We start from the raw sequence: 56,870 nt of genomic DNA, 5'->3' as shown, positions 1-56,870 counted from the left end.
AGCTGCGCACGGTGTGATCGATCTTTTCGCGCTTGAGCAGGTTGATGGCGGGCGTCATCGCGCCATGGTAGCGCCGAGCCGTGCTCGGCGAGCGCAGCGGCGGCCTCTACACGTCCAGCCGGCCGGGCGCAGAGCACCGCGCGGGGCGCTCGCCGAGCGTGGCTATGCCGGTCGTCCTGACCGGCACCCTGCGGGCCGTCGCAAGCGACGTTGGCGGCGGCTCCTGCCGCCGCCTTCGGCGCTACCAGGGCCGCTGATCGGCCCACACGCTTCCCGCCTGCGCGCATCGTTGGTGGCGCCGCTGATCGGCACGCACGCATCCCGCCTGCGCGCATCGTGGGTAGCGCCGAGCCGTGCTCGGCGAGCGCAGCGGCGGCTTCTACACGTCCAGCCGGCCGGGCGCAGAGCACCGCGCGGGGCGCTCGCCGAGCGTGGCTATGCCGGTCGTCCTGACCGGCACCCTGCGGGCCGTTGCAAGCGACGTTGGCGGCGGCTCCTGCCGCCGCCTTCGGCGCTACCAGGGCGTTCCGGTATCAGGGGACGGCGGGTCATGGGCGCCAGTTGGCGTTGCTGTCCCAGAACGTGACCGCTCGCGCGTAGGCATCGCGGTCCAGCGGCACGCCGGATCCGCCCTCCTCCACGCCCAGGGCGTTGCGCATCATGGTGATCGGTGCCATCGGCACTTCTTCCGGCTCGGCGGTGTAGATGCAGCCGACGATGCCCCACTCCGCATCGATCGGTGCGCCTTCCTTTGCCAGCTGCTCGGCGCTGTACAGAATCACCACCAGATAGTTCGCCACCGGCGACTCCACGCCCTCGAACCAGCGGACCAGCACCGGCAACTCGTCGCGATTGCGCGCTTCGTATCCGCTGCGCAGCAGGTGCTGGTTCTGCTCGGTGATGGGCACGGTCAGGCAGCGGGTGCTTGTCCAGTTTTCATACACGAAGAGTTTGCAGAACGGCGCGTAGCCCTCGAGCACCGTCAAGGGTGCGTGGCCGTTGAGGTGCTGCACGAACTGCTCGGCCGTGCAGTCCTGGATGGTGTTGGCGCGGGGCTTGCGCGGGAACAGGCGGGGACGGGCGAACTCGGTCAGGACGATGGACATGGCAGGCACGGCGGGGCGGGAAACGTAGGCCTAGGGTACAGGCGCGCCGACGCTGACGCGCAGCTCGACACCCAGCGCGCGCAGGGCGCCCAGCACCGTGCTGAAGGTCAGCGTGCGGCGGCCGGACAGCTGCCGCTGCAGCACATCGAAGGAGAGCCCACAGGCCTGTGCGATGCGGCGCAGGTCGCCGGGATCGGTCACATCCCGCAACGCCTCGGCCAAGGTTCCGGGATCACCGCCGCTTTCGAAGATGCAGGCATCCAGATGATTGGCGATGTCCAAGGGGGTGCGCGGCCTTTCGTGCTCTACAGCGGCGCGCAGGCCCGTGGGATCGCGCATGCCGTTGCGTTCCAGAAGGCGTTCAAGGTGCTGGGCCACCTCGGTGGCAAGTTCGCGCACGTCATCACCGATCAGCGAACGCAGGCGCGCAACAGGGAGAGCGGGATACGTCATGGGGTTGAGCCTCGCTAACGTGGAGGCCGCCTGCGCCAGGGCGCGAGGCGGCGGACGATGCGGGTTGGAGTACCGGGAGCTAACCAAAAAAACCGGCGGATATGATCCCCACGCATCGCCCGCCAGAGAGCTGGCGCGGAGATGCATTCTCCGCCGTGCCCAGAGGGCAAAACAGAGGCAAAAGGGTTAGCTGTGCAGGACTCCAATCCCGGCCGGTGCTTCTACGTCACCGGCCTGCACATCCTGCCCAGTACGCCCAGAGCAGGTCCATCAGGAAACCTGCAATGCCACGAGACGGCTGCCACGAGACGGCTGCCACGCGCGGCCTAGCCCCTGACGACTTGCACATCCATCGCGATGGAGAGATATAATGAGCTCAAGCCCGCTGCCGCTATCGCCATGACTTCTCTCAGCTTCGAGTTCTATCCTCCCAAGACCGACGAACAGCGCGGCCAGCTGGACCGTACGGCGGCCAAACTGCGCAGCTTCGCGCCCGAGTACGTGTCGTGTACGTTCGGTGCCGGCGGGTCCACCTTGAGCTATACCTCCGAGACCGTACGCCATCTCAAGCAGCACCACCGTTTCGAGTCCGCACCGCATCTGTCCTGCGTGGGCGGCAGCCGCCAGGAAATACGCGAGCTGCTCAAGCTGTACCGCGCCATCGGCTGCACCCGCATCGTCGCCCTGCGCGGCGACCTGCCCTCCGGCATGGGCCATCCCGGCGACCTGCGCTATGCGGCCGAGCTGATCGATTTCATCCGCGCCGAGTACGGCGACGCTTTCCGCATCGAAGTGGGCGCCTATCCGGAAACGCATCCACAGGCGGCCGACGCGCTGACCGACCTGAAGCACTTCAAGGCGAAGGTGGATGCGGGCGCCGATGCGGCCATCACCCAGTACTTCTACAATGCCGACGCCTACTTCCACTTCGTCGATGCCGTACGCCGTCTTGGCGTCACGGTACCGATCGTGCCCGGCATCATGCCGATCTCCAACTTCAGCCAGCTCCGCCGCTTCTCTGAGCAGTGCGGTGCGGAGATCCCGCGCTGGATCAGCCGCAAGATGCAGGCTTACGGTGACGACAGCACGGCCATCCGGGCGTTCGGGTCGGAGGTGGTGGCCCAGTTGTGCCAGCGCCTGCTGGACGGCGGCGCGCCGGGCCTGCATTTCTACACGTTGAACCTGGCCAAGCCCACAACGTCGGTGTTGAAGCTGCTGCGCAGCTGAGGCGGCACACCACCACGGCAGGCTGTGACCCGCTACTCTGCAGGCAATGAACATCTTTGCCGCCTGCCTGCCCCTGCTGCTGTTGGTTTCCGCCGTGCCGTCGGCGCATGCGCAACCGCAGCGCCTCAACCGCTGCACCGACGCAGGTGGACAGAGCGTTTACACCGACCGCCCGTGTGAGGCCGTGGGTGCCCGTGCACGCTTACCCGAGGCCACCGCGCCGGCAGCAGGGAACACGCAGCAGCGCAATACGCTGGGCGCAAGCTGTCCGCGTCGGCTGAGCGAGCTGGTTGGTGCGTTGCGCGGTGCGGTCGCTGCCAATGACGTCAATCGACTCTCGACGCTGTACTTGTGGAGCGCGGTGTCCGATGTCGGTGCACAACGCATCCTCGGCCAGCTGGAATCCATTGCGCGGCGTCCGCTGGTCGATATCGTGCCGGTGTATCCGACGGACGAACCCGATCCGGGCACGCCGCTGGCCGAGTCGACCGGCGATGTAGCGCTGCCGCGCGCGAACCCGATCGGCCTGCGTTTGCACCAGGTATTGCCGGGTACGGCAACGCCCTCGAGCACCGTGCTGGGCCTGCGGCGGCAGTACGGGTGTTTCTGGATCACGCTGTGAGGTAACGCGGCGCCGGGCTCGGCGGGGGCCGGATGCGCCGCTGCGCTCGCCGAGCGTGGCTCGGCGCTACCACGGCATCGGCAGTCGGTAGAACAGCGGCTGAGGATCACGCTGTGAAGGATCCGGACGCGCTGCTGCGCTCGCCGAGCGTGGCTATGCCGGTCGTCCTGACCGGCACCCTACGGGCCGTCGCAAGCGACGTTGGCAGCGGCTCCTGCCGCTGCCTTCGGCGCTACCACGGTACGCTCAGTCGGTCGGCCAGAGGCCGCGGATCGCGGCGATGCCCTGTGCGCCATGTCGGCGCGCGGTGGTGATGTCCTGCACGCCCAGGCCACCCAGCGCGTAGATCGGCAGGGCGACCTGTGCGCGCAGCGCGGCGAAGCGCTCCCAGCCCATCGGTGCCGCGTCGGGGTGGCTGGCGGTACGCTGCACCGGCCCCAGCACCACGAAGTCGCACCCCAGGGACTGCGCTGCCTGCAGTTGCTGCAGGTCATGGCAGGATGCCGCGACGGGTTGTTCGGCAGGCAGGGGGCGCTCGCGTAATGCCGTCAACTGCTCTGCGCCGAGGTGCACCCCGGTCCCAAGATGACGGGCCAATTCAATGTCCCGGTTGACCAGCCATTGGCTGACGCCCCGGTGACGACGCACGGCGGACTCGCACAGCTGCGCACGCTGTGGATGATCAGCTGGCAACCGCAACTGGATGCGCTGATGACCTGCGTCGACAGCGCGCCACAGTTGCTCGTGCCAGCGCTCGTTGTCGATGTCGTCCTCGAGGGGCGCGGGCGTGATCAGATAGCGATCCGGCTCGCGCAGCGCAGCCACTACCGGCAGGTCGGCCGGCGGCATGGAGTAGCGGCCCAGTTTGTCCGGCGCGACCCAGGTGATGGCCTGGCCTTCACGACCGCGCGGTGTGCCCTTCCAGCTGCGTACATGGCGCACTTCCAGCACCAGGTCTTTGTCCGGGTAGCACTGGGGTACGTCCATCAGCCACTCACCGATGTCCGCTTCGATGCCCAGCTCTTCGTGCAGTTCGCGGGCAAGCGCCTGTTCGGAGGTTTCGCCGGGCTCGCGCTTGCCGCCGGGGAACTCCCACAGACCGGCCAGATCGCTGTGTTCAGTACGCCGGTTGAGCAGCACGCGGCCGCGGGCGTCGGTGATGACGCCGGCCACCACGTGTATCGATCGTTTGGGGGAGGACATGGAAGCAGCATGCCCAAAACGAGTGAGGTGACGCAAGATGCCTGTACGCCGTAAGCGACCAGACGACAACGGGCCCCCGAAGGAGCCCGTTGCCGTGTCCACATGCTCAGCCGTGACTCAGAACGCGACGTTCCAGTTCAGCTGCGCACCCACTTCCCGCTGACCTTCACCTGCACGGCCCTGGGCGGCCAGCGACAGGCGGCTGCGGCTGGAGGTGTTGACCGACACGCCCAGCTCGGCGATGCCCACGTTGCGGGCCAGCGGCAGGCCAACAACGGTGAACGGGCTGCTGCCGGCCACGAACTGGTGGCGGGAATCCGCGCGCAGTTCGCCGGCCGCGTTCTGCCACGCCAGCCCAGCTTCCAGCCGTGCGCCGTCCTGCTGACCGCCGCTGATGTCCCAGGCGGCCCGCACGCCGGCGGTGGTCGTCCACACCTCGTCTTTGCTGGAGGCGATCGCCAAGGCGGCATTGCCACCGGATTCGACGCCGCCCTCGGTGGACAGGCGCGTGTAAGCCAGTGCCACGTACGGGGTCAGCGTCAACGCATCGTCGACCTGGAAATCCCAACCGCCTTCCACGAAGCCCGATATCGCGTGCGCGTCACGGCGGCTGGACAGCGACTGTCCCCATGCCGTGCCCGCGCCCACGGTGCGACGCGTATCCAGCGTGTAGTCCGCATAGCTGGCGCCCCCGTTGAAGTACAGCGCATCCCCACGGAATCCGCCATACAGGCCGCCGTGCACGGCATCGACTTCCGTCGTTGCGTTGCGCGCATCGACCTGCTGACGCAGCGACTCGGGGCCACCGGCCACACCGACCGTCCAGCGCTCGCCGATGCTCCAGTCCGCACCGGCCATCAGGCCTTCACGGTGGTCGCGGGTGCGGGCTGCCGTTCCATCGCCATCGCGGCGGCTGGACGCGCCACTGCCCCCGATCCAGGCGGATGGGCCACCCTCACTGGCCGGCATGCCGCTACGCAGGCGCTGGCCGATGCCATCGCGCAGGAAACGGTCTTCCAGCAACAACGCACGACTGCTGGCGTGAATTTCGCCGGACAGGTCATCGAACGCCAGGCGTGCGCTGTCCGCATCCAGCATCAGCAGGCGGTTGTACAGCGCCAGGGCGTCACCGGACTGCTGCAGCGTATCCAGCGCAGCGGCCGTGGCGAGTTGGTTGCCGGTGGCGGCGACGGTGACGAACACGCGCGGCGGTGGCGGCGGGGTAACCGGATCCACCGGCGGGGTGATCGGGTCCACCGGCGGATCGACCGGCGGGTCCACCGGCGGATCAACAGGGGGATCCACCGGGCCCGTGTCTTTCACCGCGATGTTCAGCCGCACGTCGTTGGCGGTATAGCTCAGCGATGTATCCAGGAAGGCCGAGCGGGAGATCACGTCGTCGAAGGTGCCGACGACCCCGCCTGCTGCGGTCAGGATGGTGTAGGTCTGTCCGTCCTGGTAGCTGGTCGCAGGATCCAGTGCGGTGACGCGCACGCCGGTGTCGCCGGAGTTGGCAAGGTTCGCGCCGCGGCCGATGTTCGCCTTGCCGGTCACCGTCAGCAGGTCGGCCTGCCCGTTGCCCAGCACGTCCACGTCAAAGAACGCCTTGTTGGCGACCTGTTCGGAGAATGCTGCGCTGGTGTTGAAGAACAGATCACCATCGATGGTCATCGTGCCGACACCGGCGTTACCTGGCGACAGCGTGCCGCCATTGAACACGTAGGTGCTGCCCAGCGTCGCATTGCCTGCCAGCACGCCGGATCCGCTTACTTCGGCCAGCGAACTGCGGCGTACTTCGCTGCCCAGGCCGGCACCGAAGTCGATGTCCTGCTGGAAGCCGGATGCACCGTTCAGCACCAGCGTGCCGCCCTGCACATTGATCTGCTGCTGCAGGGCCTGGCTGGGGCCTACATAGCCCGCGCCGGCGTACATATCCGAGTTGATCACGAGCGTGCCGCCGGTGACGGTGACATCGCCACCGAAGGCACTCAGGTCGCCATTGAGCGTGGTGGTGCCCGCCACCTGGGTGAGCGCGCCGCCGTGCAGGTGGGCGTTGGACGTTCCCGACGAGACGGTCTGGATGGTGTTGCCCAGTGCGATGTCGCCGGTGTGGTTGAACACCAGCCCGCCCGCGCTGCCGTTCATCGAGATCGCCGCGCCGTCCAGTGTTCCGGCTTCTTCCGCGGCCAGCCACTGCGGACCGCCGTCGGCAACGGACCACGTCGCCATGCCGCCGCCCAGCACCAGATAACCGCTCTGACCCAGCAGGATGCCGCTGCCACCGGCAACCCGCCCGCCGTTGCTCACGCTCAGCATGCCGTACGGCCCTTTCAGCAGCACCGCACCCACGGTCAGCCCGTTCGCCGCTTCGATGGCCGAGCCGGCACCGCTCACACGGGTCTGTTCGTCCACCGCCACGGGCGCCATGCTGGCGTCGTTGAGACCGCCACTGATGTTCACCGCATCACTGCGGATGACCGCCCCATCCAGCACATCGAGGTTGGTGCTGATGTCCATCGCGCCGGTGTTGGTCCACGTGGTATCCGCGCCGGTGATGAGCGCCGTGGCGGTAGTCGGGCCGAAGCTGTCCTTGATCGCCGCACGGTCGGATACGATGGCGCCACCGGCTTCCAGCAGCAGGTGGTTGGTGACATCCACGCGTGCGGCGCGGATCGCCGAGCCTGCGCCGGTGACCACGATGCTGCCGGTCTGGCCGAAATCGCCACTGCCCAAGGCGTCGTACTTTTCGGCATTTACTTCATCGGCGGTGACCACGCCGCCGTCCTGCACGCGCAGTGTGCCGTCGCCGTTCTGTCCGACGCGCACCGTAGTGGCATCAACCACCGAACCGGCGCCGCTGACGGTCAGCGTGCCGGTGGCGTTGTTGGACGTGCCAAGCACGAGATCCTGTGACACCAGCTGGCCACCGCCACTGACGGTGATCTCACCGCGGCCGCCCTGGGTGGCACCGGACTGTGTGCCCGCGCCGACATAGATGCCGCGATCCGCCGTGACCCGGCCGCCATTGATCGTCAGGGTGCCCTGTCCGACCTGTCCCACCAGCAGGTTGTTGTCAGTGACAAGCAGTTCGCCGCCGTTGCTTACGTTGATCGCACCGCTGCCTGCAGTGTCAGAGCCGACGCTGAGGCCGAAGTTGTTGACCACGCTGTAGGCCATCGTGGTGGCGACACGCCCGCCATCGATGTCCAGCGTGCCAGTGCCCTGGCGACCGACCAACAGCTGGCGCGCGGTGAGGCTGGAGTCGGCCCCGCGGACGATGGCGTTGCCCGTGCTGCCCGCGCCGTAGCCCAGCGTCACCGTGTTGTTGGAGGTGGCCTTGCCACCATCCAGCAGCTGCAGGCTGCCGGTTCCTGCTTCACCCACGCGCAATGCAGCGCCGGTCATCTGCAGGTAGGCCGTGGGCCCGATCACGCGCAGCGTGCCGTTGGCGCCGGCGACCGTGCCCAGCGACACCAGGCCGTTGGCGGTCAGGTTGCCGCTGCCGACCAGATCGATCGCCACGGCGCCAGTGTTGCCGATGAAGAAACCGTCGGCGTAGACGCGGGAATCGCCCACCACTTCGTCGGACGTAAAGTCGTAGGGTACGGCGAAGGCCGACGGCACGGAGGCGGCGCTGAGGCCAAGCGCCGCCAGCACCGCCACGCCCAGCGGCGAACGACGGCGCGTCGCAACGACAGCGCGGGCCGGTGCGGAAAGTGTGGAGGCCAGTTCAGAGGCCACCTGCATGACGCCGGTAGCCCGGTTGAAGACCAAGCGGTAAATCCTGTTCATGAAGCTCCTTGGGATAGCGGTCTGGACGCGGAGGGGACCGCGTCCCGCACACGGGGGATGTGCAGTGGACCCTGCGAGTTGAAGAACGCGCGGGGCCTGTGACCCTACGTGTGATGTCAGAAAATACCGAGGGCCTGATCCGACTTCCGTGTGGGGATCTGACCAATATGTCCGTAAGGGTTTTCTGATCTACGCTGATTGGTGACACGCATCACCCGATGCATAGCGAGCGTGATGCATTTGTAGTCGCGTGTTTTGCGATCGGCGTGCACGTTGTGGAGACGCAGATGACACCGATGCGTTGGATTTAGTGCAGGAAACGTCATCGTTCGCGCTGGTTCTGCGACCACTCGTGCGATCTTCGCGGCTTGGTAGAGCCGACTTCAGTCGGCTGGCTGTGTGCGGAAAAGCAGCCGACTAAAGTCGGCTCTACCATCGGGTTTACCGGCGGGTTGCGCGAGATAAAAAAAACCCCGCTTGCGCGGGGTTTTTTCTGGAGTCAGCTCAGCTGACCGTGGCAGTGCTTGTACTTCTTGCCGCTGCCACAAGGGCAGGGGTCATTGCGGCCGATCTTCGGCTCGCCGCCCTGGCCCTGCGCGACCTGCGCGGCTTCCACCTGCGCGGCTTCTTCGTCGGCGCTGTAGCCGCCGGCATCCTGATGCTGGAACTGCGACTGGCTGAGGCGCGCCTGCACCTGCTGACGCTCGGCAGCTTCCAGTGCCGCCACTTCCTCGTCGCTGCGGATGCGCACGCGCGACAACATCGTCACCACTTCGCGCTTCACGTCTTCCAACATGTTGGAGAACAGCTCGAACGCTTCCTTCTTGTACTCCTGCTTCGGCTGCTTCTGCGCATAGCCGCGCAGGTAAATGCCCTGGCGCAGGTAATCCATGCGAGCCAGATGCTCCTTCCAGCTCTGGTCGAGCACGGTCAGCATCACGTGCTTCTCCAGCGCGCGCATGGTGTCTGCACCGACGCCACTTTCCTTTGCATCGAAATGCGCGTTGACGCGCTCCTGCACCTTCTGCGCGATGCCTTCGGCGTCCAGCTCTTCGTGGCTCTTGACCAGGTCGGTGACCGACATGTCGAGGCCGAACTCGGACTGCAGCGTGGCTTCCAGGCCCGGCAGGTCCCACTGTTCATCGATCGAGTTCGGCGGCACGAAGCGGGCGACGATGTCGAACACCACGTCGTCGCGGATGCCATCGACGTTGTCCTTGACCGAATCGGCATCCAGCAGTTCATCGCGCTGCGAATAGATCACCTTGCGCTGGTCGTTGTTGACGTCGTCGAAATCCAGCAGGTTCTTGCGGATATCGAAGTTGTGCGCTTCGACCTTGCGCTGGGCCTTTTCGATCTGCCGGCTGACCAGGCGGTCTTCGATGACGTCGTCTTCCTTCATGCCCATCATGCGCATGGCCTTCTGCACCCAGTCGGAGGCGAAGATGCGCATCAGGTTGTCTTCCAGCGACAGGTAGAAACGGGACGAACCCGGATCACCCTGACGGCCCGAACGACCACGCAGCTGGTTGTCGATACGCCGCGATTCATGGCGCTCGGTACCGACGATGTGCAGGCCACCGGCGGCCTTGACGGCGTCATGCCGGACCTGCCACTCGGCCTTGGCCGCGGCGCGCTGGGCGTCGCTGGCCTCCTCGCCCATCTCGTGCAGCTCGGTTTCCAGCGAGCCGCCCAGCACGATATCGGTACCGCGACCGGCCATGTTGGTGGCGATGGTCACCGCACCCGGACGACCGGCGTTGGCGACGATGGTCGCTTCGCGGTCATGCTGCTTGGCGTTCAGCACTTCATGCTGCACACCGGCCTTGGCCAGGTGTTCGGACAGCATCTCCGAGGTTTCAATCGAGGTCGTACCCACCAGCACCGGCTGGCCCCGCTTGTTGCATTCCTGGATGTCGGCCAGCACCGCGTTGAACTTGCCTTGGCGGTTGAGGAACACCTGGTCCGGCGAGTCCTTGCGGATGGTCGGGCGGTTGGTCGGGATGACCACCACTTCCAGGTTGTAGATGCTCTGGAACTCGAAGGCTTCGGTATCGGCCGTACCGGTCATGCCGGACAGCTTCTTGTACATGCGGAAGAGATTCTGGAACGTGATGCTGGCCAGCGTCTGGTTCTCGCGCTGTACCGGCACGCCTTCCTTCGCTTCCACCGCCTGGTGCAGACCGTCCGACCAGCGACGGCCGGCCAGGGTGCGGCCGGTGAACTCATCGACGATGACGACTTCGCCATCGCGCACGATGTAGTCCACGTCACGCTGGTAGATGGCATGCGCGCGCAGCGCGGCATTGAGGTGATGCACGACGGTCAGGTTCTGCGCCGCGTAAAGGCCTTCGGTCTCCGCGTCGAGGATGCCGGCTTCGACCAGCAGACGCTCGGCGTGCTCCATGCCCGCTTCGGACAGGTGCACCTGCTTGCCCTTCTCGTCGATCCAGAAGTCGCCCTCGGCTTCTTCGTTTTCCTGCTTCACCAGGTTCGGCACGATGCGGTTTACGCGGATGTACAGCTCCGGGGAATCATCGGCCGGACCGGAAATGATCAGCGGGGTACGCGCTTCGTCGATCAGGATGGAGTCGACTTCATCGACAATGGCGTAGTGCAGGCCGCGCTGGTAGCGGTCGGCCTTGGACAGCGCCATGTTGTCGCGCAGGTAATCGAAACCGAATTCGTTATTGGTGCCGTACGTGATGTCGCTGCCATAGGCCTCGCGCTTGTCACCGTGCGGCATGCCCGGATACACGACGCCCACGCTCAGGCCCAGCCAGTTGTACAGCTTGCCCATCTGCGCGGAGTCGCGGCGCGCCAGGTAGTCGTTCACGGTGACCACGTGCACGCCCTTGCCTTCGAGCGAGTTCAGATAGACCGGCAGCGTAGCGACCAGGGTCTTGCCTTCACCGGTGCGCATCTCGGCGATCTTGCCCAGGTGCAGCACCATGCCACCGATAAGCTGCACGTCGTAATGACGCATGCCGAGAACACGGCGGCTGGCTTCGCGGCAGACAGCGAACGCTTCCGGCAGCACCTTGTCCAACGCCTCGCCATCGGCGATGCGCTGCTTGAATTCCGGCGTCTTGGCCTGGAGCTGCTCATCGCTGAGCGCTTCCATCTCCGGCTCCAGCGCATTGACCTTGGCGACGATGCGATTGAGCTGGCGCAGCTGTCGTTCATTACGACTGCCGAATACGCGGGTAAGCAGGCTGTTGATCATTGAGGGAACCGGTTGTCAGGTGAACGCCGGCACGGCTCCATCGGGAATCCGTCCGCCGCAAACGAAACGAGGCGCCCTGCGCCCCGTCTATGGCATCACCCATTGTAACTTGGGATGGACGTGGGAGGATTCAAGCGCTTTGGCGGTTCGCTGGCCGGACCATAGCGCCGAGCGATGCTCGGCGGCATGCCCGCCACATTCGGCACACCCCGGGTGGGGCTGCCGCTGCGCTCGCCGAGCATGGCTCGGCGCTACCGGTACCCGTCAGCCGCGCGAAACGCGACCGACCGGGGTGTTGCCGCCGTCACCCAGGAACTTGCGCGGATTGACCACACGCCCGCTCTCCCAGACTTCGAAGTGCACATGGGCACCGGTGGAACGACCGGTGGAACCGGCCTTGGCCACTTCCTGACCGGCACGGACCAGGTCACCTACCTTCACCACCAGGCGCGAATTGTGCGCGTAGCGGGTCACGTAACCGTTGCCGTGATCCACATCGACGACGTTGCCGTAGCCGCCCTTCACACCGGAGAAGCTGACCACGCCTTCGGCGACGGACATCACCGGATCACCGACCTTGGCATGGAAATCAATGCCTTTGTGACTGCGTGCACCGCGACCGAACGGATCAGCACGGGTGCCGAAGCTGGACGTGACATAGCTGTTGCGGATCGGCATGCGCGAGGGCACGGCGTTCTGCTGCAGCTGATGGTCGAACATCAGCGATTCCATCACCGAGAGCTGGCTGCCTGAAGCAGCGAATCGCTGCTCCAGCACCTGCAAGTCGGCGTTGATGTCCTTGACCGGGATATCCACGGTCGGACCGCCGGCGTCGCCTTCACCCAGGCCGGGGGTTTCCTGGAAGTCGAACTCGCCGTCTTCCAGCTTGCCCATCTGGGTCAGGCGCTCACCCAGCGCATTGAGGCGGGTGGCTTGTGCCTGGAGCTCCCCAAGGCGCGCCGCAAGGGCGTTCACCTCGGTCTGCGACTGCAGGCGGACCTGGGCGAGTTCACGCTCCTGGCGGTCTACCTTGGCCTGCAGGCGGGAATCGCCCAGCAGGTTGGCCCCCATTCCACCGGCGAAGCCGATAATGCAGCCCATGCCCAGCACGCTGCCCAGCAGGGCGCGGGGACGATCCTCGAAGTAGAAGCGAAGACGCGCAAGGGGCGTTTTTGCCTTTCCATCACGCGTTTTGATTACGATCTTTTTGAATGCCATCAGTGAGTTTTCATGTCTGAGCCGAAATCCAGTGGTCGTCCCGCGTCTACGCCGAAGCCGGCGCTGGATGCGGTCATGGGTGACAAAACCGGGAACCCGCTGCGTCGTGCCTTATGGCTCGATGCGTTGGACCAACAATTACGCCCCCACTTGCCGCTCACCCTGCGCAACCATTGCAGGCTGGCGAACGTGAACGACGAACACCTCGTTTTTCTCGTCGAATCCCCTGTCTGGCATGCCAAATTGCGGCTTGCCGAAGCACAGTTGATCGACGCGGCCCGGTCCATCGGGCTGAAGGCCACCAAAGTGACCATCAAGACTGCGTCCCCCGCTCCACCACGCTCCCCAGCGATCGACAACCGGAATGGACCCCACGCAGTTTCAGCCGCCACGCACAAAGGACTACGCGACGCCTTGGCCAGCCTCCAGGACACGAAACCGTCCAGGTCCTGATGACCGCGAAGCATCCGGCTCCGCTTCCCCGCTCTGCCAACATGCCGTGGAAATGGCGTGAAGCTTTTGCGAGGACCGTGGGGCATCCTAACGGCGTCGGGTCGTCGAGTCGTTAGAGTTTTGTTATTTAAACGTTAAGTTCAGGCTTCTGACGGAACAGGTTCACAAACTGTGACGCCGTACTGGTCACTGCATGCTGGCCGTGAAGGCCGCGGCCCTGAACGCGAAACGCCGCCCGAGGGCGGCGTCAACTGGCTGATATCGCAGTGTTTTTCAGGCGTAGGCCGGAGCACCGTAGGCAACGGGCTCGGCAGCGGCGGGGGATTCGTAGCTCACCCACTCCCACGCGCTGGCATCGGCCATCAAGGCCCGCACCAGCTTGTTGTTCAGCGCATGACCGGACTTGAACCCTTCATAGGCCCCCAGCACCTGGCCGCCGGCAAGGTACAGATCGCCGATGGCGTCCAGGATCTTGTGCCGCACGAATTCGTCGGCATAGCGCAGGCCGTCTTCGTTCAGCACCCGGAACTCGTCCAGCACGATGGCGTTGTCCATCGAACCGCCCAGGCCCAGGTTGCGCTCGCGCATGTACTCCAGGTCACGCATGAAACCGAAGGTCCGGGCGCGGGAGATTTCCTTGGTATAGGCCATCGTGGAGAACTCGATTTCCTGCCGCGACTGCTTGGCGGGGATCATCGGGTGATCGAACTGGATGGTGAAACCGAGCTTGTAGCCCTCGTAGGGATCAAAGCGCGCGACCTTGTCACCTTCAGTGACTTCCACGGTCTTCAGTACGCGGATGAAGCGCTTGGCGGCGTCCTGTTCGATGATGCCCGCCGACTGCAGCAGGAACACGAACGGGCCGGACGAACCGTCCATGATCGGCAGCTCGGCCGAGGACAGTTCGACAATGATGTTGTCCACACCCAGGCCGGCCAACGCTGACATCAGGTGTTCGACGGTCTGGATCTTGGCGTCGTTGCAGGTCAGCCCGGTGCACAGGGTCACTTCGGTCACCAGCTCGGCCTTGGCCGGAACATCGACGACCGGGTCCAGGTCCACGCGGCGGAACACGATGCCATGGTTGACCGGTGCCGGGCGCAGGGTCATGTAGACCTTGTCGCCGCTGTGCAGGCCAACGCCGGTGGCGCGGATCGTGTTCTTGAGGGTGCGTTGCGGAATCATGGGGGGTGACCAGAAGCGTGCGGCGGGCCGCGATGGCCTGCCCCAGGGGGTGCAACAGATTAACACGCGGTCGCCCCTACTCCGGCTGAAGCCAGGCAGGTGGTGGCGCCACGCGGGTGCGGCGGGTGCGATTACAAGGCGGCCGGGCCCATCCTGGCCCGGCGCCTGCAATGCAGGACATGGTGCGTGATGCCGGGGAGGACAACCCCGGCAGCATGGATCAGTCGGCCTGGCGGCGCAGGAACGCCGGGATGTCCAGGTAATCGTTGGGCAGTTCGGCGGTCGGCGTGCTGCCCGCGCTGGCGCTCGAGCTGCTGGACGACGAAGACGACGCGCTGGACGAAGAAGACGCCGCTACGCTGTCGCTGCTCGCGCGACGCAGGCCCAGACCGACACCGCCAACCGCCTTGGACACCGCGTCACCGCCGTTGTCGAAGTCGGAGAACTCCGGCTGGCCGGTGGTGGCGTTGCGGACCAGCTTGATCGGCGCACGCTCGCCCGGACGCTGGCTCTTGCCGGCGGCCACGCGGTTGAGGCCGGTCGCGACCACGGTGACGCGCACTTCGTCCTGCATGTCCGGATCGAGCACGGTGCCGACCACCACGGTGGCGTCTTCCGAAGCGAAGCCGTCGATGGTGCGGCCGATCTCGTCGAATTCGGCCATGGTGAAGTCGGCACCGGCGGTGATGTTGACCAGGATGCCGTTGGCACCGGCCAGGTTCACATCGTCCAGCAGCGGGTTCTGGATGGCCGACTCGGCAGCGGCCTGCGCACGGTCATCACCGCGGGCGGTACCGGTACCCATCATCGCCAGGCCCATTTCGGACATCACGGTGCGCACGTCGGCGAAGTCGACGTTGATCAGGCCCGGACGCACGATCAGATCGGCGATGCCCTGCACGGCGCCCTGCAGCACGTCGTTGGCGGCACGGAACGCCTGGATCATGGTGGCGTTGCGGCCCAGGACGGTGATCAGCTTTTCGTTGGGGATGGTGATCAGCGAATCGCAGTGCTGGCTCAGTTCTTCGATGCCCTTCAGCGCAACCTGCATGCGGCGACGGCCTTCGAACGGGAACGGCTTGGTGACCACGGCAACGGTCAGGATGCCCATCTCCTTGGCCAGCTGCGCCACCACCGGTGCAGCGCCCGTGCCGGTGCCACCGCCCATGCCGGCGGTGATGAAGACCATGTCCGCGCCCTGCAGCGCGTCGATGATGCGCTCGCGATCTTCCAGCGCAGCCTGGCGACCCACTTCCGGGTTCGCACCGGCGCCCAGGCCCTTGGTGACGTTGGTGCCCAGCTGCAGCTGCAGCTTCGCACCGCAATTCTTGATGGCCTGCGAGTCGGTGTTGGCGGTGATGAACTCCACGCCATCCACCGCTGAGTTGACCATGTGCGCTACAGCGTTTCCGCCGCCACCGCCCACGCCAACGACCTTGATCACCGCATTGGGTGCCATCTTTTCGATCAATTCAAAATGCGCCATGTCCGTGTCCTCGGTTGTATCCGCTTCCTTTGGCATGTTGCGGGAGAGGCATCCTGCCTTCCGCTGCATGCCGCCGTTGCGGCTGTAGTGGTTTGTGTATCCGTGTGTTGCGTGTTGCGGTGTTGCGGTGTTGCGGTGTTGCGTTTTCATGTCGCCGAGCATGGCTCGGCGCTACCGCTCTTTCAGAATTCGCCGCGGAACCAGGTTTTCAGTTTCTTGAACATGCTGCCCGCACGGCCTGCCGGCAGCGACGGCCGACGCGGGTGTTCGATCTGGCTTCCCATCAGCAACAGGCCGACGCCGGTTGCATGCACGGGGTTGCCCACCACTTCGCCCAGGCCGGTGACATGCTGCGGGATGCCCACACGTACCGGCATCTGCAGCATCTCTTCGGCCAGTTCGACCACACCTTCCATCTTCGATGCACCGCCGGTCAGCACCATGCCGGCGCGGACCAGCTCTTCGAAACCGGAGCGACGCAGTTCGGCCTGCACCATCTCGAAGATTTCCTCGTAACGCCCCTGCACCGCCTGCGCCAGCGCGTGGCGCGGCATGCGACGCGGCGGCCGATCGCCGACGCTCGGCACCTGGATGCTTTCTTCGGCCGTCGCCAGCTGCGCCAGCGCGCAGGCGTAACGCACCTTGATCTGCTCCGCTTCCGGAGTCGGCGTGCGCAGCATGTGGGCAATGTCATTGGTGACATGGTCACCGGCGATCGGCAACGACGCGGTGTGGCAGATCGCGCCCTGCACGAACACGGCGATGTCGGTGGTGCCGGCGCCCATGTCGACTAGCACCACGCCGAGCTCGCGCTCGTCTGCGGTCAGCACGGCGACGCTGGAGGCCAGCGAGGACAGCACCAGATCGTCCACCTGCAGGCCGCAGCGCTGCACGCACTTGCTGATGTTGGCGGCGGCCGACTGTGCGCACACCACCAGGTGGGCGTGCACTTCCAGGCGTACGCCGGTCATGCCGACGGGGTTGCGGATGCCTTCCTGCGAATCGTCCAGCACGTACTCGCGCGGGATCGCATGCAGGATCTTCTGGTCAGCCGGGATCGCCACGGCCTTGGCTGCGTCGAGCACGCGGTCCAGGTCGCCCCACGTCACTTCGCCGTCGCGGATCGGGACGATCCCGGGCGAGTTCTTGCACTGCACGTGGTTGCCGGAGATCGACGCGTACACCGAGCGGATCTCGCAACCGGCCATCAGCTCGGCCTCTTCCACCGCACGCTGGATCGACTGCACCGTGGACTCGATGTCCACCACCACGCCGCGCTTGAGCCCGCGCGATTCGTGTGAACCGATGCCGATCACCTCGATGGGGTTGCCCGGCGAGTACTCACCCACCAGCGCCACCACCTTGGAGGTGCCGATGTCGAGCCCGACGATCAACGATTTGTCACCCTTGCGATTCATGTCCTGTCCTGCGTTTTTTTCGGCTCTGGCGCCGGTGCTTCACCCCAACTGAGGGTGAAGCCATTGGTGTATCGGAGGTCGGCGCGCTCGATCGGCGCGGCCTGGCTGGCGAGCTGGGGCAGCACGCGTACGTAGCGCTGCAGGCGTGAGCGCGCATCGTCGCGGCCCACCACGACTTCGGTGCCGTTGCTGAGCAGCAGCGACCAGCTGCCGCGTGCATCCATCGTCAGGCGGCTGACGTCCAGCCCGGACGGCGCGAACAACGCCCGCGCATCGTTGTACAGCGACACCACTTCTTCGGTCTGGCTGTCTGGACCGTCCAGCTGCGGCAGCTGCAGGTCGGCCAGTTTTTTCGGCGTGGGGAACAGCTTGCCCTGCTCGGAAAGCAGGCGATCGCCGCCCCATCGCGCGAACGGCTTGTGCTCGACCAGGGTGACTTCCAGCACATCCGGCCACTGCTTGCGCACGCGTGCGCTTTCCACCCACGGCAGGCGCTCGATGCTGTCCTGTGCATCCTGCAGCTTCACCGCGAAGAAGCCGGCGTGCGCGTAAGGCAACAGCACCTTCTGCAACTGCTCCGCCGGCACGCGCTTGAACTCACCGTGCACGCGCAGCTTCGCCAACGGCCAGCGCTCGGCGCCGACCCAGCCGTTGAGCACGGCCACGACGGGCAGGGCCACCACCGACAGGGCCAACAGCCAGACGAAGATGCGCAGCACCGCGTTCATGCGTGACCGTTCTCCTGCACTGTAGTGGCGAGGGTCTGTTCGAGCACACGCCAGACCAGGTCTTCAAAGCCGATCCCGGCCTGGCCTGCGGCTTTGGGCACCAGCGAATGGCTGGTCATGCCCGGCGCGGTGTTCACTTCCAGCAGGTACAGGCGGCCGCTGGTGCGGTCGCGCATCACATCCACCCGGCCCCATCCACGGCAGCCTGCAGCGCGGAACGCAGCCAGGGCGAGGCGACGGATCTCCTCTTCGTCGGCATCGCGCAGGCCTGGGCACAGATATTCGGTGTCATCGGCCTTGTACTTGGCGTCGTAGTCGTACCACTGGCCCTTGGGCACGATACGGATCGACGGCAGCGCAACATCGCCGAGGATGCCGACGGTAAGCTCGTCGCCGACCACCATCTGCTCCATCAGCAGCTGGCCGTCGTAGCGCGTGGCAAGGGCCACCGCCTCGTCCAGGCCGGCATCGTCGAAGACCCGGCTGATGCCCACGCTGGACCCTTCATTGGCCGGCTTCACCACCACCGGCAAGCCGAGTTCGGCTGCCTGCGCGTGCACGTTTTCCGCGGTGACCTTGCGGTACTGCGGCGTGGGCAGGCCGACCGACAGCCACACCTGCTTGGTACGGATCTTGTCCATGCTCAGCGCCGAGCCCAACACGTCCGAGCCGGTGTACGGCACGCCGAACGCTTCCATCAGACCCTGCACGATGCCGTCCTCACCGCCGCCATTGTGGCCGTGGAGGATGTTGAACACGCGGTCCACTTCGCCCGCGGCCAGCGCGTTGGCCAGTGCCGGGATGCCATCGATGGCGAATGCGTTGATGCCGCGTGCCTGCAGCGCTTCGAGCACGTTGCGACCGGAATCCAGCGACACCTCGCGTTCGCTGGACGTGCCACCCAGCAGCACACCGACGCGACCGAACACGGCCGGGTCGGTCGTGCGGGGTGCGGGAAAGGTGAAAGCGGTCATGCCTGGGCCTCCACGCTGAAGCCTTCCGTTGCGATCTGCTGGGCCACGGCGCCGATGTCGCCGGCCCCCATCATCAACAGAAGATCGCCATCCTGCAGCACGTCGGGCAGCACGTGCGCGAGTTCGGCCGCCTTGCCCACCACCACCGGCTCACTGCGCCCGCGCGCACGGATGGCGCGTGCCAGCGCTTCCGAATCCGCACCGGCGATCGGCTCTTCGCCGGCCGGGTAGACCTCGCTCAGCACCAGCGCGTCCACGCTGGACAGCACGGCGGCAAACTTGTCGAACTGGTCGCGGGTCCGGCTGTAGCGGTGCGGCTGGAACGCGACGACCAGGCGCTTGTCGGACCACCCACCGCGTGCAGCAGCGAATACCGCCTCCAGCTCGCTCGGATGGTGGCCGTAATCATCGATCACCTGCACCCGGGCGCCGCTGGCGGTGGTGACCTCGCCGAGGTCATTGAAGCGACGGCCGACGCCGGCGAAGCTTTCCAGGGCACGTGCGATCGCATCCGGCGCAACACCCAGCTGCCAACCCACGGCCGCAGCGGCCAGCGCGTTGAGGACGTTGTGCTTGCCCGGCAGTGCCAAGACCACTTCCTGGCTGGTGCCCTGCGGCAGGCGCAGGGTGAAGCGCATACGCGCTCCTTCCTGCACCACGTTTTCGGCGCGCACGTCGGCGTTGTCGCTCAGGCCGTAGCTCATCACATGGCGCGGGGTCTTCGCCGCCAGCGCAGCGACTTCGGGATCGTCGATGCACAGCACCGCCAAGCCATAGAAAGGCAGGCGCTGCAGGAATTCGGCGAAGGCCGCCTGTACGCGGGCGAAGTCGTTGCCGTAATTTTCCAGATGATCGGCATCAATATTGGTGATGATCGACATCAACGGATTCAGGCGCAGGAAGCTGCCATCGCTTTCATCGGCCTCGGCGACCAGCCACTGACCGCCGCCCAGCTTGGCGTTGGCACCGGCGGCCAACAGTTGGCCCCCGATCACGAAGGTCGGATCCAGTCCGCCCTCGCTCAGTACCGCCGCCGTCAGGCTGGTGGTGGTCGTCTTGCCGTGCGTGCCGGCCACCGCGATGCCGCGGCGGAAACGCATCAGCTCGGCCAGCATCGCGGCGCGCGGCATGATCGGGATGCGCTGGCTGCGCGCTTCCATCAGTTCCGGATTGTCTTCGCGGATCGCGCTGGAGACCACCACGCAATCGGTGCCGAGCACGTTGGCGGCGGAATGTCCCCGCATGATGCGCGCGCCGAGGCTGCCCAGGCGACGCGTCGCGGTGTTGTCCGCGTTGTCCGAGCCGGACACTTCATAGCCCAGCGTCAGCATCACTTCCGCGATGCCGCTCATGCCGGTGCCACCGATGCCAACGAAATGCACGCGCGGGAAGGCGCGCACCAGGTCATTGGTGTCGTGCAGGCGGCGGATCATGCGCAGCTCCGCGTCGTGTCGGCGCGCTGGCGCGGCACAGTGTTCATACAGCTTCCTCGAGGATGATATCGGCGATGCGCTCTGCGGCATCGACCTTGGCCAGCGCACGTGCGGCTTTCGCCATCTGCATGCGGCGGGCGGGATTTTCGGATAGTTCACGCAACAGCGACGTGATGCCGGTGACCAGCGCATCGCCCTGCTTCAGCAGCACGGCGGCATCGCGCTCGACCAGGTATTCCGCATTACGCGTCTGGTGATCATCGACCGCGGCCGGGAACGGCACCAGCACGCTGCCGACGCCCACGGCACACAGCTCGGCGAGAGTGGACGCGCCGGACCGGCACACCACGATGTCAGCCCACGCGAAGGCATCGGCCATGTCGGCGATGAACGGCGTGATCTCGGCGGTGACGCCGGCATTGGCATAGGCCTCGACAGCCTCGGCGTGCATTTTCTCGCCGCTCTGGTGGCGCACCTGCACCGGATACGAAGCACCCAATGCGGCGATCGCCTGCGGCACGCCCATGTTCAAGGCGCGCGCGCCCTGGCTTCCGCCCACCACCAGCACACGCAATGGACCACTGCGACCGGCAAAGCGCTGCTCGGGCGGTGCAATCGCAGCGATCTCGGCGCGTACCGGGTTGCCGACGGCTTCTTCGCGTGCGGCGAAGCTGCCGGGAAAACCCGTCAGCACGCGCTGCGCAAAGCGGGAGAGGAAGCGGTTGGTCATGCCCGGTGCACGGTTCTGCTCATGCACCAGCAGGGGCAGCCCATGCAGACGCGCAGCCAGCCCGCCCGGTCCGGAGGCGTAACCGCCGAACGCGATCACCGCACGCGGATGACGGTCGCGCAGGATGAAGCCTGCCTGGCGGATCGCACGCAGCAGACGCCACGGCGCGCCGAGCAGGGCCAGCTTGCCCTTGCCGCGCAGCCCGGCGATATCCAGGGTATCGATCGGCACGTCATGCTGTGGCACCAAGCGGGTTTCCATCTGGCCGACAGCGCCCAGCCAGGTGACCGGGATGCCGCGCGCGCGCAGCACCTTGGCCACTGCCAGACCGGGGAAGATGTGCCCGCCGGTACCACCGGCAAGAATCATCACGGGGCGCGTGGCCGCGTCACGCATTGCGCTCATGACAGCCTCCCGAAGGTCGGCTCGACGCGCGTCTGCAGGCGGCTGGTGCCACGCGTGGTGCTCGTGCTGGCATTGGCCGGCGCGCCCGCATTGGCGACGCGGGACGGCTTTGGCGTCGCGGCCGGCCCGGCTGACGGAGCGGTCACGATCTCGTCGGCCACCTCATCGCCTCCGCCCATGCGAACGGCATGACGGCGCTCGGCGCGATCCAGCTCGTACGACACGCGCAGCAGCAGCCCCATTGCCACGCAGGTCATCAGCACACTGGAGCCGCCCGACGAGATCAACGGCAGGGTCAGCCCCTTGGTCGGCAGGATGCCCAGGTTGACCCCGATCGAGACGAAGCTCTGCATGCTGATCCACAGCCCGATGCCGAAGGCGACGTAGCCGGAGAAGTGGCGCTTCATCTCTACGCAGCGCATGCCCAGCCATAGCGTGCGACCCACCAGCAGCGCGTACAGCGCGATCACCAGGCAGGTGCCGAGGAAACCCAGCTCTTCGGCCGTGACCGAGAAGATGAAGTCGGTATGTGCCTCGGGCAGGTAATAGAGCTTCTGCACCGAGTTGCCCAAGCCCACGCCGGTCCACTCGCCGCGGCCGACGGCCATCAGCGCGTTGGACAGCTGGTAGCCGTCGCCCTGCTGGTCGGCCCACGGGTCCAGGAAGGAGGTGATGCGGCGCATGCGGTACGGTTCGATGATCGCCAGCGCGCTCATGCCGACCATGCCGATGATCACCGGCATCGACATGCGCGGCATGTTGACCCCGCCCAACACCAGCATGCCGGCGGTGATCGCCAGCAGCAGCGTCGACGAGCCGAAGTCGGGCTGCAGCAGCATCAGCACCACCAGCGCCCCGGCCACGCCCAGCGGCTTCAGCATGGCCGGCCACGTCGCGTTGACCTCGTCCCGGAAGCGCACCAGGTAGCTGGACAGCCACACGATGTAGAGCACCTTGACCGCTTCGACCGTCTGGAACTTGGACACGCCGAGATTGATCCAGCGCCGCGCCCCGTTGACGCTGCTGCCGAGGCCCGGCACGAATACCACCACCAGCAAGGCGAAGCAGCCCAGCAGCAGCAGCTGGTTGTACTGCTCGATGGTCTTCAGTTCGGTACGCATGGCCAGTCCGGCCAGCACGATGCCCACCGCCAGGAAGATCAGATGGCGATTGAGGTAATAGAACGGGCTGCTCATCAGCGCGATCGAGCTCGACGCGACCATCACCACACCCAGCCCGGTCAGCGCGATGATCGCGCCGAGCAGCCACTTGTCGAAGTGGCCTCCGATGGCTTCAAGGCGTGTTGCCTGGCGCGAGAGATCATTCATCAGCGCACCTTCAACGTGGCCAGGCCAACCAGTACCAGCACCACCGAAATGATCCAGAAGCGCACGATCACGCGCGGCTCCGGCCAGCCTTTCAGCTCGAAGTGGTGATGGATCGGCGCCATGCGGAACACGCGCTTGCCGGTCAGTTTGAACGAGGCGACCTGGATCATCACCGACAAGGTTTCAACCACGAAGACGCCGCCCATGATCACCAGCACCAGCTCCTGGCGCACGATCACCGCGATGGTCCCCAGCACGGCGCCCAGCGCCAGCGCACCGATGTCGCCCATGAAGACCATGGCCGGGTAGGTGTTGAACCACAGGAAGCCCAGACCGGCGCCGGCGATGGCGGCGCAGATGATGACCAGCTCACCCGCTCCGGGGATCTGCGGGATCTGCAGGTAGTTGGAGAACACCACGTTGCCGGACGCGTAGGCGAACACGCCCAGCGCGCAGGCGACCAGCACGGTCGGCATGATCGCCAGGCCGTCCAGACCATCGGTCAGGTTGACCGCATTCGAAAAGCCCACGATCCAGAAATACGCGATGGCCACGAAGCTGATGCCCGCCAGCGGCAGCGCCACCGACTTGAACATCGGGATGTAGAACGTCAGCGCGGAGGGCACGTCGGCGGTGAAGTAGAGGAACAGGCCAGCGGCCAGGCCGAAGATCGACTGCAGCAGGTACTTCCAGCGCGACTTCAGGCCATTCGGGTCACGGCGGACGATCTTGATCCAGTCGTCGTACCAGCCGATCGCACCGAAGCAGATCATCACCGCCAGCACCAACCACACGTAGCGGTTGCTCAGGTCGGCCCAGGCCAGCACCGCGAGGGTGACCGTCAGCAGGATCAACGAGCCGCCCATGGTCGGCGTGCCGGCCTTGGCGAAATGGGTCTGCGGGCCATCCTTGCGGATCGGCTGCCCACCCTTGAACTGGGCGAGCCTGCGGATCACGGCCGGGCCCATCCACAGCGACAGGAACAGCGCCGTCAGTGCCGCCAGGATGGCGCGGAACGTCTGGTAGTTGAAGAGCGCAAACGAGCTCTCTAACTGCTGCAGCCAGCGGGCCAGTTCATACAACATGAGGCGATTCCTCTCCTTGCGCGAGCAGCGCTTTCACAATCTTGTCCATGGCGCTGCCACGGGAGCCCTTGACCAGGCAGCGCACGCCCGCATGCAGTTCCTGCTGCAGGGCCTGCGCAAGCGCGTCATGGGTTTCAAAAGAACGACCGCCTTCACCGAAGGCAGCAGAAGCCGAGGCGCTGAGCGGCCCCAGCGTGTACAGCCGCTTGAGCCCGGCCTGACGTGCACGCAGGCCTGCCTGCGCGTGCAGCGCGGCCGCATCGGGGCCGAGTTCGCGCATGTCACCGAGCACCAGCCAGCCGTCGTCACCGCTGCCGGCCAGCGCCTCGATGGCGGCCACCAGCGAACCCGGATTGGCGTTGTAGCTGTCGTCCACCAGAACGGCCCCGCTGTGCAACCGATGGGCGATCTGGCGGCCCGGCACCGGTTCGGTGACGGCCAGCGCCGCCACCACATGCGCCAACGGGATGCCGGCGGCCAGTGCGAGTGCGGTGGCCGCAAGCGCGTTGCCGATGTTGTGGCGACCCGGCAACGGCAGCGACACCGCAGCCTGCCCGACCGGCGTGTGCAGATCGAAATGACTGCCCGCCGCATCGAAGCGGATCGCCGAGGCGAACACGTCGGCGCTGTGCTCCAGGCCGAAACGCAACACTGCGCAGCGCGGCGGGGTGCCGATGAAATGCTGCTCGAACCAAGGCGCAAAGGCGTCGTCGGCATTGATCACCGCCACGCCGTCCGCCGGCAGGGCCGCGTAGATCGCGCCCTTGGTGTTGGCCACACCCTGCAGGCTGCCCATCCGCTCCAGATGGGCGGCCGCGATGTTGTTCACCAGCGACCAGCGCGGACGGACGATGTCGGTCAGGTACGCGATGTCACCCGGCTTGCCGGCACCCATCTCGTACACGGCGAAATCCGCGTCTTCCGGCGCGTCGATCACGGCCAATGGCAGGCCGATCTCATTGTTGCGGTTGCCCGGATTGGCATAGACCACCTTGGCGGCGATCTGCGCGTGCTGCTGCAGGATGCCCAGCAGCAGCGCCTTGACGCTGGTCTTGCCGTTGCTGCCGGTGATGGCGAACACACCGGTGGCGCGGTCGCGCTGCATGCCGGCGGCGATGCGCGCCAAGGCCAGCTCGCTGTCGGCCACCAGCACCTGCGGCAGGGGCAAGGGCAGCAGGCGTTCGACCAGCAGTGCACTGGCGCCGCGGGCAAGCGCATCGGCACCGAAATCATGTCCATCGAAGCGCTCGCCACGCAGCGCCACGTACAGGCTGCCGGCCGCCATCTGACGGGTATCGTTGCTGATCGCGTCGATAGCCGCATCGTCACCGTGGATCTCTCCACCGGCCCAATGGGCGATCAACGACAGCAGGGTGCGCCTCATGGCGTCACCTCCTGCACCGCAGCGACCAGCGCGGCAGCGGCGACGTCGGTGTCATCGAAGGCATGGCGTACTCCGGCGACTTCCTGGTAGGGCTCGTGGCCCTTGCCGGCGATCAGCACGATGTCACCCGGTCCCGCCCCGCCGATCGCCAAGGCGATGGCACGCGCGCGGTCACGCTGGACCACCGCCTTGTCGGCACTGTCGAAGCCGGCAAGGATATCGGCCACGATGCGGTCACCGTCTTCGCTGCGCGGATTGTCGTCGGTGACGATCACCTGGTCAGCCAGCCGTTCGGCAATGGCCGCCATCTGGGGCCGCTTGCCGGTATCCCGTTCGCCGCCACAGCCGAACACGCAGACCAGGCGGCCGTCGACATGCCCACGCAGGCTGTCCAGCGCCTGTTCCAAGGCATCCGGCGTATGCGCGTAATCGATCACGACCGTCGGCTGCCCCGCTTCACCGCCGAGGCGGTTCATCCGCCCGCGGATTGGCTGCAGCTGCGCCAGCACCTCGACGATGACATCCAGCGGCTGCCCCAGCGCATGCAGCACACCGGCCACCGTCAACAGGTTGTCTACATTGAAGCGGCCAAGCAGTGGCGAGCGCACACCGCGCGACTGCCCGTCGAGTGTCAGCGTGAACGCTACACCCAGGCCGTCCAGCACGATCCCGCTCGCCCGCACGCTGGCCTGCGGCGCACCGCGCGAGCTGACGCCCACCGCCTTCTGGCTGGCCGGCACGCGCGCATGCAACGTGGCACCGAATGCGTCATCGAGATTGACGACCGACGCACGTAGGCCGGCCCGATGGAACAGCCGCTCTTTGGCTGCACCGTAGGTCTCCATGTCGCCGTGGTAGTCGAGATGGTCACGAGTGAGGTTGGTGAACACTGCCACGTCGTAATGCACGGCATCCACACGGCCCTGGTCCAGCGCATGCGAGCTGACTTCCATCGCGATGGCCTGCGCACCGGCGTCGCGCAGGTCGGCCAGCAGCGCATGCATCTGCAGCACCAGCGGCGTGGTGAAGCCCGTCGGCTGCACGTCGCCGGACAGGCCGGCGCCCAAGGTACCGATGCTGCCGCTGCGGGTGCCCAGCAGTTGCCAGGCCTGGGCCAGCAGTTGCACGGTGGACGTCTTGCCGTTGGTACCGGTGACACCCACCATGGTCATCGCGCGGGACGGCGCGTCGTGGAACTGGTCGGCCATCGCGCCCATGCGCGCGCGCAGGCCCGGCACGGCAATGGCATCCGACGGTGCAGGCAGCTCCGCAGGGGCCGGCGCTTCGAACAGGATGGCGGCTGCACCATTGGCACGCGCCTGCTCGACGAAGCCCAGGCCATGCGCGCCGAACCCGGCGATCGCCACGAAGGCATCGCCTGGTCGCACGGCGCGGCTGTCCATCACCAGGCCGCGGATATCCACATCCCGGCCGGCCAGGGCCACGTCAGGCAACAGGCGGGAAAGCGCCATCGTGCGGCTCATTGCGTGCCCCCGGTCGGTGCGGACACCGGCGTCGCAGGTGCCTGCGCGGTCGGCAGGGCGGCATCGAATTCGGCGGCGGCATCGGGAGGCAGCACGGCGTCGGCCGGGGGCGTCGGCAACACCGAGGCGGAATGCCCGGTCTTGCCGGACTGCTGCGCGGCCAGCCACGACTGGATATCGTCCGGCGGCACGTCCATCAGGCGCAGCGCACCGTCCATCACATTGTGGAAGACCGGTGCCGCCACCAGGCCGCCGTAGTATTTGCCGGCCTGCGGATCATTGATCACGATCACCGTGGCAAAGCGCGGGTTGCTGGCCGGCACCACGCCGGCGAACAGCGCGTTGTAATGCCCGCGCTCGTAACCGCCCGGGCCTGCCTTGCGCGCCGTACCGGTCTTGCCGGCCACGTGATACCCCAGCACGGCCGCCTGCTTGGCGCCGCCCTGGGTCACCACGGTTTCCATCATCGCCACCACTTCCTTGGCGATCTGCGGGTCCAGGATCTGCCGCGCTTCGTTGTGCTGGCCTTTGACGAAGGTCGGCGGAATCAATTTGCCGCCGTTGCCCAGCGCCGAGTATGCCGTGGCGATCTGCAGGGGTGTGACCGACAGTCCGTAGCCATACGACATGGTGGTCTTGGAGGGACCACTCCAGCGCGCGGGGCGCGGCAGCACGCCGGCGGATTCGCCGGGGAAACCGCTGCCCGGACGCGAGCCATAGCCGAAACTGTGGATCGAATCGTAGAACACCTGATCGGGCAGTTTGGCCGCGATCTTGGCTGCGCCCACGTTCGAGCTGCGGGTGATCACGCCGGTCACGTTGAGCACGCCGTTGTTCCGCGGCACGTCGCGGATGGTGTAGCGCCCCAGCGACATGTAACCGGGGTTGGTGTCGATGATGGTGTCCTTGGTCACCACGCCGGCCTGCAGTGCAGACGCGATGGTGATCGGCTTCATCGTCGAACCGGGCTCGACCAGGTCGGTCACCGCGCGGTTGCGGCGGGTGTCCGGGATCGCGCCCTGAAGCGAGTTCGGGTTGTAGGTCGGCAGGTTGACCATCGCCAGCACTTCACCGGTGGCTACGTCCATGATCACCATCGAACCGCCGGCGGCCTTGTTGGCGACCAGCGCGTTGCGCAGCTCTTTGTACGCCAGGTACTGGATGCGCCGATCGATGCTCAGGGTCAGGTCTTTGCCCGGCGTGGCGGCACGCAGCAGGTCACTTTCCACCGTCTCGCCCTTGCGGTTGCGGATGATCCGCTTGGCACCGGGCTCACCGCGCAGCCACTCGTCGAAGGCAAGCTCCAGCCCTTCCTGGCCGCGATCATCGATGTTGGTGAAACCCAGCACGTGGGCCATCGCCTCACCCTGCGGGTAAAAGCGGCGGAACTCGCGCTGTGCAGCCACGCCTGGAATCTTCAGGGCGACCACTTTCTCTGCGTCGTCCGGGTTGATCCGGCGACGCAGGTACATGAATTCCTTGTCCGATTTCTGGCTCAGCCGGCTGCTCAGGTCGTCCACCGCCAGCCCCAGCGCGCTGGCCAGCTCAGGAATGCGGTCCGGCGAGCGCAGCAGCTCCTGCGGGTTCACCCAGATCGAGGCCACCGGCGTGGACACCGCCACCGGCTCGCCATTGCGGTCGGTGATCATGCCGCGCGAGGTCTTGATCGGCAGTTCGCGCAGGTAGCGTGCTTCGCCCTGGCGTTGATAGAAGTCGCTGTTGATCAGCTGCACATACGCGGCACGGCCCACCAGCGATACCGAGCACAGGCCAAGCGCCAGCGCGACCCAGCGCAGCCGTTGGCGCAGGTTGAAGGCGTTGCGGGGGCGGTTGCGGCCGGTCCGGCTCATGGGCGGATCACCACCACGTCGGCGGCTTCGGGAAACTTCATGCCCAGTTTCTCGCGGGCCACCTGGTCCACGCGATTGGCTTCTGCCAACGTGGCCTGCTCCAGCTGCAGCCGGCCGAATTCAATGTTCAGCTCATCGCGCACGCGCTCGGCGCGCGCCAGTTCGATGAAGGTCTGGCGGTGGCGGTGGCGCACGAAGACCACCCCGATCGCCGAGGCGATCGTGCAGGCCAGCAGCACGATCAGGATGAGCCGGCTCACCCGGCCACCTCACGCTTCTGGGCCACGCGCAATACCGCGCTGCGGGCGCGCGGATTGACGGCCAGCTCGTCGTCATTGGCCTTGATCGCACCGCCGATCAGGTCCAGCGTTGGCACGAAGGCCTGCTGCTCCGGCAGACGGCGATTACTCGGAGGCGCCTTGGCCAGCCGGTTGAAGTACTGCTTGACGATGCGGTCTTCCAGCGAGTGGAAGCTGATGACGGCCAATCGGCCACCCGGCTTCAGCCGTTCCACGGCGGCGACCAGGCCGGCTTCGAGGTCGGCCAGTTCACGATTGATGTGGATGCGGATCGCCTGGAAGCTGCGGGTGGCCGGGTGAATCTTGTCCTTGCCACGCGGCATTGCCGACGCGATCAGGTCAGCCAGTTCCGCCGTGCGGGTGAACGCCTGCTTCTGCCGCTGCGCCACGATGGCCCGCGCGATGCGGCGGCTCATGCGCTCCTCACCGTAGGTCCACAGCACGTCGGCGATCTCGGTGTCGTTGGCGCGTGCCAGCCATTGCGCCGCGCTCTCGCCGCTGTCCGGGTCCATGCGCATGTCCAGCGGGCCGTCCTTGCCGAAGCTGAAGCCACGCTCGGCCACGTCCAGCTGCGGCGAGGAAACGCCGAGGTCGAACAGCACGCCATCCAGGCCGTCGGCCGTCTGCTCCCACTGCAGCAACTGGGCAAAGCTGCCACGGAAGATCGACACGCGCGGGTCGGGCGCGAAGTCGCGCTCGGCGGCCGCGATGGCTTCCGGATCCTTGTCCATCAACAGCAGGCGGCCTGCGCCACCAAGCTGGGCCAGTACGCCACGCGCATGCCCGCCACGGCCGAACGTGCCGTCGAGGTACACACCGTTTTCGATCACCCTCAGGCCTTCAAGGACCTGGGTGTACAGGACCGGCAGATGACCCGCCGGCGACTGCGACACCGGGAGGTGACCGGCCTGCGCTGTTCCGCGCACCCGGGCACCCCGGCTCACAATTTCAGATCGAGAAGCCCATCGCCCAGATCCTCGTCAGACAATGTCTGCTGGATCAATGCGCGGTGCGCCTGCTCGCTCCAAAGTTCGAATTTGTCACCCATGCCGAGCAATACCGCCTTTTTTTCGATGCCCACCGCGCCGCGGTGGCTGGCGGGGATGCTGATTCGGCCGTTGCCGTCCAGTTCCAGGTGTGCGGCCGAACCGACCAGCTTCTGCTGCAGCAGCCGAACGACCCGCTGGGTGTTCGGCTTGGCCATCACGTCGTCCCGCACGCGCTCCCACTCCGATTCCGCGTACAGCCAGAGGCAGCCGGATTCAAAGGGGTTGTAGGTCAGGACCAGCCGGTTGTTGCTCACACGCGCAACGAGGTCGCGATGAACGGTTGGAACCGCCATGCGCCCTTTATCGTCAACCGTGATGGCCGTCTCGCCCTGAAACACGACGCGTGCACCTTTCCTTCAGATGGATGAAACATTGAACCACGAAAAACCACAAAAGACCCGGTTTTCCCTCTGATGCCCACCTTATCAGCGGTCAAAGGGTTGTCAACAACTTTTGCAGGGGGAAATCACCTGTGCCATCAATGGCTTGCAGCAATCTTTAGAGACTTGTTCAAGGCTTATCCACAAGTTGCTGTTTCGTCTCAAATTTTGAGATTGGGGCGAAGTTCAGGGGTGTGTAGAGGGCGTGAAACATGTGATGCGCATTCATTGACTGTGCCGATCCCGTAGCGAGGTGTTGCGCAAAACAGCACAATGCGACGCATGTGCCTACTTGCTCTGGCTTGGCTCCACCACCCGCGCTGGCGGCTGGTCATGGCTGGCAATCGCGACGAGTTCCACGCCCGCCCAACGGCTCCGCTGTCCCGCTGGAACGACGCACCCCGCGTGATCGGCGGGCGCGACCTGCGCTCCGGCGGCGCCTGGGCCGGTGTCGCCGCCGATGGACGGATGGCGGCGGTGACCAATGTGCGGGATCCGCAGGCTGCGCAGGCAGGGGAATCCCGCGGCGCGCTGGTGGCCGACTACCTGCGTGGCACGGTGCCGGCCCACGCATGCGCTGATGAATTGGAAAGAAGTGCCAGCGCCTACCCGCCGTTCAACCTGCTGTTGGCCGATGCGGACAGCGTGGAATACGTCGGCAACCATCCGGCCGGTCGGCAGCGGCTCGCCCCTGGCGTGCATGGCATGTCCAACGGCGCCTTGGATGCGGGCTGGCCGAAGACGCGGCGACTGATGGACGCGATTGCCGACTGGTGTGCAACCGACACCCCCGCGCTTGATCGGCTGTGGGCCGCCCTTGCGGACGAGCATCGGCCTGATCCCACCGACCTGCCGGATACCGGCATCGGCCCCGAACGCGAGCAGTGGCTTGGCACAGCGTTCATCCGCGGCGTCGAATACGGCACCCGTGCCAGCACGATCATCCTGGTCGATCATGCGGGGGAAGGCGCCATCCACGAGCGACGATTCGGCCCGGGCGGCGCTGCCGAAGGCGATGGACTGCTGTATTTCTGAACGGACAGCGCGCAACCCAAGGGCTCAGGGCCGCCACCGCCATGCCCGTTCGCGGATGCCACTGACGACGGCGCGCTGTCGCGGTGAAGATGAGCATGCCCTGTACCCAGCAGGCTTCTCTTCAACACTGCCGTGGAGTCACCGCATGAGCCGACGCCTGATCTTCCTCGCCGCCAGTCACCTTCTCGTGGCCTGCCTGGGCTTCGGCTTGGGCGTGTACCTGCTCCCCATCCTGACCGCGCCTGCGGATCCGCCGAAGGACGCAGTCATGACTGCGATCAACGATGCGACCTACCACGCCGCGTTCAAGCGCGACCTTCCCGGCAGCGACCGGCTGCACTGGGCTGAAGGTAGCGTCGGTGTCGGCCAGAAGACGATCGCGTTTTCCGGCGAAATGGCGCCAGGGCCGGATTACAAGGTGTATCTCACCCGCGACTACGTGGACACCATCGATGGCTTCCTGAAGGTAAAGGCCCAGGCGCGCCGCGTCGGCGAAGCACGATCCTTCAAACGCCTTCTGATCGACGTCCCGCCGGACGTCAACGTGAAGGACTACACGACGGTGGTGGTGTGGTGTGAAACGTTCTCGAAGTTCATTTCAGCAGCCCAGTATCGCGATCCGGAGCGCTGAGCCATCGCCATTCAGCTCGCCGCCACGCGGCGAGCCCGGCGGGTAAATGCTGCGGCTGGACGTTTTGAAGGAAGTGGCGGAGCCGGCCGATAAGCCGGGTTTTGTCGTGGACAGTCATTCCTCTAGGCGCCGCGTCACCACGGCGCTCAAGCAACCTACCCGGACCCGACGCGGGCCGCGCCATGAGGTCCCTATTTGGTCTTGCTCCAGGTGGGGTTTGCCGTACCGGTCTGTTGCCAGACTCGCGGTGCGCTCTTACCGCACCATTTCACCCTTACCGGCCTTCCGAAGAAGACGTAGGCGGTATCTTTCTGTTGCACTTTCCGTCGGCTCGCGCCGCCCAGGGGTTACCTGGCACCTTGCCCTATGGAGCCCGGACTTTCCTCGGCATCCGCAAGGGATGACGCGACTGTCTGGCCGACTCCGCCGCGCGCATTGTCCCACAGATGCGACATGGGTAGCGCGGGCGTGGCCGGCGAGAGGTCAACGACCAGTTCAGCGGCGCTGCGAGCTCAAGGGTAGAATCCACCGGTGTACTTGGCCACGGCCGCCGACCTCCCTGCATGGACTCGATCATGAACAAGCCTGTCGTCCGGATCTCCGCCCTGTCACTGTCTTTGCTGCTGCTGGCCGGTTGCGCCACCACCAGCCTGACCAGTGCGCCGGAGTCGCCCGCCCAGAGCCAGGCACTGCTGCTGATCGAGCAAGGTCGCCCGCGTGATGCCGCCCTGCAGCTGGAAAGCCTGGCCGGCACGCTGCGCGGCACCGCGCGCAGCAATGCACTGGCGGACGCCGCGTTCGCTTGGCACGAAGCAGGCGATGCGACGCGCGCGCGCAGCCTGCTGGCACAGGTGCAGCCGCGCCAGCTGGCCGCGCCCAGCCGCCAGCGCTATCTGCTGGTGACCGCGGAACTGGCCTTGGCCGACAAGCAACCGGCCGCCGCCCTCGCTGCGCTGTCCGAGCCCGGCACGGAGGTACTGCCTGCCCTGGCAGCGCGCTGGCAGTTGGCACGCGCCGCCGCACTGCAGGCCAGCGGCGACAGCTTTGGTGCCGCACAGGAACGCGCACGTGCGAACGCCGGCTTGACCGGGCAGCCGCGGAGTGACAACCAGGCCGCCATTACCGCGCTGCTGGGCAGTCTGGATGACGCGACGCTGCGCTCACGTGCCGGCGCGCTGCCGGCCAACGAGCCGCTGTACAACTTCGCCGGTCGCGCCCTGCTGGCACGTGGCCTGCCGTTGCCACGCCCGTTCGATCGGGATGCGGCCGCGGTGCATTTCGATACCAGCAAGCGGCCGCCAGCGATGAGCGATGGCTACCGGCCGCCGGTGAAACTGGCGGTGCTGCTGCCGTTGACCGGGCGCTTGGCCACTGCCGCACAACCCGTGCGTGATGGCCTGCTGACGGGTTACTACGGTGAGAGCCGACGCAAGCCGGAAATAGATTTCATCGACACCGCAGGCACGCCCGCCGGAGCGCTGTCTGCCTACGACAAGGCGGTCAGTAGCGGTGCTGATTTCATCGTCGGCCCGCTGGGGCGCGACGAAGTGGACGCCGTGTACGGCCGCGCGCAGCTGCCGGTGCCGGTGCTCGCGTTGAATCGCGGCAAGGGTGCACCGCCGGCCGGCAGCGCGGGTTTCTCGCTGGCACCGGAAGACGACGGCGTCATGGCCGCCGAGTACCTGCGCGGTCGCGAGCGCTCCAAAGTGATCGTCGTGCACAGCAGTGACGACACCGGTCGCCGCACCGCCGCCGCCTTCGCCGAGCGCTTCACCCAGCGCGGCGGCCAGGTACTGGCGACGGTCGCAGTGGCCGATACGGTGGGCGACATCAGCGCGCGCCTGCGTACGGCAGAACCGGCCGATGGCGTACTGCTGGCGGTGCGTGCACCGCAGGCGCGGCAGCTGGCTCCGCAACTGGCACTGGCCGGTGTGGGCGGCGGCACGCGGGTGGGCACTTCGCAGCTGACCGTCGGCAGTGGCAAGCCGGAAGAGGATGTTGCCCTGGACGGCATCATCTATCCCAACGAAGCGTGGAACGTGCGTGGCGTAGCAGGACTGCCCAGCGCCAGCAGTGCCGGTCAGCTGCTGCCCAGCGCGCGCGGTGCCGCCGGGCGTCTGTTCGCCTTCGGCTTTGACGCCTGGAAGATCAGCGCCTACATGGAATCGCTGGCAGCCCAGGGCGGCCTGGCCGGCGCAACAGGCACGCTGTACCTGGACGGCGGTGGCAACATCCTGCGCGTTCCTGCCTGGTCCACGTTCAATGGCGGGCGGCCCATGCCGATCGCCAATGCCAACTGACAGAGCCCGTCGCGGGGCCGCGGTCGAGGCGGCCGCCGAGCGCCTGCTGTGTGACGCGGGCTTGCAGGTGTTGGACCGCAATGTGGGCTACCGCGGCGGCGAGCTGGATCGGGTGATGGACCACGACGGCACTGTGGTGTTCGTCGAAGTCCGGTACCGGGCGCGCTCGGATTTCGGCGGCGCAGCGGGGTCGGTCGATGGCCGCAAGCAGCAGCGCTTGATCCTCGCCGCACAGCTCTACCTGCAGTCCCACCCGACGCTCTGCGAGCGACCGTGCCGCTTCGATGTCGTGCAGGCAAGCGGCGAACCACCGCGACTGCACTGGCTGCGCGATGCGTTCCGGCTGGACGGCTGAGCACATCATTCCTTTGCCTCTGCTGGAATCGCGATGAACACCGAACTGCCCGCCACCCTGGTTGCCGAAATGTCCCTGCTGCTCGGCGCCGACGGCTGGCGTACCGACACGGCCGCGCTGGATGCGAACGCGCAGGACAATTCCTGGCGTCGCCAGTTGCCCTTGGCGGTCGTGCTGCCGTCCACCCCAGAGCAGGTGCAGGCCATCGTCAGGGCCTGCCGCGCGCATCGGGTGGCAGTGGTGGCGCGCGGTGCGGGCACCGGCACAACCGGTGCCGCCGTCCCGCTGCAGGGCAGCATCGTGCTGTCGTTCGCGCGCATGGCGCAGATCCTGGCGGTGCGCCCTGGCGACCGCTGCGCCATCGTGCAGCCGGGCGTGCTCAACGGCGATCTGCAGCACGCACTGGCACCCCACGGACTGTTCTGGGCACCGGACCCGTCCAGCGCGGACATCTGCAGTATCGGCGGCAACCTGGCCTGCAACGCGGGCGGACCGCGCGCGGTGAAGTACGGCAGCAGCCGCGACAACGTGCTGGGCGTCGTCGCGGTGACCGGCACCGGCGATCTCATCCGCTGCGGCGGTGCCTACACCAAGGACGCTACGGGCTACGACCTGACCCATCTGCTGATCGGCAGCGAGGGCACGCTGGCCTTGATCGTGGAAGCGACACTGAAACTCACGCCACTGCCGGTGGCGCAGGCCGGGTTGCGCGTGCTGTACCGCGATGCCGAAGCGGCAGCGCAGGCGGTGTCGCGGGTGATGGCACAACCGGTCACGCCCACGCGCCTGGAGTTCATGGATGCGCGCAGCCTGCAGTTGTTGCGCGGCAATGGCGCGGACGTGCCCGAGGCCGGCGCCATGCTGCTGATCGAGGCGGACGGCGACCATGACACCCTCCCCTATCTGCTGCAGGCCCTGGCCAGCGCGGCCGAAGGCGATGGCATGCTGTCGCTGGACGTTGCGATGGAAGGTGCCGCGCGCGAAAAGCTGTGGGCTGCACGCAAGGCGCTGTCACCTGCGTTGCGCAGCATCGCACCGGGCAAGATCAACGAGGACGTGGTGGTGCCCGTGTCACGCATCCCGGCCCTGGTCGCCGGCGTGCAGGCCTTGGCACGCGAGTTCGACCTGACCATCGTGACGTTCGGCCATGCGGGCAATGGCAACCTGCACGTCAACATCCTGTATCACCCGGACGACGCCGGCGAAAACGCCCGTGCGCACGCGGCCCTGCCGCGTATCTTCGCCTTGACCCTGGGATTGGAGGGCACGCTGTCCGGCGAACACGGGATTGGCTTGGCGAAGCGTGACTTCATGACGCAGGCCTTCACCGCGGAAACCTTGAGCGCGATGCACGCGATCAAGGCCGCATTGGATCCGGACGGCATACTGAATCCCGGCAAGGTGTTGCCGTCTCCCCAATGAATGGTTCGACGGCAAGCAGGGAATCATTCGTAGGTGGCAGTCACGGTAATATCCGCTTTGACATCGCCCGTGGTGAAGTCTGCGTTGTCAACGTGGTGATAGCCCACTTTGAACGGGTGACTTGCCGTGTCAGTCGCGACGTTCAAGGTACGCGCACCGTTGGGCTTCACAAGGGCGTCGAACTTTTCACCATCCTTGAGAACCAGTGAGATACCGGCCGCGGCCATACCACCAGCCTGATTCTTCCAGTAGTCCGTACCCTCTGCGGCACCGGTGAAAGTCAGCTGCGCCTTGGTGACACCGACGCAACCACCGAACTTCAACGCGCCCTCGACCATGCCCTGGTCGCCGCCTACAACCTGGTCGGCCTTAAGGGGAGCCAGGGTCACTGGACTGATGGTGAGCTTGCACGTGCCCGGAAGGATCGTGCCCGTGACGGTAAGTGTGGCTGTATCAGCCCGTGCAGGCACGGGATTGGCGATTATCGCGGCCAGCACGGACAGACAAGCAGTCCACTTGATGGAAGTACGTGAGTAAATCATAGGTATCTCTTCGGGTTGGTTTGAACGATCGGGATGGAACAGGCGGTGGTGATTGAAGGCGTTCACCGCGTCGCCGTATCAGGCAGCTGCGGAACACAGGTGCCTTGGCTCCAGGACAGGCCATAGACATCTGCAGCCTGGGGAAGCTGGTACTCAAGGCGGCAGCGCCGTGCCCCTTGCGCATCGACTATCAGGGCACCGCTTTCAGCAGCGCCCTGTAGTCGGATGACACTGCCTTGGCCGACGACCCCAATCGAGCGGCCGCTCTCGTCCTGCACCGATGCGGCGAATGGCAGTGGCTGACCTTGGGCATCAACTGCATCGATGAAGAGGGTTCGCTGCCTGCGGACCTGGAACGGCACACGCACGATGCTGCCGGCCGTCGGGGCGACACGCTGCGAAGTCTGCAGCAGCTGCACATCCAGCGGCAGACCGGCAGGATCCAGCTCTATCTGGTTCCACCGATAGGGGCTGGCTGAGGGCATCACCGCATAACCGTTGCGCCCAATCCGCAGCTCATGACCGCTGCGAACGTGTGCACCTGTGGCACCCACTGCCTGAACCAGGACGACGGTATCGCCCAGACTCTGGCCAAACGTCAGGCCATCGGCATGCAACACGATGCTGCCCGCAGCCGATACCTGCCACGTCTCGCGGCGGCCTTCCCGACCATATCCCGCCGAAAGGGCACCTTGGCCGCCCTGATAGCTCGCATGGGCATCCAGTAACCGGGACGATCCGAGACTGCCCGCAGAAGCGTCGTAGTTCAGCTCGTTACGCGCCCCGGATGCGCCTGACAGGCGTATCTGGGAACGCGCATTCGCGCCGGGACTGAAATGTCCGGACACGTGATGTCTGCTCGCCGGACTCCCCAGCGGCATGCTGATGAAAAACGAACACCGCGTGTCCACCTCGCCTTCGCCATGGTGGTAGCGCAGCGCGGTGAGCGAGTAGTTCACGCTTCCGATGCGCCCGCTGAAGCCCGCCTGCAGATCGGTACGGGCGGCCTCCCGTCCATAGCTGACGAACAGTGAGCTGTGATCTGCAAGGCGTTGCGACAGGTTCACCTGAAGCCGCTGCAATGCCGCCTCATGCGGTTCCGGTGCAGGCCGCGCGGTGGACGGCGACAGCGGGCCCGGCCAGAGATCGATCAGGCCACGCGAGGCCGCCCCACTGGAATGCCACGCGGTCACGCCCACGCCCGTCCCGGGACCGGGAAACAGGCGCTGGTAGTTGACCCGGTAGCTTTGCCCCCGTTCTACGCCACCACGACGCCGGACGTGTGTATCCCGGGCGTCCAGGCCGATAGCGCCCAGCGCGGTGTTGAACGCGGTGCCAATCAGAAACGTCTTCTGCCGGGATGAGAGCTGGACTCCAGACAACATCGTCAACCGGTTATCCAGGCCCCGGCCGAAGGTGGCCTCGATGAATTCCGTAGGCAGAGTGCCGATGCTGGAATGGGGATCGAGCCGTCCCGCAACGACGCTGAATTCCTGTACGCCAGGACGCAATGCCTGTGGAACCGCCGAAAATGGCACGCGGAAGCTATGGGTCTGCCCGCCCGCCTCGGTGACACTGACATCAAGATCACCGGCACCGCCTCCCGCAACCAGATCCTCAATGATGAAAGGGCCAGGGGGCACCACCAACTCACGGATCAACCTGCCGTTCTGACGGATACTGACCGTGGCAGTGCCTTGCGCTACGCCTTTGACCACGGGGGCATAGCCCTCCAGCGAATCTGCCAGCATCCTTCTGTCACTGGCGACCCGGATACCCGTGTACGCAACGCTGTCGAAGAGGTACCCGGGCGTGAACTCCTGCCCGACCTGGAGGCGAGTGCCGCTGTTTGGCAGGTCGCGCTGCAGCGACGTCCGGCCGTCCCGCCAGCGTGAACCGCCGGCCGCATGGGTGAACCAGCCATCGTGGCGCAAGCGCCACGCCCCTATGTTGAAGCCCATTCGCGTGCCTATGGACAGCACGGACTCTCTTTGCACCCCCCTGTGCTGTAGTTGGTAATCGATGAAGCCCGCCGTGATGCCCTGCTCCCGCGATGCCAGGGGAACATGGCCGCCAGGCAACGATGCCATGGCCGCCTGAGGAATGCTGATGACCAGCCGCAGTTCGGCTTCGTCGTACTGTACGGAGGCGCCATCGATCCACCGGGGAAGATCCACACACTGCACATCTTCGGGCAGATCCTGCAGGAACTTCGCTTTCACCCCCATCCCGTGGACCAGCGCTGCGCTCACGCAGGGCATGGCCGCGCTGTCTGGAGAATCCGCAACAAAGGTGACGCTTTCCTGGCGCAGTAACTGGCCATTGACCATCACATCCAGCACATAGATCCCGGGTTTGACGGAACCGCTTTCGAAATGGCCCAGAGCATCCGCTGCATCGCCGACCAGAAATCCGGGGCTGAAACGCGGAGATGCGGCCGTTGCCGCCGCCATGCAGAACGCATTTGACGATAGATAAGCAGCAGCCACGATGTGACGCCAGTGAGGTCTGCCCTTTGGCAGTAAATGGGAAATTGAAACCATATCGCGCATGACGTCCGCAGGAAGAAGGCGAAGGTGTACGCACCATGGCGCCAATGAACGCTTCGACGAGGCGACATGGTGCGTGACGGCGAATCCTTCATACATGGGGAAATCTGCACAAAATCAGCGGCATTACCTATCGCTGATTACATCTACATAGGCAGCCGCCTGCCCCACTACGACTGGGAAATTTTCAATCCACCATCACGAACATCGTGTGGCATTCAATAAAGTCTTCCTATGTAAATACACATATCTCCTGATACTCGGCACAGACGGGCATAAATGAAACTGGCATTTCGTGATCGCCCCTTCCCCGCAGGACACCCTGAAGCCGATGAAAATCCGAGCGTCTCTCACGCTGCCAGCCCTGCTATGCACGGGGCTCGCCTTTCCGTGCGCGGCAACACCTCTTGAGATCACCGGCGAAGTGACCGCAAGCACCTGCCTCGTCAACGACTCCAACGGCCTCATCCACATCAATCTCGGGCGCACCTCACTCTCCAGAATCAACTCCCTCACCCGGCGCGACGACACGGCGTTCGCCATAACGGTCAGTTGCCCGGGTTCGACAGGCGCGCAGCAGATCGGTCTGCAGCTGACTGGCCCTGCCGACCCGGTGACGGGGGCCATCGCGCTGGATGGCCCTTCATCGGCGACCCGGATAGGGGTCGCCATCCTCACCGGCCAGGGTGAAAAACTGCGCATGGACGAGCAGCCGATCACTCTGGTGAACGTGCCCGCCGGCGGTCAGCGGCGGCTGGATTTCATCGCCGCGCTCGTCCCTCTAGGGAGTGGCGCCACCGCAGGCTCGGTGCACGCTCGCGCTGAGCTCACGCTGATCTATCGCTGAAAAGCATCCCTTTCCCTGTTTCTGGAGGCTCTCTCCATGCACTACCTCTCCCGCGCCGCGTTGGCAGCCCCTCTGTTGATGCTGGCAACTGCTGCGCCTCCCGCATCGGCCGCGGTCACCATCGAGGGCACCCGCATCGTCGTTGACGGCAGTCTTCATCGCGATACCACGGTAAGAATCAGCAACGATGGCAACGCGCCCGCAATGACCCAGGCCTGGATCGACACCGGCGACAGCAGGGCCGCTCCTGAACGGTTGAAAGTGCCTTTCCGCATCACGCCCGCAGGGCCTCGTGTGATACAGCCCAGCGCGTCGCACATGTTTCGCATCACTTACGCACCACGCCCCTCCGAAGCACTGCCGACAGATCGCGAATCGGTGCTTTACTTCAATCTCCTGGATATTCCTCCCGAACAGGAAGACACCGCCGAGCAGAACCTCTTGCGGTTCGCTGTCCGCTCGCGCATCAAGCTGTTCTACCGGCCCCCAGGCCTGCCGGGCACCGCTGCCGCCGCTGCGGCTTCCCTGCGCTGGCAGATTCAGAACGAGGGAGGCACCCGCTGGCTTACCGCTACCAACCCGGGGCCTTTCCACGTGACAGTGACAAAGATCTCCGTGAACGACACCACTGAGCTAGAGGCCAGCATGATTCCACCGCACGGCCAGCACCGCTCGGTGCTCCCCCCCGGATCGGCGGCATCGGATCGGGTGAGCTTCTCCTGGCTGGACGACTACGGCGCGCAGCGGGATCAACAATCTCCAGTACAGGTGCAGCGCGTACCCGCTGAAGATTCACGGTAACGAAAGCCCCCTCCGCCGCCCCCACCACTACACGACTACGCCTATGTCCCGCCTCGAAACAGCGCCGAAAACCCGATTTTTTCTGGCCCTGGCGTCCTTCAGCATGTTGGCCTCCACGAGCGCGCTCGCCTGCAGCGTGCACGGCGCCGACACCTTCGACAGTTCCATCACAGTCCAGAACGAACTTGCCCGCGATGTTGCACTGACCGGGTGGGAGGGCCTCGTGGGACCGGGACCAGAGGTGAGCCCCTGCCCGCGCACCGACCTGGGATTGATTACGGTTACGAAGATGAGACAGCTGTCTTTCGTCCGTTACATCGAGGTGGATGGTCAGCGATACCCGGCCTACGGCTGGAATTCTGCAAGTCCACTGATCATATTCCGAGCCCACAAGAGCGCCGCCCCATCCCCGAATACCCCCACGCCGCTTACGGCCAATGACACCAACCGTTACACCGCTAGAACCAGCGAGATCAGTGTCGGTGGCGGCGAACATGTAAGGATCAGGATGCACTACAGACTGTTCTCGCGCGGCGGCCCAATGAACGGGGTCGAGTCCAACATACTCAAGGCGTATACCTATCTGCAGGGACATATCAATGACGGGAACATCGAACACACACTATCACTCGCGATATCCATACCTCGATTGACCTGTCGCCTGGACAATGTCACGGTCGCGCTGCCAGACGTGCGTGCCAGCGAACTTCCCGTCGTTCACAGCGACGCCGGGACCAGACAATTCCAGGTGATGATGGACTGCCCGTCGGACCGCGTTCCCGTCCAGCTGACCCTGAATGATGCGGCTGCCGCCACCAATACCGGTAGCGAGCTGACGCCAGGCGCAGGATCTACTTCCAAGGGCGTCGCCGTGCAATTGCTTCGTGACGGCAAGCCGGTGACCTTCGGTCAAACGTGGAAACATTCGAACGTTCGTGCGGGTGCCAACGCCATACCCTTTGCCGCTCGTTATCTGCGGACCGGAGATGACCTGTCAGCGGGTACCTTGGAGGGAAAGGCGATACTGAGAGCCGACTATCAGTGATCGCGTGCGTCGCCGGTCGGCCCGCCTATGAGAAATGTTCGTACCCACGCGGACCCGAGTAACCCGCGCAGTGCATGCCTGTCCCGGCGGATACCGCACCAATGAGGGTCAGGGTGGGTGACACCACCCGGGAAAGGCTGCCGAGGGTGGTTCGTAGCGAGCGCGGTGCCGTAAAGCAAAGCTCATAGTCGTCGCCACCGTGCAAGGCGCAGCGCAGCGCGCCGTCATCTCCCAAGGCACCACGCAAGGGCACAGACACCGGGATTTGTGCAGCATCCACCCTCACCGCTACGTCGCTGCTGACCGCAATATGCCCGAGGTCGGCCAGCAGACCGTCGGAAACATCCACGGCAGCACTCGCTAACCCCCGAAGCGCCAGTCCCAGCGCTATCCGCGGCGTCGGCCGCAACAGACGCTGGCGCAGGAACTCGATGGTCGGATCGGTTGCGATACGGGTGACATCGAGCTCGCCGCGTTTCCATAGCTGCAACGCACCCGCCGCGTCGCCCAGTGTGCCGCTGACCCAGATATCATCGCCAACCTGCGCACCATCGCGGCGCAGTGCTTGGCTGTGCGGCACCTGACCGAACGCGGTGACCGAGAGCGACAGCGGGCCGCGCGTGGTATCCCCACCGATCAGGCGCCAATCGTGCGCGTCCGCCAGCGCGAAAAAGCCGTCGGCGAACGCGTCGATCCACTCCGCTTCCGCGCTTGGCAGCGACAACGCCAACGTGCCCCAAGCCGGTGTGGCACCCATGGCGGCCAGATCGGAAAGATTGACCGCCAGCGTCTTCCAACCGATATCGGCCGGCCGCGTTTCGGCGGGAAAGTGCACGCCACTGTTGAGCGTATCGGCGGTTACCGCCAGCCAGTGACCCGCCAGCGGCTGCAGCAGCGCCGCATCGTCGCCGATGCCGAGCACGATGTCATCGCGCCCCTTGCTGCGGGCGCGGATACGTTCGATCAGGGCGAATTCGGCGAGTGACATGGTGCTCCGAGGGTGCGGGCCCATGACCGGCTGAGCTGGCGAGCCGCGCTGAAGGGTTGCCGCCGAGCGTTGCTCGGCGCTACCACATCGGTCAGTGACCGCTTTCGGTCTTGCGCCACTCGATCGCGGCGCGATCCAGCACACCGTTGACGAAGGTGTGGCCGTGTTCGGAACCGAAGCGCTTGGCCGACTCGATGGCTTCGTTGATCACCACGCGATACGGAATGTCGGCGCGGAAACGCAGCTCGTACGCCGACAGGCGCAGTACCGCGCGTTCGATCGCATCCACTTCCTCGACACTTCTATCCAGGAACAGGGACAACGCCTCATCCAGATCCCGACGGTTGTCCAGCACGCCATGCACCAGCGCCTCGAAGTAGGCCAGATCGGCCACCTCGCGCGCCTGTTCGTGGGCGAACTGGGCGACCAACGACTGGCCGTTGCCGCCTGAAATCTGCCACGCATAGATGGCCTGTACCGCACGGCGGCGCGCGCGCGAGCGCAGTACCGGATCCACGCCATCACGGCGAACGGGTCTGCCGGACGGCCTGCCCTGGGTGGTCTTGTTCATGGCAGTTGCTCCAGAAGATTGATCATTTCCAATGCCGCCAAGGCGGCTTCCTCGCCCTTGTTGCCGTGGCTGCCACCGGCACGCGCTTCGGCATCCTCGGCACGCTCCACCGCCAGCACGCCATTGAGCACCGGCACGCCGAAATCCAGCTGCACGCGCATCAAGCCTTCAGCACAACGGTCGGCCACGTGTTCGTAATGACGCGTGTCACCGCGGATCACACAGCCCAGGGTCAGGATGGCCGCGTGCTGATGTGCAGCGGCCAGACGTGCGGCGACCAAGGGGATTTCCCAGGCGCCCGGAACGCGGATCACATCCACTTCGCTTTCTGCGACGCCGTTGCCGGCCAATGCCTGACGGGCACCGGTGACCAGCGCATCGGTGATGCGGGCATTCCAGCGGCTGGCCACGATGGCGAAGCGCGCCGATCCGGGAGAGCGAAGATCGCCTTCGAAATGGCTCATGGGGAGTTGGGGGACCTGAGTGGGGGGTAAGTTTACCGTGTACGGGCTGCCGCCGTGCGTGGCGGCAGCCGCGGGTTACCTCAACAGCCGACGGTTTCCACTACCTCCAGCCCATAACCCGCCAGACCGATCTGCCGGCGCGGCGTGCCCAGCACCCGCAGCTTGCCCAACCCGAGGTCGGACAGGATCTGCGCGCCAGCGCCGTTACGCCGCCACTGGCTTACATCTTTGTCCTTGCCCGGCGTGACCGGCTGCGGCTGCTGGCGCAGGCGATACAGCAGCGTCTCGCTGTCACGCGGGGCCGACAGCACCACCATCACCCCGCTGTCGGCAGCCGCGATCGCGCGCAGCGCGTCGGTGGCGGCGACACCGAAATCATCGCGTCGCCAGTGCAGCAGGTCGGCCAGGGGGTTTTCCACCTGCACCCGCACCAGCGTCGGCGTCTGCGCGTCGGGGGTGCCCCGTACGAGCGCGAAATGCAGGTCGTGGGCGATCCGGTCGCGGTACGTCACCAGCGTGAAGCCGCCGAACTCGGTCTCGATCTCACGCTCATCAACGCGCTCTACCGTCTTCTCCGTCGCCAGGCGATAGGCGATCAGGTCGGCGATGGAGCCCATCTTCAAGCCATGTTCGCGGGCGAAGACTTCCAGTTCAGGGCGACGCGCCATGCTGCCATCGGGGTTGAGGATTTCCACCAACACGCCGGCCGGCTCCAGCCCTGCCAGCATCGCCAGGTCCACGCCCGCTTCGGTATGTCCGGCGCGGGTGAGCACGCCGCCGGGCTGGGCAATCAACGGGAAGATATGGCCCGGCTGATGCAGGTCCGATGCTTTGGCATCGGGCTTCACCGCCGTGCGGATGGTGTGCGCACGGTCATAGGCGGAGATACCGGTGGTAACGCCCTCCGCCGCCTCGATGCTGACGGTGAAATTGGTCTGGAACTGGGCGGTGTTCGCCTGCACCATCGGCGCCAGGCCCAGATCAGCGGCACGCTCACGGGTGAGCGGCAGGCACACCAGGCCACGTCCATGGGTGACCATGAAATTGATGTCGCTTGGCTTGACCAGCTCAGCGGCCATGATCAGGTCGCCTTCGTTTTCGCGGTCTTCGTCATCCACGATGACCACCATGCGGCCCAGACGGATGTCTTCCAGGATCGCGGGAATGGGGGCGAAGTTCATGCGCGTGCTCCTTTACCCAGCAGACGCTCGACATAGCGCGCGACCAGGTCGATTTCCAGGTTGACCGCGCTGCCGACGGTGCTGGCGGCGAAGGCGGTGTGCGAAACGGTGTGCGGGATCAACGCGACCTCGAAGCCCTCGTCATCCACCTCGTTCACCGTCAGACTCACGCCGTCGACGCAGATCGATCCCTTCTTGGCGATATACCGCCGCAGCGCTTTCGGTGCGGCAAAGCGCCAGCGCTGGGCGCGCGCATCGTCATGGATCGACAGCACCTGCCCCAGCCCGTCAACGTGGCCGCTGACCAGATGCCCGCCGAGGCGATCGGTCGGACGCATCGCGCGCTCCAGATTGATGACCGCCCCTTCCGCCAGGCTGCCCAGCGTCGTCAGCCCAAGGGTTTCAGTCGACGCATCGGCCTGGAAGGTCTGCGCATCGAATGCGATGACCGTCAGGCAGACCCCGTTGATGGCGATGCTCTCGCCCAGCTGCACGCTGTCGAAGGGCAGGCTGCCGACGTTGAAAGTGAAGCGGACATCGCCGCCGAGGGTTTCGCGCGCGGCCAGACGGCCGACGCCTTCAATGATTCCAGTAAACAAGAACGTTCTCCGCGGGTAGTGAGCGAAAAACGCCGCAAGGCAAACAGGTACGCACGGAGCATCACGCCCCGTGGCACCGTCTTCTTTCATCCGGACTATCACCGTCGGCTCCGGCATCGAACCGGATCTGCTGACCTCCCGCCCAAGGTGGACCGGAGCGCTCGCGGGCTCATGCCCGAAGGCACCTACCGCCGGTGGGGAATCGCACCCCGCCCTGAAGACGTTTGTATACCGGCGAACCGGCGCACGCATTCTAACAGGCCTGCCTGAAGGCTCGCTTTTTGTAAAAGATTCATTAAAATGCCGCCGAGCGCGACAACGACGTCGCCCCGGGTAGCTGTACCGGCTGCCTGCAATGGAACGCTGACTCAAGGATTCACACGCATGCGCAAGATGCTGCTGGCCGCCTCCCTGCTCGCCCTGTCGCCGTTGTCGGCCCTCGCCGCCGAGGGCCTGAGCTACACCTACGCCGAAGCCGGCTGGACCCAGTTCAAGGTTAACGACGACCTGCTGGACGATCCCAAGGTGGACGGTGGCTACGTCCGCGGCTCCTTTGCCATTGCACCGCAGGTCTATCTGTTCGGTGCCTGGTCGCAGGTATCCAAGTCCTATGGCTTCACCGGCGGCAGCATCAAGCTGGAGCTGGACCAGCCGGAACTGGGCATCGGCTACAACATGGGCATGAGCGACCGCGTCGACTTCACCGCGGACATCGCGTGGGTCCGCCAGAACGCCAAGGTGACGCTGAAGCAGACCGGCTTCGCCACCGTCAGCGACAAGGACCACACCAATGCAGCCCGCGGCATGTTCGGTGTGCGCGGCAAGCCGTCGGCACGCACCGAAGCGTGGCTGAAGGGTGGCTACATGGATGGCAGCGACATGGACGGCACCTGGGTCGGCAACGTCGGCGGCCAGATCAACCTCACCCCGATGTGGGGCGTGGTGGGTGAAGTGCAGGTCATCGAAGACGTGACCCAGTACTCGGCCGGTATCCGCGCCAGCTTCTGATCCGCGCGATCAACAGGCGTTTCTGACGGCTTCCTTCGGGAAGCCGTTTTTGTTTCTGCCGCGCGCGCAGGACCTGCGTTGCGTGTGCTGTGGTGCCTCAGCCCGCGGGGCGCAACCGCAGCCGCAGATCGGTGCCCACCTGGCATTGATCGATCAGCTGCAGGCGGTGCTGCTGTTGCATGGCGTGCACGCCAAGGCCTGCAAACAACGGCAGGCCATGCTCGCCAAGCAGGGTCGGCGCCTGGTACAGCAGCAATTCGTCCACCCAGCCGCCTGCCATCAAGGCACCTGACAGGGTCGCGCCGGCTTCCGTATGCAGTTCGTTGATGCCACGCGCGCCGAGCAGCGCCAGCACCGCCGCCAGGTCCAGGCGGCCGCCGACGCACGGCACGCTGGCAAACTGCGCATCGGCCGCATCGGGTGCGCTGATGGCGGGGTCATGCAGGTACAGCGTCGGCGCCGGGCCTTCGCGCACGCGCGCGCATTCCAGCGAGCGGAGTTGCGCATCCAGCACCACGCGCAACGGCGGCAGCACCTCGGTGTCGGCCAGACGCACCGTCAGCTGCGGGTCGTCGGCGAGCACCGTGGAGGCGCCTGTCAGGATCGCGCCAGCCCGTGCACGCCAATGCTGCACGTCTTCACGTGCGGCAGCGCCGGTTATCCATTTGGACGTGCCGTCCGCCATCGCCGTGCGACCATCCAGGCTGGCCGCAAGTTTGACCCGCACCCACGGCCGGCCGCGTTCCACACGCGACAGGAAGCCACGGTTCAATTCACGTGACTGCGCGGCCATCAGCCCCTCGCTGACCTCGATGCCCGCCGCACGCAGCAGGTCGAATCCACCGCCATCGACCTGCGGGAAGGGGTCACGCATGGCCGCCACGACACGCGTAACGCCGGACTCGATCAGCGCGAGCGCACAAGGTGGCGTGCGGCCATAGTGGGCGCAGGGTTCCAAGGTGACGTAGGCCGTGGCGCCGCGTGCCTGTTCGCCCGCTTCGCGCAGGGCGAATACCTCGGCATGCGGTCCGCCAGCGCGCTGGTGCCAGCCCTGCCCGACCACCCGCTCGCCATGGGCGATCACGCAGCCCACCATCGGGTTGGGTCGTGCGGTGTAGGCCGCGCGCTCCGCCAACCGCAAGGCGGTCGCCATGTGCAGATGATCGAGGGCGGAAAACCCGGTCATGCAGCGCCGGTCCCGCTCAGCTCTTCTTTTTCTTGGTCAGGGCGATCACATCGCCCAGCAACTGCAACTGCTCGGTGCTGGCGGGCAGTTCACGCTCCAGCTTTTCGATTTCCTCGCGGAAATCAGCCACATCGCCGAAGCTGCGATACACCGACGCGAAACGGACATAGCCGACATGGTCCAGCTTGCGCAGCTCGTTCATCACGAACTCGCCGACGCGGATGGAGGGCACTTCACGCTCGCCGCAGATCCGCAGCTGGTGCACCACCGCACGTACCGCTGATTCGATCTTTTCTTCCGGCACCGGTCGCTTCTGCAGCGCGCGGTCAAAGCCGGCGCGGACCTTGCGCGCCTCGAATGCCTCGCGGCTGCCGTCACCCTTGATGATGGTCGGCAGCTTGAGCTCGATGGTTTCCAGGGTGCTGAAGCGCTCGTTGCAGGCCTCGCACTCACGCCGGCGGCGGATCGTCGCACCGTCTTCAGAGACGCGCGAATCAATCACCCGGGTATCGGCATGTTGGCAGAACGGACAATGCATGGAGCGCCTTGCGTAGTGGAAACGTCATGCCGTGGTCATGGCAGCGTCGCCACGGTACTGGAGATGGCCATGCGCGGCAAACCGCGAGGCCCTGCAACGCCGGGATTGGCGCGGCAGGGCATGCTGTCACCGATGCACGGGCTCAGCCGTAGACCGGGTACCTGCGGCACTGCGCACTCACCTCATCGCGCACCCGCGCGATCACCGCATCGTCGGCCGGTGCGTCGAGCACGTCGGCGATCCAGTTGGCCAGGTCGACGCAATCCTGTTCGACGTATCCCCGGGTGGTCACCGCCGGCGTCCCCAGGCGCAGGCCCGAGGTCACGAACGGTGAGCGCGGATCGTTCGGCACCGAGTTCTTGTTCACCGTGATGTGCGCCTTGCCCAGCGCCGCCTCGGCGTCCTTGCCGGACACCTCTTTGCCGATCATGTCCACCAGCATCAGGTGGTTCCGGGTACCGCCGGACACGATCTTGTAGCCACGGGCGATCAGCGTATCGGCCATCGCCTGGGCGTTCTTCACCACCTGCTGCTGATAGGTGGTGAACGAGGGCTCAAGCGCTTCCTTGAACGCGACGGCCTTGGCCGCGATCACGTGCATCAGCGGGCCCCCCTGAATGCCCGGGAAGACGATCGACTGCAGCTTCTTGACCAGTTCCTCGCTGGCACCCTTGGCGATGATGATGCCGCCACGCGGCCCACGCAGCGTCTTGTGGGTGGTGGAGGTGACCACATGCGCGTGCGCCAGCGGGCTGGGATAGACGCCCGCCGCGACCAGACCGGCCACATGGGCCATATCCACGAAGAGGTAGGCGCCCACCTTGTCGGCGATGGCGCGGAAACGCGCCCAGTCCACGATCTGCGAATAGGCCGAGAACCCGGCGACCACCATCTTCGGCTTGTGTTCGACGGCCAGTCGCTCGACTTCGTCGTAATCGATCAGGCCCTGATCATTCACACCGTACTGCACCGCATTGAACAGCTTGCCGGAGGCATTCACCTTGGCACCGTGGGTCAGGTGACCGCCGTGGGCCAGGCTCATGCCCAGGATGGTGTCGCCCGGCTGCAGCAGCGCGAAGTAGACCGCCTGGTTGGCCTGCGAGCCGCTGTGCGGCTGCACGTTGGCGTAATCCGCGCCGTACAGCTGCTTCAGGCGGTCGATGGCCAGCTGTTCGGCGATGTCCACATACTCGCAGCCACCGTAGTAGCGCTTGCCCGGATACCCTTCGGCGTACTTGTTGGTCAGCTGGCTGCCTTGGGCTTCCATCACCAGGGGGCTGGCGTAGTTCTCGCTGGCGATCAGCTCGACGTGATCTTCCTGGCGCTGGGCCTCGTCGGCGATGGCCTTGGCCAACTCGGGATCGTAGCTTTCGATTCGGGCGTCGCGCGGGAACATCGGTTTCTCCGGGGGCAGGCAGGAAAGGAACGGCAAGACCGCAATTGTAGTCCGTGCGCTGCGGGTCTCAAAACGGACCACGGATGCGCACGACGCCGTTCCTGATCCAGGGTCATCGCGGAATGCGCGTCTCAAGCGTGGCGAGGCGTTGGAGCCGCAGCGCGAGCCTGCTCGTGCCCGCCCACTCGTCGCATGGCGCTGTACGCAGAACGGCGCCCCCTAGAGGCGCCGTACTGCAGGCTGCAGCCCTCAGCCCGTCAGGCCATCAGCTCAGCGGTTGTTGATCACGAAGTCCGCCAGGATCCCCGTTGCGATGGCGACCAGCAGCAGGTTGCCGCGGTCATCGCGCACCCAGTGGTGTCCACGCGGCGGGCGACGTACGTGGTAGCTGTTGTAGTCATTCACCACGTAGATCGGGCCACGGTAGTAATCCCGATACCGGTGGCCGACCTGCCAACCGTAACCCGGACCGTGCCCATAAGCGGGGCGGTACGCAGGGCCGTAAGCGGGGCGGTATGCCGGGCGATACACCACGCGCGGCGGGGGCGCCGGACGGTAGTAACCCGCGTGACGTCGATCATCCCGCCACTCACGGCGATCATGGCGATCATGGCGACGATCATCGCGCCAGTCCCGGCGCGTTTCACGGCGGTCGTTGCGGTGGTCACGGCGGTCATCGCGACGATCGTCCCGCCATTCACGGCGATCGCGATCATGGCCGCGGTGGCGGTCATTGTCGGCGAACGCGGGCGCGACAGCCCCCAAGGCCAGCAGGGAGGCCACGGCACCGGCCACAAGTCGATTGATGCGCATGCGTGGACTCCTACCTGTTGGGTGATGTTTCCCATAATGCGCATCGCATATGAACCGTTTCCCGCTGGAAACGGTTCCCCTTTATCGCGACCCATGCCTGTTCAGCTATGGGCCAGAGACGTCACTACGGCAGCGCTTTCCAGCGCCCCATCAACTGCACCGGATTGCCTTCCCCGGCGACCGTGATGGAGTACAGGCCGGGCGCAAGCCCGTCCAGATTGCATTGCCGCCACGCATCGCCCTGGTCGTCGCAGATCAACGGCGGGAACCCGGTGCCTACGGGCCCATACACTTTGAGCGCCACTTCCGCATCGCCTCCCCAAGTGAACACCTGCATGTTCGATGGCTTGGCCAGTCGCACGCGGCGCGCCGCCTCGTACGTCGTTCCACCGGCGAGCTGAGAAAACACACCCGTCGCCTGCCCCTGCTTCAGGTCCGCTGCCGGTCCGGGCAGGGTCAGGTTGATCCGCATGTCCTGCGCTCCTCCCAGCAGCCGAAGCTGCAGCACGCGCGCACCGGCCGAGCCCGACAGGTCGACATAGCCGCCAACGGTGTCCAGGCCGTCAAGTTCGAACCTGCGCAGCACTACGCCGTCGACCCATGCAAATTCGATGCCCCCCGACAGCTTCATACCCGCATCAGCGGACGATATTCCAAAGCCGATCCCTTTATCGGTGGACGCCACCGCGACGTTGAATACACGCTGCGTTCCGGCGGGTACGGTGAGATCGCTGACCGACAGCGGCGACGGCAGCAAGGGCGCAACATCGGCAGCCATCGCCGATGAGGGCACGGCAGGAGCAAGCAGAAGGCACAGCAGGGCAGGCAACAATGAGCGGTTCATCAACGCGTCTCCGATTGAGTGGTGCGTGACCATCGTGGTCCGCCCGCCCATCCCGGACCATCCGCCCGCGCCCCGCGCACCTGTGGGGAAAACGTGCCGCAACCCGTCTGTGACCCGCACCTGTCCCACCTTGGGCCCCCGCACGGCCGCCATGGCAGTGAAACCGGCGATCAGCGATAATGACCAGTCAAATATTCCGTTTTCCGCCGGCCCTGCCTCTCGGCCCGGTGGATCGACCCTTTGGGAGACTCCATGTCCTCGCAATACATCTACACCATGAACCGCGTGTCCAAGGTGGTCCCGCCCAAGCGGCAGATCATCAAGGACATCTCGCTGTCGTTCTTCCCGGGCGCGAAGATCGGCCTGCTGGGCCTGAACGGTTCCGGCAAGTCCACCGTGCTGAAGATCATGGCCGGCGTGGACACCGATTTCGAGGGCGAAGCGCGTCCGCAGGCCGGCATCAAGGTCGGCTACCTGGCGCAGGAACCCGAGCTGGATCCGACCAAGACCGTGCGTGAAGCGGTTGAAGAAGGCGTCGGCGAAGTACTGCAGGCCCAGGCCCAGCTCGATGCGGTCTACCTGGCTTATGCCGAGGAGGGCGCTGATTTCGACAAACTGGCCAAGGAACAGGAGCGCCTGGAGGCGATCCTGGCCGCTGGTGACGCGCATACCCTGGAAAACCAGCTGGACGTGGCGGCCGATGCCCTGCGCCTGCCACCGTGGGAAGCCATCGTGGGCAAGCTCTCCGGTGGTGAGAAGCGCCGCGTTGCGTTGTGCCGCCTGCTGCTGCAGAAGCCGGACATGCTGCTGCTCGATGAGCCGACCAACCATCTCGACGCCGAGTCGGTGGAATGGCTGGAGCAGTTCCTGGCGCGCTACACCGGCACCGTCGTGGCGGTCACCCATGACCGCTACTTCCTCGACAACGCCGCCGAGTGGATCCTGGAACTGGATCGTGGCCGCGGCATTCCGTGGAAGGGCAACTACACCGACTGGCTGACCCAGAAGGATGAGCGCCTGAAGCAGGAAGACAACCAGGAAAAGTCCCGCCAGAAAGCCATCCAGAAGGAGCTGGAGTGGTCGCGCCAGAACGCCAAGGGTGGCCGCACCAAGGGCAAGGCCCGTCTGGCCCGCCTGGAAGAGCTGCAGTCGGTTGATTACCAGAAGCGCAACGAGACCAACGAGCTGTTCATCCCGCCGGGTGAGCGCCTGGGCAATGCGGTGATGGAGTTCAAGAACGTCTCCAAGAAGTTCGGCGACCGCCTGCTGTTCGACAACCTGAACTTCCTGGTGCCCGGTGGCGCCATCGTCGGCATCATCGGCCCCAACGGCGCCGGCAAGTCGACCCTGTTCAAGATGATCACCGGCCAGGAAAAGCCCGACACCGGCGAGATCGTAGTCGGCCCGACGGTGCAGCTGTCCTACGTGGACCAGAGCCGCGATGCGCTGGAAGGCAACCACAACGTCTTCCAGGAAATCGCCGGCGGGTTGGACATCCTGAACATCAATGGCGTGGAGATCCAGTCGCGCGCCTACATCGGCCGCTTCAACTTCAAGGGCCAGGATCAGCAGAAGCTGGTCGGTTCGCTGTCCGGTGGTGAGCGTGGCCGCCTGCACATGGCCAAGACCCTGCTGCAGGGTGGCAATGTGCTGCTGCTCGATGAACCGTCCAACGATCTGGATATCGAAACCCTGCGTTCGCTGGAAGATGCGCTGCTGGAGTTCCCGGGCAACACCTTCGTCATTTCGCATGACCGCTGGTTCCTGGATCGCATCGCGACCCACATCCTGGCGTTCGAAGGTGATTCGCACGTGGAGTTCTTCCAGGGCAACTACCGCGAGTACGAAGCCGACAAGCGCCGCCGCATGGGCGACGATGCCGCACCCAAGCGCCTGCGTTTCAAGGCGCTGAAGTAAGAAGCCCCGAGGACGGCCGCCCAGTGCGGCCGTCCTCTTTTTTGTACTGTCGACGTGTCGTTTCCGTCCCGATCCTGCGAGATCCACCATGCGCCTGCTTGAGCGCCTGTTCCAACTGCAGCAGCACGGCACCACCGTGCGCACCGAACTGCTGGCTGGCCTGACGACCTTCCTGACGATGTCCTACATCGTCTTCGTCAATCCGGACATCCTCTCCACCACGGGCATGGATGCGGGCGCGGTGTTCGTCGCGACCTGCCTGGCCGCAGCACTCGGCTCGCTGGTGATGGCACTGGCCGCGAACTTCCCCGTCGGCATGGCGCCGGGCATGGGCCTGAACGCTTTCTTCGCCTTCACCGTGGTCGGTGCCTCTGGCCTGCCCTGGCAGCAGGCACTCGCGGCGGTGTTCATTTCCGGGCTCGTGTTCCTGGTGCTGTCACTTACCGGCGTGCGCGCGTGGCTGGTATCCGGCATTCCGTCGTCCCTGCGTTCGGCCATCGTGGCCGGCATCGGGTTGTTCCTGGCCATCATCGCACTGCAGAAATCCGGCGTGATCATCGGCAACGAAGACACGCTGGTCGCACTGGGCCCGCTCAACACGGCACCGCCGCTGCTGGCGCTGGCCGGGTTCCTGTTGATCGCCATCCTGGAAGCGCGCCGGGTGCGTGGCGCGATCCTGATCGGCATCCTTGCGGTCACGGCAGCGGGTTGGCTGCTGGGCAACGTGCAGTACCACGGCCTGATGTCGCTGCCGCCGAGCCTGGCCCCGACCTTCCTGCAACTGGACCTGCCCGGCCTGCTGCACCACGACGGCGGCGCGCCGCTGGCGGTGCTGCTGCAGGTGGTGCTGGTGTTCGTGCTGGTGGAAGTCTTCGATGCCACCGGCACGCTGTACGGCGTTGTCGGGCGCGCGGGCCTGCTGAAGCTGCCGGGCGCGCAGAAGCGGTTCGGGCGGGCCTTGTTCGCCGACAGCACGGCGATTGTCGCGGGCTCGCTGTTGGGCACCAGCAGCACCACCGCCTTTGCCGAGAGCGCATCCGGCGTGCAGGCCGGCGGCCGCACCGGGCTGACCGCGCTGGTGGTGGCGGCGCTGTTCCTGGCGGCACTGCTGTTCTCGCCGCTGGCGGCGATGGTGCCCGGGTATGCCACCGCGCCGGCCCTGCTGTTCGTGGCCGGCTTGATGCTGCGCGAACTGGTGGAGGTGGACTGGAGTGACCTGACCGAATCGGTCCCGGCCGCGCTGTGTGCGCTGGCGATGCCGTTCACTTACTCCATCGCCAATGGCCTGGCCTTTGGCTTCATCGCCTACGCCGCGCTGAAGGCCGGCACCGGACGCTGGCGCGAAGTGCACGCCGCCGTGTGGTTGGTCGCCGGACTGTTCGTGCTGCGCTACGCGCTGGAATGAAACACGTCCCGGCCGGGAGCACGTAGCGCCGAGCCGTGCTCGGCGAGCGCAGCGGCCGCTCTGGTTATGCGCGCTGCTGACAAGTGCCGCTTCGCTCGCCGAGCGTGGCTCGGCGCTACCGGAGCCCTGGGATCCGGGGCGCGGGTCAGACGCCCGGCGGCAGTTCGAATACCTGGCGCAGGTAGGCCAGGTAGCCCGGGTCATCGCACATGCTCTTGCCCGGCGAATCACTCAACTTGGCCACCGGCTGCCCGTTGCAGCGGACCATCTTGATGACGATGTTCAGTGGTGTGGGACCGAGATCGTTGGTCAGGTGCGTTCCCACACCGAAGGCGACCTGGCAACGACCACGGAAGTAGTCGAACAGGCGCATGACCTTCTCGATATCCAGGCCATCGCTGAACACCAGGACCTTGCTGCGTGGATCCACGCGACGGTGCTGGAAATGGGCCAGCATGCGGTCGCCCCAGTCGAACGGGTCGCCGGAATCGTGGCGCACCCCGTCGAACAGCTTGCAGAAATACATGTCGAAATCGCGCAGGAAGGCATCCAGTCCGACCACGTCGGACAGCGCGATGCCCAGGTCGCCGCGATACTCGCGTGCCCACGATTCCAGCGCAGCCACCTGCGAATCGCGCAGGCGCGGACCGATGGCCTGGAACGCCTGCAGGTACTCATGCGCCATCGTGCCGTGCGGTGTCATGCCATACACGCGGGCGAAGTGCACATTGCTGGTGCCAACGAGCTGCGGGCCCAGCGCATCGCGCAGCAACGGCAACAACCGTGCATGCCAGTCACGTGAGTAGCGGCGGCGGCTGCCGTAATCGGCGATGCGGCACTGTTCGAATCCCGGCGTATCGCGCAGCAACGCGGCCTTGGCCTGCAGGCGGCGCTCGCCTTCGACGAAATCCGCGGTCGTGGTGTTGCGGAACCACACCTCGTTGATGATCGCCAGCAGCGGCACCTCGAACATGATGGTGTGCAGCCAGGGTCCGGTGATGTCCAGCTCGATCTCACCCGGTACGCTGTCCGAGGCACGCAGGGTGATGTACTTGCGATCCAGGTGGAACAGGCCAAGGAAATCGGCGAAATCAGGCTTCACGAAGCGCAGGCCGCGCATGTAATCCAGCTCGGCGCTGGTGAAGCGCAGCGTGCAGAGGTGGTCGATCTCTTCACTGATCTGATCGAGGAACTGCGCCAGGTCGATGCCCGGCGTACGGCACTTGAACCGGTACTGCACGATGGCGCCGGGATGCTGGTGCAGCACCGCCTGCATCATGGTGAATTTGTACAGGTCGGTGTCGAGCAGGGAGTGGATGATCATGCCGCCATTATGCGCCGCGTGCGGGCTTGTTGCCGCGCCTGCGGCGCGGCGGCCGCAGAGGCAACGGCAACGGCAAGGGCAAGGGCAAGGGCAAGGGCTGCAGGGCTGAAGCGTTGGTGGGGCGGGATGGGTTGGCGGGGGACGGCAAAAACTGCATCCATGCAGGCCTCGTTTCGCGCCATCCATGGCGCTCAACGCCCCCGCCAACCCACCCCGCCCCACCTTCGACAGGTCCATGGGGGCCATGGAACCTTTGCCGACCTGTGATCGGCGGATGTTGGCGCGAGGGGGGTCGATGCTTTCCGCCGACCATGGGTCGGCGCTACCGCTTTTCTCTTTTTTCATACGCGGCTGGCGGCCACGGAACCTGTCAGAGGGCCGGGCGGTGGGGCTGGGCGGGGGCGTTGAGTGCCATGGATGGCACGAAACGAGGCCCGCAGGAGCGGCTCTTGCCGTCCCCCGCCCAGCCCTACCGCCCGGCCCAAGCGCAGCTCAAGTGTGAAAGCCAGCCACGAGGGGCTACGCCGCTCGCAGCAGTCTCGGCACCTGCAGCACCGCGTGCGCCCATATCGCCCCCCACACGGCCACCCG

General features: G+C 65.7%; 50 protein-coding genes, 1 other RNA gene and 1 riboswitch (2 of these 52 cut by a window edge). Of the genes, 14 read left to right on the top strand and 37 right to left on the bottom strand.

Annotated features, from left to right (window positions below; genetic code table 11):
• From ybaK to ABRP17_RS11450, 3 genes are all read right to left on the bottom strand, one after another.
• A protein-coding gene (gene ybaK / locus ABRP17_RS11460; protein WP_349985064.1) for a Cys-tRNA(Pro) deacylase crosses the window boundary here: on the bottom strand, nucleotides 1-58 show its start. It extends 410 nt beyond the left edge of the window; only the first 58 of its 468 coding nucleotides appear in the window; the start codon lies at nucleotides 56-58; its stop codon lies beyond the left edge, outside the window.
• A gap of 490 nt (nucleotides 59-548) precedes the next feature.
• Nucleotides 549-1,106 (bottom strand): DUF3228 family protein, encoded by a 558-nt coding sequence (locus ABRP17_RS11455; protein WP_349985063.1) that lies wholly within the window; start codon nucleotides 1,104-1,106, stop codon nucleotides 549-551.
• 30 nt (nucleotides 1,107-1,136) lie between these two features.
• The gene (locus ABRP17_RS11450; RefSeq protein ID WP_349985062.1) at nucleotides 1,137-1,559 is read right to left on the bottom strand and encodes a hypothetical protein; all 423 of its coding nucleotides are present in this window, start codon (nucleotides 1,557-1,559) and stop codon (nucleotides 1,137-1,139) included.
• 399 nt (nucleotides 1,560-1,958) lie between these two features.
• Here ABRP17_RS11450 and metF point away from each other — a divergent pair, with 399 nt between their 5' ends.
• On the top strand, nucleotides 1,959-2,786 hold the full coding sequence (metF, locus tag ABRP17_RS11445) for a methylenetetrahydrofolate reductase [NAD(P)H] (protein WP_349985061.1): 828 nt from the start codon (nucleotides 1,959-1,961) through the stop codon (nucleotides 2,784-2,786).
• A 46-nt stretch (nucleotides 2,787-2,832) separates the two neighbouring features.
• Complete coding sequence (locus ABRP17_RS11440) at nucleotides 2,833-3,408, top strand: DUF4124 domain-containing protein (protein WP_349985060.1); 576 nt, start codon at nucleotides 2,833-2,835, stop codon at nucleotides 3,406-3,408.
• Nucleotides 3,409-3,654: 246 nt separating this feature from the next.
• Here ABRP17_RS11440 and ABRP17_RS11435 read toward each other — a convergent pair whose 3' ends face one another.
• The 4 genes from ABRP17_RS11435 to ABRP17_RS11420 form a co-directional block, all read right to left on the bottom strand.
• Nucleotides 3,655-4,611, bottom strand: coding sequence for a Nudix family hydrolase (locus ABRP17_RS11435; RefSeq protein WP_349985059.1), 957 nt, complete (start codon nucleotides 4,609-4,611; stop codon nucleotides 3,655-3,657).
• A 117-nt stretch (nucleotides 4,612-4,728) separates the two neighbouring features.
• Nucleotides 4,729-8,403 (bottom strand): autotransporter domain-containing protein, encoded by a 3,675-nt coding sequence (locus ABRP17_RS11430; protein WP_349985058.1) that lies wholly within the window; start codon nucleotides 8,401-8,403, stop codon nucleotides 4,729-4,731.
• Nucleotides 8,404-8,902: 499 nt separating this feature from the next.
• The gene (gene secA, locus ABRP17_RS11425; RefSeq protein WP_188326083.1) at nucleotides 8,903-11,629 is read right to left on the bottom strand and encodes a preprotein translocase subunit SecA; all 2,727 of its coding nucleotides are present in this window, start codon (nucleotides 11,627-11,629) and stop codon (nucleotides 8,903-8,905) included.
• 264 nt (nucleotides 11,630-11,893) lie between these two features.
• Nucleotides 11,894-12,847, bottom strand: a complete 954-nt coding sequence (locus ABRP17_RS11420; protein WP_188326082.1) for a M23 family metallopeptidase — start codon at nucleotides 12,845-12,847, stop codon at nucleotides 11,894-11,896.
• A 12-nt stretch (nucleotides 12,848-12,859) separates the two neighbouring features.
• On the opposite strand from ABRP17_RS11420, the gene ABRP17_RS11415 reads away from it, so the two are divergent.
• Complete coding sequence (locus ABRP17_RS11415) at nucleotides 12,860-13,300, top strand: DUF721 domain-containing protein (RefSeq protein ID WP_192094133.1); 441 nt, start codon at nucleotides 12,860-12,862, stop codon at nucleotides 13,298-13,300.
• Nucleotides 13,301-13,573: 273 nt separating this feature from the next.
• Here ABRP17_RS11415 and lpxC read toward each other — a convergent pair whose 3' ends face one another.
• The 15 genes from lpxC to ABRP17_RS11340 form a co-directional block, all read right to left on the bottom strand.
• On the bottom strand, nucleotides 13,574-14,485 hold the full coding sequence (lpxC, locus tag ABRP17_RS11410) for a UDP-3-O-acyl-N-acetylglucosamine deacetylase (protein ID WP_192081193.1): 912 nt from the start codon (nucleotides 14,483-14,485) through the stop codon (nucleotides 13,574-13,576).
• A gap of 220 nt (nucleotides 14,486-14,705) precedes the next feature.
• Nucleotides 14,706-15,971: a cell division protein FtsZ gene (ftsZ, locus tag ABRP17_RS11405; protein ID WP_188326079.1), complete on the bottom strand. Its 1,266-nt coding sequence runs from the start codon at nucleotides 15,969-15,971 to the stop codon at nucleotides 14,706-14,708.
• Between the two features lie 182 nt (nucleotides 15,972-16,153).
• Complete coding sequence (ftsA, locus tag ABRP17_RS11400) at nucleotides 16,154-17,389, bottom strand: cell division protein FtsA (RefSeq protein ID WP_042613652.1); 1,236 nt, start codon at nucleotides 17,387-17,389, stop codon at nucleotides 16,154-16,156.
• Nucleotides 17,386-18,117: a cell division protein FtsQ/DivIB gene (locus ABRP17_RS11395; protein ID WP_188326078.1), complete on the bottom strand. Its 732-nt coding sequence runs from the start codon at nucleotides 18,115-18,117 to the stop codon at nucleotides 17,386-17,388. Before ABRP17_RS11395 ends, ftsA begins: the two co-directional genes overlap by 4 nt.
• On the bottom strand, nucleotides 18,114-19,091 hold the full coding sequence (locus ABRP17_RS11390; protein ID WP_349985057.1) for a D-alanine--D-alanine ligase: 978 nt from the start codon (nucleotides 19,089-19,091) through the stop codon (nucleotides 18,114-18,116). The genes ABRP17_RS11395 and ABRP17_RS11390 overlap by 4 nt, the downstream gene beginning before the upstream one ends.
• Nucleotides 19,088-20,524: a UDP-N-acetylmuramate--L-alanine ligase gene (murC, locus tag ABRP17_RS11385; protein WP_188326076.1), complete on the bottom strand. Its 1,437-nt coding sequence runs from the start codon at nucleotides 20,522-20,524 to the stop codon at nucleotides 19,088-19,090. The genes ABRP17_RS11390 and murC overlap by 4 nt, the downstream gene beginning before the upstream one ends.
• Before the next feature lie 43 nt (nucleotides 20,525-20,567).
• Nucleotides 20,568-21,650: an undecaprenyldiphospho-muramoylpentapeptide beta-N-acetylglucosaminyltransferase gene (gene murG / locus ABRP17_RS11380; protein ID WP_372487007.1), complete on the bottom strand. Its 1,083-nt coding sequence runs from the start codon at nucleotides 21,648-21,650 to the stop codon at nucleotides 20,568-20,570.
• 5 nt (nucleotides 21,651-21,655) lie between these two features.
• Nucleotides 21,656-22,987, bottom strand: coding sequence for a putative lipid II flippase FtsW (ftsW, locus tag ABRP17_RS11375; protein WP_349985055.1), 1,332 nt, complete (start codon nucleotides 22,985-22,987; stop codon nucleotides 21,656-21,658).
• The gene (gene mraY / locus ABRP17_RS11370) at nucleotides 22,987-24,072 is read right to left on the bottom strand and encodes a phospho-N-acetylmuramoyl-pentapeptide-transferase (protein WP_349985054.1); all 1,086 of its coding nucleotides are present in this window, start codon (nucleotides 24,070-24,072) and stop codon (nucleotides 22,987-22,989) included. Before mraY ends, ftsW begins: the two co-directional genes overlap by 1 nt.
• Nucleotides 24,062-25,456, bottom strand: a complete 1,395-nt coding sequence (gene murF, locus ABRP17_RS11365; RefSeq protein WP_349985053.1) for a UDP-N-acetylmuramoyl-tripeptide--D-alanyl-D-alanine ligase — start codon at nucleotides 25,454-25,456, stop codon at nucleotides 24,062-24,064. The genes mraY and murF overlap by 11 nt, the downstream gene beginning before the upstream one ends.
• Nucleotides 25,453-26,940 (bottom strand): UDP-N-acetylmuramoyl-L-alanyl-D-glutamate--2,6-diaminopimelate ligase, encoded by a 1,488-nt coding sequence (locus ABRP17_RS11360; RefSeq protein WP_349985052.1) that lies wholly within the window; start codon nucleotides 26,938-26,940, stop codon nucleotides 25,453-25,455. The genes murF and ABRP17_RS11360 overlap by 4 nt, the downstream gene beginning before the upstream one ends.
• Nucleotides 26,937-28,790 (bottom strand): penicillin-binding protein 2, encoded by a 1,854-nt coding sequence (locus ABRP17_RS11355; RefSeq protein WP_192081188.1) that lies wholly within the window; start codon nucleotides 28,788-28,790, stop codon nucleotides 26,937-26,939. Before ABRP17_RS11355 ends, ABRP17_RS11360 begins: the two co-directional genes overlap by 4 nt.
• Complete coding sequence (ftsL, locus tag ABRP17_RS11350; RefSeq protein ID WP_188326069.1) at nucleotides 28,787-29,050, bottom strand: cell division protein FtsL; 264 nt, start codon at nucleotides 29,048-29,050, stop codon at nucleotides 28,787-28,789. Before ftsL ends, ABRP17_RS11355 begins: the two co-directional genes overlap by 4 nt.
• Nucleotides 29,047-30,015 (bottom strand): 16S rRNA (cytosine(1402)-N(4))-methyltransferase RsmH, encoded by a 969-nt coding sequence (gene rsmH / locus ABRP17_RS11345; protein ID WP_188327179.1) that lies wholly within the window; start codon nucleotides 30,013-30,015, stop codon nucleotides 29,047-29,049. Before rsmH ends, ftsL begins: the two co-directional genes overlap by 4 nt.
• Before the next feature lie 14 nt (nucleotides 30,016-30,029).
• Nucleotides 30,030-30,431 carry a division/cell wall cluster transcriptional repressor MraZ gene (locus ABRP17_RS11340; protein WP_197974074.1) on the bottom strand — a complete coding sequence of 134 codons (402 nt, stop codon included), beginning with the start codon at nucleotides 30,429-30,431 and terminating at the stop codon, nucleotides 30,030-30,032.
• A 369-nt stretch (nucleotides 30,432-30,800) separates the two neighbouring features.
• On the opposite strand from ABRP17_RS11340, the gene ABRP17_RS11335 reads away from it, so the two are divergent.
• Together ABRP17_RS11335 and ABRP17_RS11330 are read left to right on the top strand one after the other, a co-directional pair.
• Nucleotides 30,801-31,553, top strand: a complete 753-nt coding sequence (locus tag ABRP17_RS11335; RefSeq protein WP_349985051.1) for an NRDE family protein — start codon at nucleotides 30,801-30,803, stop codon at nucleotides 31,551-31,553.
• 145 nt (nucleotides 31,554-31,698) lie between these two features.
• The gene (locus tag ABRP17_RS11330; protein ID WP_349985050.1) at nucleotides 31,699-32,184 is read left to right on the top strand and encodes a DM13 domain-containing protein; all 486 of its coding nucleotides are present in this window, start codon (nucleotides 31,699-31,701) and stop codon (nucleotides 32,182-32,184) included.
• A 74-nt stretch (nucleotides 32,185-32,258) separates the two neighbouring features.
• Here ABRP17_RS11330 and rnpB read toward each other — a convergent pair.
• Nucleotides 32,259-32,609, bottom strand: an RNA gene (rnpB, locus tag ABRP17_RS11325) — RNase P RNA component class A.
• A gap of 150 nt (nucleotides 32,610-32,759) precedes the next feature.
• Here rnpB and ABRP17_RS11320 point away from each other — a divergent pair.
• The 3 genes from ABRP17_RS11320 to ABRP17_RS11310 are packed head-to-tail and all read left to right on the top strand — an operon-like array spanning nucleotide 32,760 to nucleotide 36,261.
• Entirely contained in the window at nucleotides 32,760-34,484 is a 1,725-nt protein-coding gene (locus tag ABRP17_RS11320; protein WP_349985049.1) for a penicillin-binding protein activator, read from the top strand.
• Complete coding sequence (locus tag ABRP17_RS11315; protein WP_192081184.1) at nucleotides 34,474-34,839, top strand: YraN family protein; 366 nt, start codon at nucleotides 34,474-34,476, stop codon at nucleotides 34,837-34,839. The genes ABRP17_RS11320 and ABRP17_RS11315 overlap by 11 nt, the downstream gene beginning before the upstream one ends.
• 33 nt (nucleotides 34,840-34,872) lie before the next feature.
• Entirely contained in the window at nucleotides 34,873-36,261 is a 1,389-nt protein-coding gene (locus ABRP17_RS11310; RefSeq protein WP_349985048.1) for an FAD-linked oxidase C-terminal domain-containing protein, read from the top strand.
• A gap of 23 nt (nucleotides 36,262-36,284) precedes the next feature.
• Here ABRP17_RS11310 and ABRP17_RS11305 read toward each other — a convergent pair whose 3' ends face one another.
• The gene (locus ABRP17_RS11305) at nucleotides 36,285-36,869 is read right to left on the bottom strand and encodes a fimbrial protein (protein ID WP_349985047.1); all 585 of its coding nucleotides are present in this window, start codon (nucleotides 36,867-36,869) and stop codon (nucleotides 36,285-36,287) included.
• Entirely contained in the window at nucleotides 36,866-39,451 is a 2,586-nt protein-coding gene (locus tag ABRP17_RS11300; RefSeq protein WP_349985046.1) for a fimbria/pilus outer membrane usher protein, read from the bottom strand. The genes ABRP17_RS11305 and ABRP17_RS11300 overlap by 4 nt, the downstream gene beginning before the upstream one ends.
• Nucleotides 39,452-39,647: 196 nt before the next feature.
• Between ABRP17_RS11300 and ABRP17_RS11295 the strand changes: the two genes are divergently transcribed.
• From ABRP17_RS11295 to ABRP17_RS11285, 3 genes are read left to right on the top strand one after another with little or no spacing between them, the layout of a single operon-like run.
• Nucleotides 39,648-40,199, top strand: coding sequence for a fimbrial protein (locus tag ABRP17_RS11295; RefSeq protein ID WP_349985045.1), 552 nt, complete (start codon nucleotides 39,648-39,650; stop codon nucleotides 40,197-40,199).
• Between the two features lie 36 nt (nucleotides 40,200-40,235).
• Nucleotides 40,236-41,000: a fimbria/pilus periplasmic chaperone gene (locus ABRP17_RS11290; RefSeq protein ID WP_349985044.1), complete on the top strand. Its 765-nt coding sequence runs from the start codon at nucleotides 40,236-40,238 to the stop codon at nucleotides 40,998-41,000.
• 43 nt (nucleotides 41,001-41,043) lie between these two features.
• Nucleotides 41,044-42,045 carry a fimbrial protein gene (locus ABRP17_RS11285; RefSeq protein WP_349985043.1) on the top strand — a complete coding sequence of 334 codons (1,002 nt, stop codon included), beginning with the start codon at nucleotides 41,044-41,046 and terminating at the stop codon, nucleotides 42,043-42,045.
• 25 nt (nucleotides 42,046-42,070) lie between these two features.
• On the opposite strand, the gene thiL is transcribed toward ABRP17_RS11285, so the two are convergent.
• From thiL to ABRP17_RS11260, 5 genes are all read right to left on the bottom strand, one after another.
• Nucleotides 42,071-43,033 carry a thiamine-phosphate kinase gene (gene thiL, locus ABRP17_RS11280; RefSeq protein ID WP_349985042.1) on the bottom strand — a complete coding sequence of 321 codons (963 nt, stop codon included), beginning with the start codon at nucleotides 43,031-43,033 and terminating at the stop codon, nucleotides 42,071-42,073.
• Nucleotides 43,034-43,124: 91 nt separating this feature from the next.
• Entirely contained in the window at nucleotides 43,125-43,604 is a 480-nt protein-coding gene (gene nusB, locus ABRP17_RS11275) for a transcription antitermination factor NusB (protein ID WP_188326059.1), read from the bottom strand.
• Nucleotides 43,601-44,068 (bottom strand): 6,7-dimethyl-8-ribityllumazine synthase, encoded by a 468-nt coding sequence (gene ribH, locus ABRP17_RS11270; protein ID WP_188326058.1) that lies wholly within the window; start codon nucleotides 44,066-44,068, stop codon nucleotides 43,601-43,603. The genes nusB and ribH overlap by 4 nt, the downstream gene beginning before the upstream one ends.
• Before the next feature lie 80 nt (nucleotides 44,069-44,148).
• On the bottom strand, nucleotides 44,149-45,249 hold the full coding sequence (gene ribB / locus ABRP17_RS11265; RefSeq protein WP_349985041.1) for a 3,4-dihydroxy-2-butanone-4-phosphate synthase: 1,101 nt from the start codon (nucleotides 45,247-45,249) through the stop codon (nucleotides 44,149-44,151).
• The gene (locus tag ABRP17_RS11260; protein WP_349985040.1) at nucleotides 45,246-45,848 is read right to left on the bottom strand and encodes a riboflavin synthase; all 603 of its coding nucleotides are present in this window, start codon (nucleotides 45,846-45,848) and stop codon (nucleotides 45,246-45,248) included. Before ABRP17_RS11260 ends, ribB begins: the two co-directional genes overlap by 4 nt.
• 74 nt (nucleotides 45,849-45,922) lie before the next feature.
• Nucleotides 45,923-46,074: riboswitch (FMN riboswitch) on the bottom strand.
• A 158-nt stretch (nucleotides 46,075-46,232) separates the two neighbouring features.
• On the opposite strand from ABRP17_RS11260, the gene ABRP17_RS11255 reads away from it, so the two are divergent.
• Nucleotides 46,233-46,856, top strand: coding sequence for a hypothetical protein (locus ABRP17_RS11255; protein ID WP_349985039.1), 624 nt, complete (start codon nucleotides 46,233-46,235; stop codon nucleotides 46,854-46,856).
• A 97-nt stretch (nucleotides 46,857-46,953) separates the two neighbouring features.
• On the opposite strand, the gene ribD is transcribed toward ABRP17_RS11255, so the two are convergent.
• From ribD to ABRP17_RS11230, 5 genes are all read right to left on the bottom strand, one after another.
• The gene (gene ribD, locus ABRP17_RS11250; protein ID WP_349985038.1) at nucleotides 46,954-48,042 is read right to left on the bottom strand and encodes a bifunctional diaminohydroxyphosphoribosylaminopyrimidine deaminase/5-amino-6-(5-phosphoribosylamino)uracil reductase RibD; all 1,089 of its coding nucleotides are present in this window, start codon (nucleotides 48,040-48,042) and stop codon (nucleotides 46,954-46,956) included.
• 16 nt (nucleotides 48,043-48,058) lie between these two features.
• Nucleotides 48,059-48,580, bottom strand: a complete 522-nt coding sequence (nrdR, locus tag ABRP17_RS11245; RefSeq protein ID WP_188326053.1) for a transcriptional regulator NrdR — start codon at nucleotides 48,578-48,580, stop codon at nucleotides 48,059-48,061.
• Nucleotides 48,581-48,722: 142 nt separating this feature from the next.
• A complete protein-coding gene (glyA, locus tag ABRP17_RS11240; protein WP_349985037.1) occupies nucleotides 48,723-49,976 on the bottom strand; it encodes a serine hydroxymethyltransferase in 1,254 nt (417 codons plus the stop codon).
• Between the two features lie 270 nt (nucleotides 49,977-50,246).
• Nucleotides 50,247-50,789, bottom strand: a complete 543-nt coding sequence (locus ABRP17_RS11235; protein ID WP_192094151.1) for an RcnB family protein — start codon at nucleotides 50,787-50,789, stop codon at nucleotides 50,247-50,249.
• A 124-nt stretch (nucleotides 50,790-50,913) separates the two neighbouring features.
• On the bottom strand, nucleotides 50,914-51,633 hold the full coding sequence (locus ABRP17_RS11230) for a hypothetical protein (protein WP_349985036.1): 720 nt from the start codon (nucleotides 51,631-51,633) through the stop codon (nucleotides 50,914-50,916).
• Between the two features lie 252 nt (nucleotides 51,634-51,885).
• Between ABRP17_RS11230 and ettA the strand changes: the two genes are divergently transcribed.
• Both ettA and ABRP17_RS11220 read left to right on the top strand, forming a co-directional pair.
• Nucleotides 51,886-53,550: an energy-dependent translational throttle protein EttA gene (gene ettA / locus ABRP17_RS11225; protein WP_188326049.1), complete on the top strand. Its 1,665-nt coding sequence runs from the start codon at nucleotides 51,886-51,888 to the stop codon at nucleotides 53,548-53,550.
• Nucleotides 53,551-53,638: 88 nt separating this feature from the next.
• Entirely contained in the window at nucleotides 53,639-54,955 is a 1,317-nt protein-coding gene (locus ABRP17_RS11220; protein WP_188326048.1) for an NCS2 family permease, read from the top strand.
• A gap of 145 nt (nucleotides 54,956-55,100) precedes the next feature.
• Here ABRP17_RS11220 and pncB read toward each other — a convergent pair whose 3' ends face one another.
• Together pncB and ABRP17_RS11210 are read right to left on the bottom strand one after the other, a co-directional pair.
• Nucleotides 55,101-56,279 carry a nicotinate phosphoribosyltransferase gene (gene pncB, locus ABRP17_RS11215; RefSeq protein WP_188326047.1) on the bottom strand — a complete coding sequence of 393 codons (1,179 nt, stop codon included), beginning with the start codon at nucleotides 56,277-56,279 and terminating at the stop codon, nucleotides 55,101-55,103.
• Between the two features lie 519 nt (nucleotides 56,280-56,798).
• Nucleotides 56,799-56,870, bottom strand: the 3' end of a protein-coding gene (locus tag ABRP17_RS11210) for a glycosyltransferase family 2 protein (protein WP_192081168.1). It continues 765 nt past the right edge of the window; the window shows 72 of its 837 coding nt (coding positions 766-837); the start codon falls outside the window, past its right edge; the stop codon is at nucleotides 56,799-56,801.

This window comes from Stenotrophomonas sp. WHRI 8082 (assembly GCF_040223995.2).
GTDB lineage: Bacteria > Pseudomonadota > Gammaproteobacteria > Xanthomonadales > Xanthomonadaceae > Stenotrophomonas.
This window is presented reverse-complemented; position numbering and strand designations above follow the sequence as displayed.

Coding starts and splice junctions, on each gene's coding strand:
- ABRP17_RS11455 (WP_349985063.1), bottom strand. CDS start 1,106: ATGTCCATCGTCCTGACCGAGTTCGCCCGTCCCCGCCTGTTCCCGCGC.
- ABRP17_RS11450 (WP_349985062.1), bottom strand. CDS start 1,559: ATGACGTATCCCGCTCTCCCTGTTGCGCGCCTGCGTTCGCTGATCGGT.
- metF (WP_349985061.1), top strand. CDS start 1,959: ATGACTTCTCTCAGCTTCGAGTTCTATCCTCCCAAGACCGACGAACAG.
- ABRP17_RS11440 (WP_349985060.1), top strand. CDS start 2,833: ATGAACATCTTTGCCGCCTGCCTGCCCCTGCTGCTGTTGGTTTCCGCC.
- ABRP17_RS11435 (WP_349985059.1), bottom strand. CDS start 4,611: ATGTCCTCCCCCAAACGATCGATACACGTGGTGGCCGGCGTCATCACC.
- ABRP17_RS11430 (WP_349985058.1), bottom strand. CDS start 8,403: ATGAACAGGATTTACCGCTTGGTCTTCAACCGGGCTACCGGCGTCATG.
- secA (WP_188326083.1), bottom strand. CDS start 11,629: ATGATCAACAGCCTGCTTACCCGCGTATTCGGCAGTCGTAATGAACGA.
- ABRP17_RS11420 (WP_188326082.1), bottom strand. CDS start 12,847: ATGGCATTCAAAAAGATCGTAATCAAAACGCGTGATGGAAAGGCAAAA.
- ABRP17_RS11415 (WP_192094133.1), top strand. CDS start 12,860: ATGTCTGAGCCGAAATCCAGTGGTCGTCCCGCGTCTACGCCGAAGCCG.
- lpxC (WP_192081193.1), bottom strand. CDS start 14,485: ATGATTCCGCAACGCACCCTCAAGAACACGATCCGCGCCACCGGCGTT.
- ftsZ (WP_188326079.1), bottom strand. CDS start 15,971: ATGGCGCATTTTGAATTGATCGAAAAGATGGCACCCAATGCGGTGATC.
- ftsA (WP_042613652.1), bottom strand. CDS start 17,389: ATGAATCGCAAGGGTGACAAATCGTTGATCGTCGGGCTCGACATCGGC.
- ABRP17_RS11395 (WP_188326078.1), bottom strand. CDS start 18,117: ATGAACGCGGTGCTGCGCATCTTCGTCTGGCTGTTGGCCCTGTCGGTG.
- ABRP17_RS11390 (WP_349985057.1), bottom strand. CDS start 19,091: ATGACCGCTTTCACCTTTCCCGCACCCCGCACGACCGACCCGGCCGTG.
- murC (WP_188326076.1), bottom strand. CDS start 20,524: ATGATCCGCCGCCTGCACGACACCAATGACCTGGTGCGCGCCTTCCCG.
- murG (WP_372487007.1), bottom strand. CDS start 21,650: ATGCGTGACGCGGCCACGCGCCCCGTGATGATTCTTGCCGGTGGTACC.
- ftsW (WP_349985055.1), bottom strand. CDS start 22,987: ATGAATGATCTCTCGCGCCAGGCAACACGCCTTGAAGCCATCGGAGGC.
- mraY (WP_349985054.1), bottom strand. CDS start 24,072: ATGTTGTATGAACTGGCCCGCTGGCTGCAGCAGTTAGAGAGCTCGTTT.
- murF (WP_349985053.1), bottom strand. CDS start 25,456: ATGAGGCGCACCCTGCTGTCGTTGATCGCCCATTGGGCCGGTGGAGAG.
- ABRP17_RS11360 (WP_349985052.1), bottom strand. CDS start 26,940: ATGAGCCGCACGATGGCGCTTTCCCGCCTGTTGCCTGACGTGGCCCTG.
- ABRP17_RS11355 (WP_192081188.1), bottom strand. CDS start 28,790: ATGAGCCGGACCGGCCGCAACCGCCCCCGCAACGCCTTCAACCTGCGC.
- ABRP17_RS11340 (WP_197974074.1), bottom strand. CDS start 30,431: ATGGCGGTTCCAACCGTTCATCGCGACCTCGTTGCGCGTGTGAGCAAC.
- ABRP17_RS11335 (WP_349985051.1), top strand. CDS start 30,801: ATGTGCCTACTTGCTCTGGCTTGGCTCCACCACCCGCGCTGGCGGCTG.
- ABRP17_RS11330 (WP_349985050.1), top strand. CDS start 31,699: ATGAGCCGACGCCTGATCTTCCTCGCCGCCAGTCACCTTCTCGTGGCC.
- ABRP17_RS11320 (WP_349985049.1), top strand. CDS start 32,760: ATGAACAAGCCTGTCGTCCGGATCTCCGCCCTGTCACTGTCTTTGCTG.
- ABRP17_RS11315 (WP_192081184.1), top strand. CDS start 34,474: ATGCCAACTGACAGAGCCCGTCGCGGGGCCGCGGTCGAGGCGGCCGCC.
- ABRP17_RS11310 (WP_349985048.1), top strand. CDS start 34,873: ATGAACACCGAACTGCCCGCCACCCTGGTTGCCGAAATGTCCCTGCTG.
- ABRP17_RS11300 (WP_349985046.1), bottom strand. CDS start 39,451: ATGTATGAAGGATTCGCCGTCACGCACCATGTCGCCTCGTCGAAGCGT.
- ABRP17_RS11290 (WP_349985044.1), top strand. CDS start 40,236: ATGCACTACCTCTCCCGCGCCGCGTTGGCAGCCCCTCTGTTGATGCTG.
- ABRP17_RS11285 (WP_349985043.1), top strand. CDS start 41,044: ATGTCCCGCCTCGAAACAGCGCCGAAAACCCGATTTTTTCTGGCCCTG.
- thiL (WP_349985042.1), bottom strand. CDS start 43,033: ATGTCACTCGCCGAATTCGCCCTGATCGAACGTATCCGCGCCCGCAGC.
- nusB (WP_188326059.1), bottom strand. CDS start 43,604: ATGAACAAGACCACCCAGGGCAGGCCGTCCGGCAGACCCGTTCGCCGT.
- ribH (WP_188326058.1), bottom strand. CDS start 44,068: ATGAGCCATTTCGAAGGCGATCTTCGCTCTCCCGGATCGGCGCGCTTC.
- ribB (WP_349985041.1), bottom strand. CDS start 45,249: ATGAACTTCGCCCCCATTCCCGCGATCCTGGAAGACATCCGTCTGGGC.
- ABRP17_RS11255 (WP_349985039.1), top strand. CDS start 46,233: ATGCGCAAGATGCTGCTGGCCGCCTCCCTGCTCGCCCTGTCGCCGTTG.
- ribD (WP_349985038.1), bottom strand. CDS start 48,042: ATGACCGGGTTTTCCGCCCTCGATCATCTGCACATGGCGACCGCCTTG.
- nrdR (WP_188326053.1), bottom strand. CDS start 48,580: ATGCATTGTCCGTTCTGCCAACATGCCGATACCCGGGTGATTGATTCG.
- glyA (WP_349985037.1), bottom strand. CDS start 49,976: ATGTTCCCGCGCGACGCCCGAATCGAAAGCTACGATCCCGAGTTGGCC.
- ABRP17_RS11235 (WP_192094151.1), bottom strand. CDS start 50,789: ATGCGCATCAATCGACTTGTGGCCGGTGCCGTGGCCTCCCTGCTGGCC.
- ABRP17_RS11230 (WP_349985036.1), bottom strand. CDS start 51,633: ATGAACCGCTCATTGTTGCCTGCCCTGCTGTGCCTTCTGCTTGCTCCT.
- ettA (WP_188326049.1), top strand. CDS start 51,886: ATGTCCTCGCAATACATCTACACCATGAACCGCGTGTCCAAGGTGGTC.
- ABRP17_RS11220 (WP_188326048.1), top strand. CDS start 53,639: ATGCGCCTGCTTGAGCGCCTGTTCCAACTGCAGCAGCACGGCACCACC.
- pncB (WP_188326047.1), bottom strand. CDS start 56,279: ATGATCATCCACTCCCTGCTCGACACCGACCTGTACAAATTCACCATG.